Below are 56,894 nucleotides of genomic sequence, written 5' to 3' on the forward strand. Positions count from 1 at the left end.
TATGCGTTGAGGATGGCTATCGCTATGTCACGATCAGCGGTCGGGTGCGCCTCATCGATGACCCGACGGTGGCTCAGGCCGATATCTATCGCCTGGCGCGCTACTACGATGGCGAAGAAAAGGCACGCCAGCAGATGGAACACTTCAGCAGGGAGCAGCGAGTGACCGTGCGGCTCGCTTGCGAGCAGGTCCTCGAACACTTCTAAGGGTTAGGCCCCCGGTGAGGTCGCTAAGGCAGGCTGGCGGAGAAGGATGTCTGATCTGAAGGGAAAGCGGGGCAGGCCAGGTCAGGCCAACAGACGGGGAGAAGCCAGAGCAATGGGACCTGTTCCCACTCTCTGGCCTCCCCCCGTGGCATGGTAGGGTGGTGGTGAAGTTGTGGCTTTCAGGTCAGGCTGCTACCGTCAACAGCCCCTTATGAGGAGGAGACCTCCGTAGCCGGGGCAGCAGCCTCGACAGCCGGAGGGGCCTCGGGGCGTACGGCAGGACGCTCGCCGAGCCGGCGCGGGCGCCAGACACGGACATACTCGGCCAGGAAGTAGGACCCAATGACCAGGATGGCCGCCAGAGCCTGAGCCACCAGCCCCTCAACGTTGGGGAAGACCGCGAACCAGAGACCCATCCAGTCAGGAATGGGCAAAGGAACAGGGGTAGTACCAAGCCAGCCCGCCAGCTGCATTTCCTGAATGCTCTCCCCCACCATCACGATCAGCACTACGCCCAGCAACACGCCCGTCAGGATCAACATCTTCTTGTAGGGCAGCCGATGGTGAGCCACGAATGTCAGCGCTCCGACGCTGGCTGTGAAGGCCAGGCCAATCAAGACGCCAATGAGAACAATACCTGAACCAACCTGCATGCGCAGATTCTGCAGGAAGAGCACGACCTCGAAGCCTTCTCGATAGACCGAGGTGAAGCCCAGGACGACCATGCCCCAGACAATACGCGCTTCTTCATCTTCGCCCAGGCTCAGCAGGCTGCGCCGCCGACGATTATGGAAGGAAATCCAGCCGGTCCAGTAGACACGGTGGAAGAACCAGTTCATGATAATGAGGAGGACAATAACTGCCAGCAGACCTGTAGCAGCCTGGATATGCAGCTCAGGAGCGTTTACCCGGCTGAGAATACCGACCACTACAAACCAGGTGACCAGGCTCGCCAGAAGAGCTAGCCCGGCTCCAGTCGCAATCGGACGGCGATATTTGTCGTGCTTTCCCATCATGCTGGCCGTAATCGCCGCCAGCACAAGGATGGTCTCAAGCCCCTCCCGAAACACCAGCAAACCAGTATCCAAAATAGCCGCGCCCGGACTCAGATGCGGTACAGTGGGGTCGGGATTGCCCTGGGCCGTAATGCCTTGCCAGACAAGAGCCGCGACAATCACCAATCCAGCCAGCAGCAGTACTGCGCGGATGATACGCTGTAGAAGACTCCCGGTAAAGTAGGCTTGTAAGTACCTCACTCCAGCAAGTCCTTTCGTCTCTTCCTTCTTCTCTCTACCCGGTTGTGACGTGTCTCGCTTCGCTGATCCGCTTGCTGCCCTCTCCAATATTAGGACAGGCTAATATCTTAGTGATGCACTCGGATATTAGCATTTCCTAATCGATTTTGTCAAGGGGCAGACCGGCTTTCTGAAGACTCCTCCGCATCATTACCGGGGCGTGCATTAAAAATGCGTTAAAATTGTAGGCCACGCACTATCTCTATATATCTGAATTGACATATCCATCTCCTCTTTCCTAAACTGAGAAGTGTTGTGAGCCAGAGCCGTGCATTCTCCCAGCCGAGTGGAGGGGCACGCTGGAAAGAAAGGAGTAAGAGAGGAAAACATGCGCTGGTGGTTCTTCCGACGCAAACCCGCTGCAGCGCCGGCAGCTTCTCCCCTCACCGAGAGCAGCCCACAGTCGGTGCGCCCACGCACATGGGCAGGCGAAGTGACCTTGCCGCATCTGGGTGATAGCGATGGACGACGCTATCTGGATGAGCAGCCATATGTCCTGCCCAAGGATCTCCAGGAGATCAATCGGCTCGACTTTCAGCATTATGTGCTGCGAGCCATCTTGAAAAGGAACTATCTGGCCCCGCTTCGTCAGCCACGCCAGATTCTTGATGTAGGCTGCGGTACGGGGCAATGGGCCTACGAGCTGGCGCGGGAATACCCCCAGGCCACCGTTGTCGGGTTAGACGTCGAAGCGGCCAAGAACTCGACCGCCCCTCCACCGAACTATCGCTTTGTCTCAGGCGATATCCTCAAGGGCCTTCCCTTCGCTGATCACAGTTTCGACTTTGTTCATCAGCGGCTACTTCACTCGGCCCTACCGCTGACCGCCTGGCCAGGAGCTGTGAAGGAACTGGCACGAGTGACGGCCCCCGGCGGCTGGGTCGAGTTGCTGGAGCTTAATCCAGAAGTGATCCCTTCGGGGCCTGCGGGTCAGCAGCTGCGGCAGATTATCTTGCAACTGGTAGCTCTGCGAGGATTGGATGCTGAGGGAGTAGTGGCACGTTCTCTGGATCTCTATCTGGCTGAGGCTGGCCTGGTCGAGGTTGAGCGCCATGTGGTGGAGGTGCCGCTGGGAGACTGGGGAGGGCGTCTTGGCTCTCTGCTGGCACTCGACTTCCGCGAGGTGGCGCTGGCTATGTGTGGACCGGTGACAGCGCGTTTTGGGCTATCGCGTGAAGACTATCTTGCACTGCTTGAGACGACCATGAAGGAATGGAACGAGCTGAAATCCTGCCATCATTTTATCGTCGCCTACGGGCGCAAGCCCTGAGCAGTCCAGCAGGGCTGAGGCCCCCTACTCACTGCACCTGCTCTCGCCGGGAAGGAGGAGGAAACTCTTGAAGGGAGGTCTCCGGCGAGCCAGCTGTGCAGCTTCTTCACCCCTGAGAAGGGAAAGAGAGAAACAAGAGCCTGCCCTCGAGGGCGTCCGCTGGTATCTTATCCCCTATGTGTCGCTCTTGCCCGTCGAGACGGGCCATAGGCGGGTGAGAGCGACACTGCAGCAGCGGACCGGACGTAGCCGCTGGCGATCGCTTTCGCTTCGTAGGAAGAAGGAAGGACAAGTCATGATGTCAACCAGGTGTGGCCCAACAGATGCGCTGCAAGTGAGTTCTCTGGTCTTAGAGAGAGAGGTGAAAAAGGAGGAACCATGCCCTGGTGGTTCTTTAAGCACGGTGGGGGGAGCGAAGCCGAACCGACGGAGGGCGAGCCGGCCCCAGGAGAAGGACGGCTACTAAGCAGTCTCCCCGGAGAAAGAGGCCATGCTGCTGAGTTCAGCCAGCCTTCTCTCCAATCCCTCCCCAAGGACCTGCGAGAGATTGACCGTCTTGACCTCCAGCACTATGCCCTGCGAGTGGTTCTGCAGGCCAACTATCTGGCCCCCGTGGGCCTGCCGCGCCGCATTCTCGACACAGGTTGCGGAACAGGGCAGTGGGCCTATGACCTCTGTCAAGAATTCCCCCAGGCAACCGTTGTCGGCCTGGACATTGAGCCAATCAAGCAGACTACCAATCTGCCATCGAATTTTCGCTTTGTGCGAGCCAACCTCCTGGATGGCCTCCCCTTTGCCGACGACAGCTTTGACTTCGTTCACCAGCGTCTCCTGGCGCTCTCCCTGCCCGTCACCTGCTGGCCAGTTCTCGTCAAAGACCTCGCACGGGTGACAGCCCCCGGCGGCTGGGTCGAGCTGATCGAAGGCAGCGCGGAGGTCGCTCCCGCCGGCCCGGCGACACAAGAGGTCTTCTCTCTCATTGGGCAGTACCTGCTGGCTCGTGGCCTTGATGGCCAGGGGAACGTTGCCCGCTCCCTGGTGCGTTACCTTGAAGAGGCGGGTCTGAGCGCCATCCAGCAGCGCACTGTCGCTGTCCCAGTTGGCGAGTGGGGTGGCCCAATCGGTCACCTGATCGCCCTGGACTTCCGCGAAACATTCCTAGCGCTCAGCGAACGCGTTGCCCAGCGTTTCCAGCTTCCGACCGAGGCCCTGGTGGCCCTGCTCCAGAGCATGCGGCGCGAGTGCAACGACCTGCACACCTGCTATTCCTTTATTGTGGCCTACGGGCAGAAGCGCTGAAACCGCTGCTAGACGGTAGATCGGCTAATGCCGAAGCCGAGCCGGGGTCGGGTTCCAGCTCCTGAAGCCAGCGGTTCCTAGCCAGCCCGGCGTCCTCTCGGCCACGAGGGCGGGGTGCAAGCGCCGTCGGCTGGGCGCTATAGCTAATCCAGAGGCCGTTGGTCGTGGTCCAGGTCGCTACAGCACAATAGTGAAAACCAGCGGGTAGACCCGCCGGAGCAGGTTGCTGGCTCAACTGCTGATTCAAATGCTCTTCGAACATCGCAGCCAGACCGGTTACTGACAGTCCTCCCAGATCGGCATGCAACACATGCACCTGAAGGTGACAGGTTACGATCACAGGCTGAACCCGCAGGAAGAACGGGCGTGTCAACGCCAGGCCGAAGAGTGTCAGCGTCTCCTGACCTGTGACCTCGATCAGATCCCGTGGCTGGAGCGTGACGCGCACCTGGCTCACCTGACCGGGCAGGCCGGCCCGAGGGAGATTGCGCGTCACGAGTGCCGTCAGGTAGGCTGGAGACAGCTGGAGCACCAGATCGCTCTCGCCAGAGGCAGGGGATGGCGAAGGGAGAGGAGAGTGATCCGGGCCGAGGAAGAGCAGCGCCACCAGCCAGAGGGCCAGCACGCCGCTGAGCAGTCCCAACAGGAACGTTCCCACTGGAAGCCAGCGTCTTCGACGCTGGCGAGCCGGGGCAGAGGAGAGTTGTGGCGGCCCTGCTTCGGTATCGGGCAGTGGGCCGGATAGCCGCCGGGTCGGACGCGCTCCCCGAGCTGAGGAGAACTGGGTCTCGCTCAGTTCCCAGGTCAGAGGGTCATCAGGCAGATAGCTGGCCTCCGTAGGCTCAACAAGGTCACGGTCAGAGAGGTTAGCAGCGCTCTCGAAGACAGGGGAAGGGGCGACCTCAGAAGCTGAGTCGGCCTCATCATCGCCGTCGGTGCTGGCGTTAGCGAACCAGGACATAGCTGGCGACACTCCTTTAGCAAGCAAACCTGCACTGTATCATAGCCGCTTGGCCCCAGCTCCGCAAGAGGCGCTCTCTTTTGGGCATATTGCCCAAAAGAGAGCGCCTTGCTTTCAGACAAAGTGCCCGTAGTCTCTGCAGCAAGGGGGACGTATCATAAAAGCAAGTAGGGGAGCTGGCCTCGACTGAAAGCAGGGCAAGCCCATTCAGGGATTGGGAGAGAGGCAGAGGAGGCAGCTGTCCTGGATGGCGTTGCTGAGCACCAGCGCGTCGATTGCCATCAGTTCAGCAGGATAGAGATAGCGAGCGACGAACAGTCAGAAGTCAAGAGCACGGAGTGGCGACGAGAGCCGAAGGCGTGTCCGGCAAAGAGGCTGGGGAGAGACCAGTAAAGAGGAGAGTTCGACGGCATGACACCTGAAGAAGTTTTGCAATTTGCCAAGGAGCGCGGTGCCAAGATGGTAGACTTCAAATTTGTTGATCTACCGGGCACCTGGCAGCATTTTAGTGTTCCCTTGCACGAGCTGGACGAAGAGACGTTCGTCGAGGGGAAGTATTTTGACGGGTCAAGCATCCGTGGCTTCCAGACCATCGACGACAGCGACATGCTGGTAATCCCCGATCCAGATACGGCGTTCATGGACCCCTTTACCAGCATCCCCACGTTGAGCCTCATCTGTACTGTTGCCCACCCAGGGCCGGGCGCGCATAAGCAGCCCTATAGCCGCGACCCGCGGACGATTGCGCGCAAGGCGGAGGCATACCTGCGCTCGTCTGGGATCGCCGATGTGAGCTACTTTGGCCCCGAGGCTGAGTTCTTCGTGTTTGACAACGTGCGCTTCTCCTCGACCCAGAATGTCCAGTACGCCGAGGTCGATTCGGATGAGGCGCACTGGAATAATGGTCGCAATGGCGGCGTCAATCTGGGCCATCGCCTGCGCCCGAAGGAGGGCTACTTCCCGGTTCCACCCAGCGACACGCTGCAGGATCTGCGCAGCGAAATGGTTCTGACGCTGGAGGAGCTGGGCGTTCCAGTCGAGGCCCAGCATCACGAGGTTGGCGGTGCCGGCCAGTGCGAAATCGATATTCGCTACAACACGCTGGTCAAGACCGCCGATAACCTGATGATCTACAAGTATGTGGTGAAGAACACTGCGCGCAAACATGGGAAGACGGCCACCTTCATGCCGAAGCCGATTTTCGGCGACAATGGTTCCGGCATGCACGTGCACCAGAGCCTGTGGAAGGATGAGCGCCCGCTCTTCTACGACGCTGAGGGCTATGCCGGCCTCTCCCAGACGGCGCGCTATTATATCGGCGGCCTGCTGATGCACGCTCCTGCGCTGCTGGCCATCGCCGCCTCGACGACCAATAGCTACAAGCGGCTGGTGCCCGGCTTCGAGGCCCCGGTCAACCTGGTCTTCTCGAAGGCCAATCGCAGCGCCGCTGTGCGTATTCCCAATACCGACTGCCCATCGGCGAAGCGCATTGAGTTCCGTCCGCCTGATCCAACGGCCAATCCCTATCTGACCTTCGCTGCTTTGCTGATGGCAGGCCTCGATGGCATCCGCCGCAAGATCGAGCCCAGCGAGCACGGTTTCGGGCCAGTTGATCGCGACCTGTATCACCTCTCCCCGGAGGAGCTGCGCGAGATCGGCTCGGTTCCGGGCTCGCTGGAGGAGGCTCTCAGGGCTCTGGAGGATGATCACGCGTTCCTGTTGGAGGGCGACGTTTTCACGACTGACGTGCTCGAACACTATATTGAACTGAAGCGCGCTCAGGTCAATGAGGTGCGCATGCGCCCCGTGCCGATTGAATTCGCCCTCTACTACGACGCCTGATCCTTCTGAGCTGATCGTACGCACAAGCAAGCGGACTTGGGATGCTGAGCCAGCATCCCAAGTCCGCTCTTTTTTCTGTCTCTGGGTCGCTTCCCGGCGCCCAGGATGGAACCCCAGGGAGCGCCGACCCAGCTGGGTGACCTTGGCTGACTGGCCGGCTTTGCTCCAGCTGTGATATAATTACGTGTCTATCCTACCCACACGGTACGATGTCATCCTCGCTCTGTCTGGAGAGGCGCTCTATGGACCCGCTTGTTGATAGCTATGGCCGACGCATCCGCAACCTGCGCATTTCCATCACCGATAAGTGCAATTTCCGCTGTACGTATTGCATGCCCGCTGAGGGGCTGCCGTGGCTAAAGAAGGCCGAGATTCTGACCTACGAGGAGATTGAGCGGCTGGCCCGCCTGGCGGTCCGTATGGGCATTGAACAGATCCGTCTGACCGGCGGTGAGCCGCTGGTGCGCCGCGACGTCCCTGAGCTGGTGCGCCGGCTGCGCCAGATCGAGGGCCTGCACAGCCTCAGTCTGACGACCAATGGGGTGCTGCTCAAGCAACTGGCCCGTCCACTGGCGGAGGCCGGCCTGACGCGTATTAATGTCAGCCTCGATTCGCTGGTGCGTGAGAAGTTTGCCCGTCTGACACGCCGTGATCAGCTCGACCGCGTGCTTGAGGGATTGGAGGAGCTGGAGAAGTATCCCACCATTCGCCCCATCAAGATTAATGCGGTGGCGATGCGCGGTTTCACAGAGGAGGAGGTGCTCGATTTTGTCCGCCTGGCCCGGCGCAAAGGCTATGTGATGCGCTGGATCGAGTTCATGCCGCTCGATGCCGATCAGATCTGGCGCAAGGAGGATATCCTGACCGGCGCCGAGATTAAGGCCATCATCGAAGCCGAGTATGGGCCGCTGGTGCCCATCCAGGGTGATCCTGCGGAGACAGCTCGCCGCTACACCTTCAGCGATGGCATCGGCGAGGTGGGCTTTATTAACCCTGTCAGCGAACCGTTCTGCTCAACCTGCGATCGTATCCGTCTGACCGCCGATGGCCAGCTGCGCACTTGCCTCTTTGCGACCGAGGAAACCGATCTGCGGACGCCGCTGCGCTCAGGCGCTTCCGATGAGGAGCTGATGGCGATTATCCGCCACGCTGTCTGGCACAAGGAGCTGAAACACTATATTGGCGATAAGCGCTTCAGACGGGCGAATCGCACGATGTCCATGATTGGTGGATAAGTGCCCCTGTTCACGTTTATCAACTGGTCCTCTGATCACACGCCCTTCGCGTGTTACCTCAGAGGAAGATGTTCGTCTCTCTCAATGCATAGACAAATAGACACGGTATACCTTCGAGTGTCATTGAGGCGAGGCTGGTCCAGCGGGTCGCCTGTCAACGTTGGGTCCCTGACACTGGCCGGAGTGGTGTCAGGTAGGGTAGTTTTCCTGCCTCGAAGAGGCAAGGCCTTCGGAGCGACCGACCAGGAAGGAGATGCTGTGGAATACGAAGCGCTCGATTTGCTGACTGTACGCGAGGTGGCTCGCCAGCTGCGGGTAGACGATACGACGGTACGACGCTGGATTAAGATGGGAATGCTGGAGGCCGTTACCCTTCCGCATCGCGGCAGACGCCAGGCCTACCGCATCCGCCGCTCAACGCTTGAGGCGCTGCTGAAAGCTCAGACGGCTCCTACCCCGGCCCCCGCGCGCGAGTGAGCTGGCCGTGTTCCGCGGCCAGCCTGCCCCTGCCCCCTCCTGGGCATTCTGACTGCTGCCTCTTCCTTCCCGAATGTGGTAGACTGTTGGCGCCTGCTGCCTGTGGCCGCGGGCAGAGAGGCACCCAACAAAAGGTGACGGGTGCTTATCACCTGTCACCTCGCGCACGAGTGACCAGAGGAGGAGAGAGCACATGGCACAGCGATCCGCCGAAGAGTTGTTTCACGAGCTGCAAGGCGAGACCCACGCCGGCTTTGTGGCTATTCATGTCCCGGTTCAGCATTCCCCGGCTGGCGTTCCCTATCTGACTGCTCCGGGGGTCGTGCTGTTGGCGCGTCCTCAGACGAGCCTGCAGGGCCTGGCTACTTTTTTGGAGGGCTTCGATCCGTCCTATCACTTCGATGAATATGTTGCTGATCCGACAGCCTTGCCCGACGGGGCTCAGCTCTGCAAGGTGGCAGGACAGACCTGTTATCTGAGCTTCGGGCCGAGGCGCACACCGAACGCCCAGGCCAGGCGTTATTTCGATCATCTGAAAGCATCGCGACACGGCTCGGTACTGGAGCACGCGACCTTCAGCTTCTTTGTCTATGGCATCTCCCGCAGCCTGACTCACGAACTGATTCGCCACCGCGCCGGCTTCAGCTATTCACAGACCAGCCAGCGTTTTGTCGATGGGCGCACCCTCCGCTTTGTTGAGCGTCCCGAGTATCGCCAGGATGAGCAGCTCCATCGTCTCTTTTTGCAGCGCATCGAGCGGGCCGCAGCTGAGTACGCGGAACTGAGCGAGTATCTGCTGGCCCGCCAGCAGGCCGGTGATCCACTCTTGAGCGCGGAGGCACGCACCGATCTGCGCAAGCGCGTGCAGCAGTGCTCACGCTCGCTCCTGCCTAATGAGACAGAGGCGCCGCTGGTAGTGACGGCCAATGCGCGGGCCTGGCGCCATGTGATTGAGGAGCGGACCGCGCCTCATGCCGAGATCGAGATCCGCGAGCTCCTGGTCCGCATCTTTGTCTGTCTGGCCCTGGTCGATCCCGTCCTCTTTGGGGACTATACGCTGGAGCGCCTGCCGGACGGTACTTATAGCGTGCGCACCCCATATGAGAAGGTATGAGCGGATGGACGGACGGGGCCGACTGCTGGCCAGGGGCTAGAGCAGCGGACGGCGATAGAGGCGAAAGCCATCGTCGGCGGCCCGCTGGCCCGCGCAGGTGACGTCAGCGACGGCCTCCAGCTCACAGCGAGCTGCGAGCCGCTCCGAAGCCAGGTCGCGGCGCGGGAGCAGAACCTCGAACCAGAGTGGCAGCCCTTGCTGCTGACCCTCGTCCTCTAGCTCTGTCCCCCAGAGCCGGGCTCGATTGAGGGCGCAGATCAGCAGCGCTCTCCCGCCACCGCGCCGGCGATGAGCCGGGTGGACTGTGCCCTCACAGCGCAGGTGGTACCCTTCTCTATCGCGTATCAGATGCAGCAGGGTATAGCCGATGATCTCGCCCTCTACCCCCTCCAGCGTCCCCCCCTGTCCCCAGGTGTTCAGCTCATCGTCGTCGTCCAGCAACACGAAGAGTGAAGGACCTGGCTCACCGAGGTCAGAGCTGGTCAGCCAGTCCTCCCAGACAGCTTGCGAAAACAGGCAGCCATCTACTCGCTGGGCCTGCTGCTGGAGATCCCTGAGTTGCTCCAGGTCTCCTGGTCGTGCCTCGCGAACGCGCACGTGCTTTCCCTCCCTTGCTGCTGAGGATAAGTGAGTGAGGGGTGCGGCGCGCCCGCCAGGCCCGCGTAGAGCGCCTTCAAGAGCGGCGAGCCGCAGGGAGAGACCGCACCTCTCCTATGATAACGCGTTTCCGCTTCGCCGGGCAATGCAGCCTTTGCCGGGCTTCCCTCCGCCGCCGGCTGGCTGTCATATAATGTGAAGTGCCTGCGCTCTCATCAATAGATGGATTTCAATGCATGTGGCAAGAGAGGGAGGGAGAGAGTGAGAGGGGGCACGACCAATCACCATCATCAAGCGAGCAAAGGAGTATGGTCTTGCGCGATTCTGCTGCTGCTCAGAGACTCCAGGCGATCCGGGAAGCCATGCCGGCGACGACCGCGCACACCTATCTGAACACTGGAACCTTCGGGCCGTTGCCGCGCTGCGTGATTGAGGCCATGCAAGAGCGGCTGCAAGAGGAATGGCGGGAGGGGCGTCTTGGGGCGGAGGCGCATGCCGCCTTGCTGAGCCATTATCGAGAGGCCAGGCAGCGCTGTGCCGAACTGTTTCATGCCGACATAGAGGAGATTGCTCTGACAGACAACACCGGTGAGGGGCTAAACATCATTGCCTTTGGCCTCAACTGGCGGGAAGGCGGTGAAGTGATTACGACGAACCACGAGCATATCAGTGCCCTGGCTCCACTCTACCAGTTGCGCGAGCGCTACGGTATACGCCTACGCATCGCCGACCTGGGCGAGCGTGGAGAGCGTCCAGCGGAAGAGGAGATCGCCAGGCTCATCACCCCGCGGACGCGCCTGATTGTGCTCTCGCACGTCTCTTTTATGACCGGGGCGCGCTTCGATGTCAGCGCGGTGACGGCCCTTGGGCGGCGCCACGGGCTGCCGGTGCTGGTCGATGGGGCCCAGGCCGCGGGGGCGATCGCCGTCGATGTGCAGGAGCTGGATGTCGACTTCTACGCCTTCCCGATGCAGAAGTGGCTCTGTGGTCCTGATGGGACAGGAGGTCTTTATGTCCGGCGCACGGCGCTGGGGCAGGTGCAATCGACCTACGTTGGCTATTATTCGCTCAAGCATGAGCACAGCGGTGTCTGGGAGCTTCAGGAGACGGCGCAGCGCTTTGAACTGGGGGGGAGACAAACAGCGGCTCTCGTGGGACAGAGTCGGGCCTTGCGTTGGCTGGCCGAGGAGGTTGGCCATCGCTGGCTGCAGGAGCGCATTGCGAGCCTCAACCGCTATGCTGCCGAACTGCTCAGCGAGGTGCCGGGGGTCAAGATTCTGACGCCACAGCCGGGGGCAAGTGGGCTGCTCTCGTTCACCTTTGCGCGGGCGGAGCCGGAAGCGGTCGTCCGGCGTCTGGCGGAGGAGCACAATGTCCTGATTCGGAGCATTCACGAGCGCCAGGCGCTGCGTCTCTCGACAGGATTTTACAATACCGAAGAAGAGCTGGAACGAGTGGCGGCGATTCTGCGGTCCTGGCCCTAGGAAGTCAAGCAGGCGGGGCGAGGGGGCACTGGTTGGAAAGGGAGGGGCCCGCCCGGGGCTGCCAGGTTGGGGCCAGGGGGGCAGACAACGACGAACGCCTGTGAGCGCGGGTGAAGCGGCGACGTCCTACTTTCCCACGAGACTTCTCCCGCAGTATCATCGGGGCTGGAGAGCTTAACTTCCGTGTTCGGGATGGGAACGGGTGTACCCTCTCCGCTAGAGTCGCCGATTCACCTGCACTCACAGGCGTCTGCGCTTGACGTGGAGTATAGTAGCATAGGGTGGCCGATCCTGTCAAGAGGGAGATTCAGAGAGAGGAAAAAATGGGAGGGAGGGCAAGGAGAGGAGAGGGCCGGAGCCGGGTTGTCTTGCCAGGAAGGAAGCTGCTCCGGCCCATCTCGGCAGAGAGAGGAGTGAGGGGGCTGCTCAGCCTGAGCGCTGGCGAGCCACCACGGCCTCCGCCTCGCTTAGCCGCAGCGAGGCCAGACGAGAGACGCTATCGCTGCCCATTGAGACGCCGTAGATGGCCTGAGCGGCGGTCATTGTCACGCGGTTATGGGTGATGACGATGAACTGAGTGCGCTCGGCCAGGCGCTTGAGAATATCGCAGAAGCGCGAGACATTGGACTCATCGAGGGCCGCGTCAACCTCGTCCAGGAGACAGAAAGGTGGCGGATTGATTTCCAGGAGCGAGAAGAGCAGGGCCGCGGAGACCAGGGCGCGCTCACCGCCAGAGAGCAAGGAGAGATCCTGTACCTTCTTGCCGGGGGGCTGGACAATGACCTCGACCCCGAAGGGGAGGCCGCTGCGGGCTGTGCTGACAGCTTCCTCTGGGGTGGCTGCCTCCTCGTCCGCCTCAGCGCCGTGGCCGTTGCGGGCCGCGTGGCCGTGCCCCCGCTCGCGTAGTCCTCCTGGGGAACTGCTGGCAGAGGAGCGCTCTGTTGATCCCTCTCGCTCTCCTCCTTTGCTGACCACCAGCTCCAGGCGAGCCTGGCCGCCGTTGAAGAGGGTACGAAAGTGCTCTCGGAAGCGAGCGTTGACGGCCTCAAAGGTGGTCTCGAACTGGCGCGTCATGGTGGCGTCGAGCTGGCTAATAATGGTGTGGAGCTGTTGAGCGGCCTGTTCCATATCCGCGATCTGGGCACTGAGGAACTCAAAGCGCTGGCGCTCCTCCTCATACTGGCGAGGGGCATCGGGATCGCAGCCTCCGAGGGCCTTGAGGCGACTGCGCGCCTGCTCGATCTGACGACGGAGGCGACGCAACGTGGCCTCCTCGTCCCCCTCCTGGCCCATGCTCTCGGCTTCCCCTGGCCCGGCCTGGGGGATAAGGTGGATCAGTTCTTGCGGATGGCTGAGACCCAGGTCCTCCTGCAGCTGGCTCTGCAGGGCTTCGAGCGAATCGCGGGCTCGCTGGCTGTCCAACAGGCAGCGCCGATAGAGAATCTCGCACTGAGCGTGCTCCTGGCGGAGCGTGGCCAGCTCCTGCTCACTGGTTGTAAGGCGTTGCTCTAGTTCGCGCAGGGCCTGCTCGCGCTGCTGGACGAGGAGGCCCGCCTGTCTGGCCTGTTCGCGGGCCTGCTCCAGTTCGCTCCGTTGACGCGCGATATTCTCATGGAGGCGTTGCTGTTGCTCCTCTGCCTGGCGCAGGCGCTGCTGCTGCTGCTCAAGCTGGGAACGCAGCTCCTGCTGCTGCTCCTGAGCTTCGGAGACCTGGCGCTCCAGAGTCTTGGCCTCCTGGCGTTTGACGGCCATTTGGGTGCGCAGGCGCCCCAGCTCCTCCTGCTGGCGGCGATAGGCGGTGGCGCGCTCCTCAACCTGGGCCTGCAGCTCCTCAACCAGCCCCTGCAGCTCTTGCTGGGCCCGCTCATGGGCCTGGACTCGCTCGCGGGTTGCCTGGACCTCCTGCTCCAGACCGACGATTTCTGCCGCCAGCTGCTGCTCGACTGAGGTAGCCAGCTTCAGCTCGGTCTGGAGACGTTCCTGCTCCCGCTCGCTGTTGGCCAGCGCACGGCCCAGTTCCTGCAGACGGGCTGCGTTCTTCTGGATCTCACGTTCAAGAGCGGCCTGCTCGGCGCGTCGTCCTTCCTGGACCCGCTGGATCTCGCTCATCAGGGTATTGAGGTGATCGATGTGGGTCTTCTGTTCTTCCAGCTGGGCCGGCAGCTCGCGTAGCTCGCGCTCATAGTGGAGGAGACCACCGTTTTGCTCTCCCTGGGCGTCGCCACCGCTCAGCCAGCCCGACTGCAGTGAGAGTATCTCGCCCTTGCGGGTCACCAGGGCACGCAGGGGCCGACCGGCGTGGTCGGCGAAGGCCCGAGCCTGAGTCTGAAGCTGGAAGGCGGCAGTCAAATCTTCCACGAGCAGGACGCCGGACAGCAAACGGTAGCACAGTGGCTGGTACTGGTCTTCACACTCGACAAGCTGCCAGGCCAGACCCAGCACTGCCGGGCGCAGGGCAGGCGACTGGGTGAGGAGCTGCTCCAGGGCGGCCCGCTCTTGCTCGGCCTGGGAGGGAAAGGCCGGGGGAACAGGAACGCTGCCAGAGGGGTCCGCTTCCTCCTGCAGCCAGAGAAGCAGGGCTCGTCCGGCGCGGCTGCGCTCCAGGTAGGCCAGGCAGCGCTCAGCCTCGGCCCGTGTTGTCACCACGACGCCTTGTAGAGCCTCACCCAGAGCGGCCTCAATGGCGCGCTCTAGTCCCGCTGGAGCCAGGACGAGGCGCGGCAGGGGGGCGAGCAAACCGGGCATCTGCTCGCGCGGCGCCCGGAGGAGTGCGCGAACCCCCTCGCTATAGCCGCTGAGATTGCGTTGCCAGGTACGCAACATGGCCAGGCGATCGGCCAGCGAGCGACGCGCCCGCTCGGCCTCGGCCAGCAGCCCCTTGAGGCGCTCCAGCTCCTGCTGGGCCTCTTGGAGGCTGCGCTGGAGCGCTTGCTTCCGCTGCGTCAGCTGCTGTTCTTCGTCGCGGGCCACTTGCAGCTGTGAGCGCTGCTCTGCCAGGCGCGTCTCCAGGGAGCGCAGGGCCTGCTGAGCCTGGGCCAGCGCCTCGCGGCGTGCCGCCAGGGCCCGATTGCGCTCACCCAGGTGCTTCTGCTGACGCCCCAGCTCAGTCTGAGTGGACCCCAGGCGTGCCTGCGTCTGGATGAGATCATTCTGAGCGGCGCGCAAGCGGCGCTCGTCCAGTTCGTAGTCCTTCTGAACGCGAGCGATGGTCGCCTCTAGCGTGGCCAGAGTCTGGGCCGCCTCATCGAGGGCTTCGCGAGCCTGTTCGCGAGCCTCCTCCAGGTCGGTAAGGCGCTGCTGGGTGGTGATGAGCCGCTCGCGTAGCTGGCGCTCCTGGCGCTGCTGCTCCTCGCGCTGGCGCTGCAGACCAGTAATGCGCTCTTCGGCGACGGCCAGCTCGCGCTCCAGACGCTGGAGCTGGCCGTTAGCTTCACCGGCGGCGCGACGAGCGGCGCTGATATGCTGTTGTATCTCTTGCCGCTGGTGGAGGAGCTCCCCACGCTGACGTTCGGCGATGGCCACGGCCTGCTCCAGCTGCCGCAGGCGTGTGGCCTGTTCGCTCTCGGCGGCCTCGGCGCGCGTGGCCGTGGCCTGGAGCCGACGCCACTGGAGCTGATACCAGCTCACCAGAGCCTGGCGCAGCTCTTCTTGCAGCTGAGCGTATTCTCGGGCGCGTCTGGCCTGCTCTTCGAGCGGTCCAAGGCGTGGCTCGATCTCGTTGACGATATCATGGAGGCGTTGCAGGTTGCCCTCGGTCTGGCGCAGGCGCTGCTCCGCTTCAGCGCGCTGTACCTGATAAGGGCGAATGCCAGCAGCATCCTCGAAGAGGCTGCGTCGCTCCTCGGGGCGCAGGCTCAGGGCGGCATCGATCAGACCCTGTCCAATGACGGTATAGGAATCGTGACCGATGCGCGCCTGGGCCAGCAGCAGCAGAACGTCCCTGAGCCGGACTTTCTGCTTGTTGATCAGATATTCGTTCTCGCCGGAGCGGTAGCTGCGCCGCGTGACGGTGATCTCGCTATATTCCGACGGCATCCAGCCGGTGCTGTTGTCGATGGTCAGCGAGACCTCTGCCATGCCGAGGGCGGCTTTGCCATGCCCGCCGGCGAAGATGATGTCCTCGCTCTTCCTGCCCCGGAGCTGGCGCATGCTCTGCTCGCCGAGGACCCAGCGAATGGCGTCGGCAATGTTGGACTTGCCAGCCCCATTCGGCCCAACGACGGCGGTGATGCCCGGACTGAATTCGAGGCAGGTGCGTGTTGCAAAGCTTTTGAAGCCGAGTAGCTCCAGACGCTTCAGATACACCGTTTGTTCCTGGTTTGTGGTCCCACGGTTATCCCGTATGTCGTGTCCCCGATGATACCATAGGCGTGGGCCTGCCGTCGAGAGCGCAGGCCAGGAAGCCAGGCGAAACGGGCCAACGAGCCAACGAGCGACGGCAGGGCGAATCTGGTGTTGGCAATGGGACCTCTGGCGGCGCTGGCGGTGATTCTGCTCTCCAAGACGAGTGTCTATGAGATATACTTTTCTCTATGGAGCCACGGCGCCGGGAGCCTGCACTGGCAGAGAGGGCCTTGATCGCCGCAGGCAAAGCGAGCAGTACGGCGGGCGGGATAGCTGCCGCCTGATGAGAAGGAGCGTCGAGAGAGATGCTGCGTTGGCTGATCTGTCTGACCGGCCTGCTGGTCGTGGGCCTGGGTCTGGTAGTGGGTTGGCACTCGCACCAGGTGACGTACCGCAGCAGCGGGCGAGGGACGATTGCGCATTATCTGTCAGACCCCCAGACCCACGAGGGGTATTTGCAGTTGGAAGGCAGTCCTACGCTCTATCTGCTCAGAGAGCAGGACTTTCTGCCGCCTATCAAGGGGACGGCCACGCTCAAAGATCTGATGCTGGTTGCGCTACTCTACCGTTCCGATGAGAGCACGGAGATTGATGTGCGTGCCCGGTTGGGGACACACCTGGTTGGTTCGGCCTATCCCGTTGTGGCGTTGACGCTCTATAATCTCGACGGGGCCGTGACGCAGGAGTTCAAGAGCACGCTCTATCGCCAGAATCCCCAGGGCTTTTACGAAAACGACTGGCCGCTTGGAGGGGGGGTGAGCCTGCTGGGGGCCGTCCTTAGTCTGGGAGGAGGGGCAAGTCTGTGGAAGCGAGGCAGGAAGCGGAGCGAGCGACAGGCCAGGCCAGTCCAGAGGCCTACGCCAGCGGGGCCGCCGCTTGCTCCGTTGGCGCCGTCGCTGCGTCTGCCCTCCAGGCCGGGGCCGTCGGGAGGTGGTCACTCGGGCTTGAGACCACCCTCGGAACCACCGTTATCGGGGCCGCGGCCCTGAGAGCGGGTCTCGCTTGACGCAGTACCTGGCTGTCTGCTATCCTGCGGGCAAAGGCAAGGCAGGGTGACAGCTGACCGAGGCCCCGGGTGCAATAGGGTGAGCCTGGTCTGAAGCCTCGCGGGCCCGCGGCAGCTCGCTCTCGCGGTCGCTGCCTCCCTGGTGCCTTTGTCCTGTCTGCTGTCTACTATTGCATTGGCTCAACCCTGGCAGGCGCCCATGTTCTTACTCTTGCCACTACCGGTACTCGCCCGGACGCTTCTGACGACGCTGATCGCCCTGCTGACGCTGGTTGGCATCATGACGCGTCCCTTCCGCTGGAACGAGGCGCTGATTGCCCTGGCCGGGGCTGCCCTTCTCCTCCTGCTCGGGCTGATCAGCCCCTTGGCGGCGCTCCAGACGCTGCTGGGGGACTGGAACGTCTTCCTCTTCTTTTTGGGAATGATGGCCTTATCCGCCTTCGCCGATCAGGCTGGTCTCTTTGACTGGCTGGCGATTGCCGCTGCGCGCCTGGCGCGGAGGCGGGCGCGCCTGCTCCTGCTCAATGTCTTTCTGCTCGGCAGCCTCATTTCGATGGTCCTCTCGAACGACGCGACGGCTCTCATTCTGACCCCAGTCGTCTATACGCTGGTCACGCGCCTGCGGCTGCCGGTGATCCCTTTTCTCTTTGCCTGCACCTTTATTGCCGATACGGCCTCCTTTCTCTTGCCGGTGAGCAACCCCATCAATATTCTGGTGCTTTCCCGCTTTCAGCTCGACCTCTGGACCTTTGTGCGGCTGCTCTGGCTGCCGGCGCTGGCTGTGATTGCCGTTAATATCGGGATCTTTTTCTGGCTCTACCGCCGAGAGGTGCGAGGGGGCTTTGATCCGAAGCGGCTGCCTGCTGCTCGGGAAGCCATCAAGGAGCCGGGCTATTTCCGCTATTGCTGCCTGGTGCTGGGGGTGGTGGCGGTGGCCTATGTCGTGGCTTCGGCCAGCGGCTTTCCTCTCTCCTGTGTTGCCCTGGCGGGAGCACTGCTCTTGCTCATCGGGGCAGTGCGCTGGCATCAGTTCAGGCCACGCGCCCTGGCCAGCCACATCTCCTGGTCGCTCTTTGGTTTTATCGCGGGCATGTTCGTCATCGTGCAGGCCGTCGAAGAGACTGGCCTGACGCGTCTGTTTGGCGAGCTGCTGTGGCATCTGTCGGGAGGCAGCAGTCTGGGGGCTGTGCTGGTAGGAACGCTGGGGGCCGCCCTGGGGACGAATCTGATCAATAATGTCCCGATGGCCGTGGTGCTGAGCGCGTCGCTTCAGGCGCTCCACGGGCAGATCTCGCCGACGACGCAGCTCGCCTTTGTTGTGGCGACCATCTTCGGCTGTGACCTGGGGCCGAACCTGACGACCGTTGGTTCGCTGGCGACGGTGCTCTGGCTTCTCATCTTGCGCCAGCGCCGGCTTGACGTGTCGGGGCTGGACTACTTTAAGGTGGGCATCCTGGTCACGCCTCTGATGCTGCTGGTAGGAGCCATCCTGATCTGGCTTCTCCTGCTGGCTTGATCCTGTCGAGGCGAGACGGCTCAACCTTCCTCGGGCGAGGGAAAGAAAAAGGAGCTGCGGCTGTTGGTCGCTGTGTTGGAGGCAGGGCTGGCGGCGGCAGCCAGCTGATGGCTCGCTGGAGCGCGAAGGAACGGAACGGAGGTGTCTTGCGGTGTCTGCTTTGCTGCGTGTGCTCTGTTGCCTTGATGGGGTGAATGCCGAGGTGCTGGGCCAGGCACTTGCCCGGCTATGGCCGCTCGCTGGCGACCGACTGCGGGTGGGCTTGCTCTATGTCATAGATACGCGTCCGCTGGGAGAGCTGGAGCGAAGGCGGGAGCGCTTTCTGCGCCCTCCCCATCTGCCTCCGATCCGTCAGGAGCAGCTGCGCCAGGCTGAGCGGGAGACGGCGCAGGAGATCCTGCAGGAGGCGGCGCGCTATGTGCACGGAGCGGAGCTGCTCCAGCGCGAGGGTAAAGCCGAGCAGGAGATTGTACGCTGTGCCCAGGAGTGGGAAGCCAGCCTGATCATGCTCTGTGCCCGTTCGCCGCGCAATGGGCACGGGCCTGAGCGAGGGCCGGCCTCAGTAGGTCATGTGGCGCGCTTTGTTCTGGATCATGCAGGCTGCCCTGTCTTATTGCTGCGTGGGACGCTGCCTTCCGAGACGCCGGGCGCTTTCTGAACGCACTGGCGCTGGTGCACTGTCCTTTGAGCGTCCTGCTCTCTCTGAGCTTCCTCAACGCAAGGTGGTTTTCTCTGAGGTCCGCCCCCCGTGCTGTCGGCAACGGCGGGACAGTGGTTGAGGCTGAAACAGCCTGTGCCCGCCAGGCGTGAAAGACTCTGGCGACCTCTTCCTGCCGGATCAGGTCAGTAGCAGCCAGGCGAGTGAACTGTTCCCTGACTCCCCCGACGGTACCAGGGAGTCAGGAGGGCAGAGCCAGCCGGTAGAGGGCCGGGCTGGCTTGGGCAGTGACCTCTACCGGCGGACATGGCTCTAGAAGGATTGCCGCAGCGTGATATAATCGTAAAGCGTTCGGAAATTTCGGTCTCTACCGAAATAGGGCGCACCATTCCGGGCGAGAAGAGCCAGCACAGATGGCACCACTCCAGCGTAGGCCCCCCAGGGAGTGGCAGGCGATCCGCGCAGCGATAGGCTCTTGCGCCAGGCAGTGATTTGTGAGATGAGCCTATGTCACACAAGCGTGAGGAGCAGCTGCCGGAGGAGAGAGCCGGGGCAAAAACAATTCTGATTGTGGAAGATGACGATGGCATCGGCGCCTTCCTGGTCCAGGCAATTTCTCAAGAGACCCCGCATCGCGTGCTGCTGGTCCATGATGCTTTCCAGGCGCTTAAGGCGGTGCGCTCGATCAGGCCCGGGCTGCTGATTCTCGATTATCAGCTGCCGGGGATGAACGGTATTGAATTGTTCGACCAGCTGCAGATGATGGAGGATCTGGCGGCCATTCCGACCATTCTGGTGAGTGCCCGTCTGCCAGAGCAGGAGATCCGCCAGCGACAGATCGTGGGGCTGAGCAAGCCCTTAGAGCTAGATGAGCTGCTGGAGACGATCGAGCGTTTGCTCGGGGGGGAAACCCCGTCGCGCTAAGTGCGCCTTGAGCGTCCTCTCAGCGCCTGTCTGGCGAGAGGCTGGTGGCCTCAGTGGCAGCAAGGAGTAGGTGAACAAAGCCGCTGCCGCAGCGAAGCAACCGCTCGGTTGTTGGCAGGGGAGTGGGCGGAGGGGCAAACGGGCGCCCTTCGTGTGGATCCCACCAGTGCAGAGCGTCATGCGCCAGCAGCACTTCGTTCTGGTCCAAGACCGGCAGCGGGCCGGCCCAGGAAGCTACTCCTCGGATAAAATTGTAGACATGGCGAGCCTTCCACTCCAGGGCCGGCACCTGGAGATCCTCTGGTGACGGAGCGGGTCGATAGCTGCCAAGCTGGTCGTCCTGGGGAAGGTACGCAGCGGTTCCCTGAGCGATGGCCTGCACGGCGCGCACCAGGAGCTGGCCCCCGCGTTCGGCGCAGCGACGTTCCAGCTCGGCGTAAGTGATTCCATCGGGCACGCTGATGCGCTCCTGGGCCACGATGGGGCCGGTATCCAGGCGTTCCTCGACCAGATGCACGCTGACCCCCGTTTCGCTGAGTCCTTCACGAAAGACCCAGAACAGCGGTTCTGGTCCGCGCAGGGCAGGTAGCAGGGATGGATGGAGGTTGACAGCGCCCAGGCGGGGCAAGGTCAGGAGGGAGGACGGCAGGCGGCGCGGGAAGCAGGCGATGCAGAGCAGGTCGGGCTGGTAAGCGGCCAGCGTAGCCCGGGTCTCTTCGACCGACAGGCGAGCGACCTCCCAGACGGGTAGACCGGCGCCTAGAGCCAGGGCGACCGGTGAAGCTGTCAGGGCACTGTTCACGACGGGCAGCAATGGGCGGGCGCTGCGCTGCTGGGCAGGGGCCAGCAGGCGGCGTTGGGGGGGGCGAGATGGGATCTGGACCCGGCCCGAAGGCGTCGGCGGCGTAGGTGGAGCAGGTACCACCAGAGCGCAGACGGGGATGCCGGCCTGCAGCAGGGCCTGGAGCGGTAGCGCCGAGAAGATCCCCTCCATGCCGAAGAAGAGCACTCGTGGCCCCCCAGGGGGGGTGGCGGAAGAATCAGGCGTATTTGACATTGTTCTCAGCATTGGATACCATGTAGCCAAACAGCATTTTCAGGGAAAGCGTGGGGTATCTACCATGCCACGAATGGTCAACTGTGTCAAGCTGGGTCGTCAGCTCCCGGGTCTGGAGAAGCCGCCGATGCCGGGCGAGCTGGGCCAGCGTATCTATGAACAGGTCTCCGAGCAAGCCTGGCGCATGTGGGAGACCCAGCGCACATTGCTTATCAACCACTACGGTCTCAATCTAGCTGATCCCGAGGCGCGCAAGTTCCTGCGTGAGCAGATGGAAGAGTTTTTCTTCGGTAGCCAGGAAGAGCAGAAGCCCGAGGGCTGGATTCCCGAGGAGGCCGGCGTAGGCGTGGGACCAGGCCGAAAAGGCGGCGGACCGGCGCGCAAGAAATGAAGACGCCTGGCGCTATTCTCTTGCTCTCCTGCTACGAGCTGGGCCATCAGCCGCTGGCTCTGGCCTCACTTCAGGCCCGCCTGCGGGAGGCCGGCTATCAGCCCCGGGCGATCGATAGTGCGGTCGAGCCGCTCCGTGAGGAGGAGATTCGCGCCGCCCGTCTGGTGGCGATCTCCGTTCCTATGCACACGGCGCTGCGCCTAGGAGAGGCGCTGGCGCGCCGCATTCGTGCCGTGCATCCCCAGGCCTATCTCTGCTTCTATGGCCTCTATGCCCTTCTGAACGCGGACTACCTGCTGCGCGAAGTGGCGGATGCGGTGCTGGGGGGCGAGTATGAGGAGCCGCTGCTGGCGCTGGTGAGAGCCTTAGAGCGAGGAGAAGAGCAGCCAAGGGTGCCAGGGGTGCGCACGCGCGAGCAAGCGGCGGGAGCCTGGCTGCAGCGCCCGGCTTTCGTAGTGCCGCAGAGGCACGGCTTGCCGGAGCTGCAGCGCTATGCTCGTCTGGAGTGGAACGGCCAGTACCGTCTGGCCGGCTATGCCGAGACGACGCGTGGCTGTAAGCATACCTGCCTGCATTGCCCCATCACTCCCGTCTACCGGGGACGTTTCTTCGCCGTGCCCCAGGAAATTGTCCTGGCCGACATTCGGGCCCAGGTGGAGCAGGGGGCCGAGCACATCACCTTTGGGGACCCAGACTTCTTCAACGGCCCGACTCATGCCCTGCGCATTGCGCGTGCGCTTCATCGCGAGTTCCCAACAGTGACCTTTGATGCCACCATTAAGATCGAGCATCTGCTCAAGCATCGTCACCTGCTGCCAGAGCTGCGTGAGCTGGGCTGTCTCTTCGTGGTCTCTGCGGTCGAGTCGCTCAACGATGAGGTGCTGCGTCATCTGCACAAGGGGCACAGCGCTGCGGATGCTGTGGCGGCCTTTGGACTCATGGAGGAGGTGGGACTGACGCTGCGCCCGTCGCTGCTGCCTTTCTCGCCCTGGGAGACCCTGGAGAGCTATCTAGCGCTGCTTGATTTCTTCGAGGAGCGCCACCTGGTAGAGCAGGTGGACCCAGTCCACTTCTCCATCCGGCTGCTCATTCCCCCTGGATCAGCGCTGCTGGAGAGCGAAGGCAGGCCAGCCTGGCTTGGGGAGCTGGATGAGGCGGCCTACAGCTATCGCTGGCAGCATCCTGATCCACGCATGGATCATCTCCAAGAGCGGGTGGCCGTGCTCGCAGAGGAGGCAGCTCAGCAGGGAGAGCCTCCTGTAGAGACCTTCTTCCGTATCAAAGAAGAGGCACTGGCTGTCTACGGGCGCTCCTTCGACCGAGAGGCAGCGCTGAGGCGCTATGGTGAACCCAGGCGCCCGCCTCGTCTCACCGAAAGCTGGTTCTGCTGCGCGGAGCCGACCCGGGGCCAGTTCGGCTCGTGTCGTAGCCCAGCCAACCCGCGGCAGAGCGCCGCGGCGGCTTCCTCCGACTGCTGTGGTGTTGGGCACTGAATGCCGCGCTCTCGCCTGGCCAGGCGAAGAGAGCGCAGGCAAAAGGGGGTGATGAGCATGGTGGCTGTCTGGAGAGGGCCGCAGAGGAGCGCGCCCGTCTCGGCCCAGTCCAGACCAGACGGAGGCTAGCCCCGGTGGGGGTAGGCGCGCTCAGAGGACGTCGGCGGCAGGGGGGGCGTCAGGACGGCGTTGAGCACGGGCAGCTCACGGCGAATGTCGAAGCGCAGGCAGCGATGGGCAGAGCGCAGGGCCTCCTCGACTGCTGCAGGTGACTCTCCCCGGGCGAAGATGAAGCCCAGGTAACTGGCGCCTTCCGGCAGTGGTACCAGTGGATTGTGCAGCGGTGCGGTGATCTCAACGCCTGTAATGAGGGGGACCTGTTTGGCCTCCTCGATCCCCGATACGCCCTTGAGTATGCCAGCCTGGGGGATAGGGATCATCATGACTCCGGCGGCCTCCGGGCGGCGCTCCAGCGAGGGCAGCTCTCTTCCCAGAGCGTGCCGCAAGATCAGCTCCTCCAGGCACATTCCTGCCCCGAACTCCAGAATCGTCGAGCACAGTCCTCCTATCGAGCGCCCAGCGATCTCTAACATCCACGGCCCCTGCTCATTGACGCGTAGCTCGGCATGGACCGGGCCTTCGCGCAGGCCGATGGAGGCCGCGGCTCGCTCGACGCAGGAGCGGATAGCTTCCTGAACAGCGGCAGGCAGCCGCGAAGGAGTGACGTAGATGGTTTCTTCGAAGAACGGCCCATCGAGCGGGTCGGGCTTATCGAACAAGGCCAGAACTTGCAACTGCCCAGCGGTCAACAGTCCCTCCAGGGCAACCTCGAAGCCCGGAATGAAGTCCTCGACCAGGAAGCCCGTAGACCCTTCATCAAAGCCCTCGGCGAGGACGATGCGCTTCAGGCGGAGAAAGGCAGCCACAAACTCCTCGGGGGTATTGGCGCGAATGACGCCGCGGCTGCCCGAGAGGCGCAGAGGTTTGAGCACGCACGGGTAGCTGACGATGTGGGCGATGGCTGCGGGATCAGCGGTCAGCGGGAAGTGCCGGAAGACCGGGCAGGGCACACCGCCAGCGGCCATGCGCCGGCGCATCAGGTACTTATCGCGTGCCGCCTCGGCGGCATCCGGAGCATTGCAAGGCAGGCCGAGAGCCGCACTGGCCAGGGCTGCCAGCTCAACGGCGCTATCATCGACCGAGAGCACAGCCTGCAGCGGGTGCTCGCGAGCGAAGGAGACGATGCGCTGGACGGCCTCCTCAGGCGCTTTAAAGTCCAGGGCCAGGATCTCGGGCGAACGGCTGGAAGCCAGGCCCGGCGGCGTGTCCAGGCCGACGACGATCTCCAGCCCCAGACGACGAGCGGCGCTGACGAATGCTCCTCCCCGGTAAGTAGCAGGTGTCATCAAGAGGAGGACCCGCTGGCGCTCTTCAGCCATCGGCTGTGAGGAAGGTAATGACGGTCGCTGCGGTTGCTGACTGTTCATAGCACACATTGTCTATCTCTCACACACGGAGCAGATCGCTCGTGTAAAAAACGCAGAGATGGCTTCTCCGCGCTCAATCCGCCCGGGTATGCTTCCGCCGTGCCAGGGAAGGCAAGCGCAAGCAGGTATTTCCCTGACCGTCCGCAAGATGTGGACCGACGGGACGGGACCCGACCGAACTGGTCCATTGCTGGTCGGTCAGGTTGGGCCTGCAGGGGCGGAGAAGAGCGAGCGGGATGGCGGCGCTTTGATCATCTGCCGTCCCCAGGCATTATAGCGCACCAGACCGGCGAGCAACAGGGGGAGCCTTTGGCCAGGCCCAGGCCAGAGTCCCCTCCCTGCCTGCAACCAGTGTGCCAGCCTGGTCGTTCTGAAGATAGCTCCCGGGCGTCGGCGGTCGCTGGCGGTGGCGCAGAAAGCGGGGGGAGAGAGGAGAGCGAGGGCCGGCGCGTCGTCGGGACCAGGTCTTGATCGGGGTCTATGAGCCAGACAAAGGAGGAAAGCATGCCTGCACTCGTCTTCTGGATCGATGTCGATAATACGCTGCTCAACAACGACCACGTCAAAGCCGAGCTTGAGAGCGAACTGCGCGCCGTGCTTGGGGCGGCCTTGGCAGAGCGCTTCTGGAGTCTCTACGAAGCGGTGCGCCACGAGCGTGGCGTCGTCGACATTCCCCAGGCACTGGCCCGACTGCGGGCCCAGACGCCCCGGCAGGAGTTACCGGAAGCGACCTTCCAGCACGCCTGTGCCCTCTTCGAGCAGTACCCATTTGCCACAGCCCTCTATCCCGAGGCGCGAGAGACGCTGGAGCATCTGAGCCGCCTCGGTCTGACCGTTATCGTCTCTGACGGCGACCATCTCTTCCAGGCAGAAAAGATCGTCAACAGCCACCTCGCCGAGGCCGTGGGGGGACGTGTCCTCATCTATGACCATAAGGAGCGGCACCTGGAGGAGACTATGGAGCGCTACCCGGGCGAGCACTACGTAGCAATCGACGACCGGCTCGACCTGTTGGCTGCCTGCAAGTCTCAGCTGGGGGAGCGTCTGACCACTGTCTTTGTCCACCAGGGGAGGCATGCTGAGGAGGGGCTACAGCGTCCGGGGCACTATCAGGCTGATAGAAGCGTTGAGGCCATTGGCGAGCTGCGTTGCTACGAAGCCGCTGACTTCTTGCGAGCGGGTCCCAATCACTAGCCAGTGTCGGTGACAACTGGGCAGAGGCTTGTCAGGTAGCGGGACGGTGCTTTATCATCTGCAAGCAGTAGGGGGCATTGCTGTCAGGAGCATCTGAGGAGGGAAGGAATGTCGCAGGAAGCGTGGAAGGCCCAGTCTGGGGCAGATGGAGGAAGGGGCAAAGTTGTGCTCCCCCGTGGGGTGCAGCGCGCACTGCTCCACGATATCTGGGGCCGGCGGGAGATCGAAGCCTGCGGACTGCTCCGAGGAGAAAGGGATGCCGGGGGGAACTGGCGCATCGTCGCCGTGCATCCCCTGCCCAATGTTGCCGAGTCGCCAGTCTCCTTCGAGTTCGCGCCGGAGGACGTTCTGCAACTGGAGCTGACCTATCCTGGTCAGATTATCGGGGTCTACCATAGTCATCCGGGGGGGCCATATGGAGCCAGCGGCACCGACCGGGAGACCATGCGGCGTGTCAACAAGGAGCAGCAGATCCCCTGGGTCTGGCTTATCCTCTGTGGGCCATTCACGGAGAGCCTGCCGCTGGCGGCGGCAGCTGCGGGTGACCTGGTTGCCGAGGCGACCTGTGCCCGCTGGCTTACTGAGCGGCTGCTTGCCTATTATCACGATCCCCGTGAGGGGCTGCGGCAGGTGGTTGTGGTACTAGAGCCAGATTGCCAACCTGCGGAGGTTGAGCGGTCTGTACCGGCGGAGTAGCGTAGCAGGTGCCAGGCAGGGGGAGAGGAGCTATACGCTCACTCAAAAGGGGAAGTATCTGGCAAATTCCTGGCAGATCTGCTACACTCAGGGTGGAATCGCGAGAGGCTGGCTCATAAGCAAACAGGCAGCACTAACAGCGTTACCCAGGAGGATTACGGACTCAATGTCTCAATACAGTGTCTGTCCGCAGTGCGGCAGCCAGGTGGGGCCAGATGAGGCATTTTGTGGGCAGTGTGGTGCGGCGCTCACGTCCCCGGGGTCGCCGGCGCAGCCGACACAGATGACGGGGACGCCCCCCCCACCGGGGTCGAGGAGCGGACTCTTGCAGGGTTACAGCCGAGGGGTCTCACCGCCGCCCGGGTCCTATCCGGCAGGGCCTGGAGGGGGTCCAGGCGCGGGCAGCGCAACGCCGGGCCCACCTTCGCCCTGGGCGACCGAGCCGATGTCCAGCAGCGCGCTCGGAGGAGGGCCGCGGACGCCGGCGCCGAGCCAGCGAACAGAGTTCTATCAGGATGCGACAGAGGCCATGCCGGCGGCGGGTGCGGGGATGGCCGGTGCCGGCGGCTATGGGCAGCCAGGTCAGCTGCCCCAGGCGGAATTTCCCGCGGCGGCCACGGGCTACCCAACAGGCTATCAGGCGCCGGCGGGGGCGCCATACGGCACGGGGGTGCAGCAGCCCTACCCGGGGGCAGGCACGCCCTACCCGCCAACCATGCCGCCGTATCAGCCGGGGCAAACCGGCTTTGCCGGCCCCGGCACCTACCCAGGGGCTGGTGTGCCGGGGCAAACCTACGGAGGTGGTTTCCCGCCCCGCCCGCAGCCAGGTGGTGGTCCAGGTCAGCGAAACACCTGGATAGTCGTGACGGCAGTGGGGGCCGTAGTGATGCTTTTCCTTCTGATTTTACTGGGGGCCTTCGTCTTGATGCGGGGGGGCTCGCAGACGGCAGCGGTGCCGACAGCGACGGCTACAACGGCGGCGAGTCCGACGCCCAGTCCAACGCCCAGCCCAACGCCGACGCCCAGTCCAACGCCCAGCCCGACCCCAACCCCTTCGCCAGCGGTTTCGCCGACGCCGCCGCCCAATCCCGGCTTCGCCTGGTGTGATCAGTGCGTCAACGAGGGCTTCACTACCCAGTATCCGAGCGGTTGGAGCCAAAGCTCGACGCCCGACGGCACGGGTATCCGTTTTACCAGTCCCGCCAGTAGTGAGGTTACCGCCTCCTTCAAGGTACCGGGAGCGACCAACCAGACGCCTGATCAGCTGGTGGCCAACGAGATCGCGCAGTTGCCCGGAGCGACCAACGTTAGCCCGACGACTACCACCACGATCGGCGGGACCACCTGGCGCGCGGCCTCCGCTGATTATCAGCAGCAGAGCCAGGATCACATCCAGGTATATGCCACGGTCTATCAGGGCAGGGCCTATCTGATCGAGATTCAGGCCCCACGTGATCAGTTTGATCAAATGAATACGCAGTATTTTGCGACTATGCTGGCGACCTTCCAGTTTGTTTAAACAGGAGGCTGCCAGGAGAAGCCACTCAGCCAGCCAGCTGAGCTGGCCAAGTGGGGCCGGGCGAGCGGTCGTGGAGCAAGGTGTTGCTTGGGCCATACGCGAGGCTCGCCGGCAGGAAGGAGACCGTGCACTCTGCAGGGACAGCCCCGCGATGAGCCTGGTGCTCACGTCAGGGGCTTCTCGCTGGCTGGGGAGCGTGAGGTAGGCAGCCAGGCGGGCGGGCGAGAGAGGAAAGGTGGGGGAGGGCCAGCGGAGGGGAGGGTTGGTTGGTTCGGGGGACGCTCCAGGCGACCTGCAATGTAACGTTGAGAAAGATGGGCGAGGGTGGTATCCTGGATAAGGGAGAGCTTGAGAGAGCAATCAGGAAGCAGAAGAAGAGGAAGAGCAGTGCTATGGCGGTAGTTGCAGTTATTGGCGCCCAGTGGGGGGATGAGGGAAAAGGGAAGATTGTCGATGAGCTGGCGGCGCGGGCGCACTTCGTGGTTCGCTATCAGGGGGGGAGCAACGCGGGTCATCGCGTTGTCCATGAGAAGGGAGAGTTCGTCTTCCGTCTCATTCCCTCGGGGATACTCTATCCGCAGACCTCCTGTATCATCGGCAACGGCGTCGTCGTTGACCCGCGAGGTCTACTGGAGGAGATGGAAGAGCTGGAGCGGCAAGGGGTTGATATCTCGCGCCTCTATATCAGTGAGCGCGCCCATGTGGTGATGCCCTATCACTTCCTGCTCGACCGGCTAGAGGAGGAGGCACGGGGCGAAGAGAAGATCGGCAGTACCCAGCGCGGAATCTCCCCGGCCTATGTCGACAAGCATGCCCGCAGCGGCATTCGCATTGCCGACTTGCTCGATGTGGATACCTTCCGAAGCAAACTGGCAACGATCCTGCAGCAGAAGAATCGCATGATCACGCAGATCTATGGTCAGCCCCCGCTCTCACTGGAGGAGATCCACGGCGAGTACTTCCGCTACGGCCAGCGGCTGCGCCCCTATATCGCAGACACGCAGGCAATGCTCCACGAGGCCCTGTTTGAGCGGAAAACCATCCTGTTGGAGGGAGCGCAGGGGGCGTTGCTTGACATCGACTTTGGCACTTATCCCTTTGTCACGGCCTCCTCGACGCTGGCGGCCAACGCAGCCAGTGGGGCGGGGTTGCCTCCCCGTTCGATCGATCGTGTCATTGGCGTGTACAAAGCTTACATCACGCGCGTAGGCAGCGGGCCCATGCCGACCGAGCTGTTCGATGACGTAGGGGAAGAGATGCGGCGCCGTGGCCACGAATATGGGACCAACACGGGTCGACCGCGGCGCTGTGGCTGGTTCGATGCAGTGGCCGGGCGTTTCGTCGCCCAGCTGAACGGCCTTGACGCGATGGTCATTACCAAGCTGGATGTCCTGGACACCTTTCCCACAATTAAGATCTGCACCGCCTATCGTCTCTATGGAAAGACCATCCACAGCCTGCCGGCCAACCTCAACGACCTGGCGGCCTGTGAGCCAGTCTATGAGGAGGTCGAGGGCTGGCAGTGCAGCACCAGCGGCATCAGCGACTATGATGACCTGCCGCCTGCGGCCAAGCATTACCTGAGGCGTCTGGAGGAGCTGCTGGAGACGCCGATTGCCATGATCTCGGTCAGCCCTCAGCGAGGGCGGACCATCCAGCTTCAGGATGTGCTGGCCTAGCAAGGAAGACAAGAGGGCGAGGTTGCCTCTTCCTCGCCAGCAGAAAAGGAGGACAGAGGAGCAATGTCCGCAGAGCAGTTTGCGCATCTCAGTCCGGCGGCGCGTCGTGTACAAGAGGTGCTGACCGCGGGAGGGTTCCAATGCGAGGTCATCGAGCTGCCCACCTCGACCCGCACAGCCAGCGAGGCAGCGCGAGCTGTGGGCTGTGCCCTGGGGCAGATCGTCAAGTCGCTGGTCTTCCGCGGTCGGGAGAGTGGGCGTCCGATCCTTGTAGAGGCCAGCGGAGCTAATCGTGTGGATGAACGGCGGTTGGGAGAGCTGGTCGGCGAGCCGATCGAGCGGGCCGATGCCGACTTTGTTAAGGAGCGGACGGGGTTTGCCATTGGCGGGGTGCCGCCAGTGGGGCATAAGGAGCCGCTGGAGACCTTCATCGACGAAGATCTGCTGCACTATGAGCGTGTCTGGGCGGCTGCCGGTACGCCCTCGGCGCTCTTTGCCCTGACGCCTGCCGAGCTGCAGGCGATGACAGGGGGCCGGGTGGTGGCCATCAAGCAGCAGTTGTGATTTGACCGATGCCGGAAGGCACGTAACCCAGGAGAAGAGGAGGAAGGAGCACGCTGGCCCTATGGATCTGGCTGCAAAAAAACAGGTCTTGCGCTTGTTTACCTACGGTCTGTATGCCGTGTCCTGTGCCGATGGAGGAGAGGTCAACGCCTTCACGGCCAACTGGCTGACGCAGGCCTCCTTTGAGCCACCGCTGGTGGCGGTCTCAGTAGAGAACGATTCGCGTTCGCTGCCGATGATCCTGCGCAGTCGCGCCTTTGTTGTGAACGTTCTGCCGTCGGGGGCGCGTGAGCTGGCGGGTAAGCTCGGCAAGTCGGCGCTGCGCGATCCACGCAAGCTGGAGGGAGTAGCCTACCATCACGGGCCCGGAGGCTGCCCCATCCTGGACGAGGCCCTGGGATGGCTCGCCTGCGAGGTGCGGCATACAGTGCCCGCTGGTGATTCAACCGTGCTCGTGGCCGAGGTAGTAGAGGCCGGCGTTCAGCGTGAAGGGTCCCCCCTGACAATGGCCGAGACCGGTTTCCGTCACGCTGGCTGAGGGACTGTCTGTTTCCTCCGCATCGTGATCTCACTCAGTCAGGCCGGCCCAGGCTGGTGGGGGCGGGAAAGAAGCAGCCTATCTTGTTGTTGTGGGGACAGGGCCGGTGCAAGGCCGCGAGGCGAGGTGCTGTGCGGCAGGCTCCCGCTGGGGGCCTATCCACGACAAGGAAGAGAAGGAGCCGTTTGATGTCGTCACAGGATGCGGACCAGCAGGTCCGCGTTCCCCTCTCTGGTGAAGGCCGGTCTGTTCCTGGACCCCAGGCGCAGCCCGGTCTTCCCTGTGTCTTTTGCGATCGTTCATCCCTGACCACTGTTCTGCATGAGACGCCGGCCTACCTGCTCATCGCTGACCATGCACCGCTGGTCGAGGGTCATCTGCTGATCCTGCCGAAAGAACATTATGCCTGCTACGGCGCCGTGCCAGCGGCCCTTGATGAGGAGCTAGAAGCTCTCAAGCGTCTGGTGAGCCGCTTTGCTGCCCGCTTCTATGCCCCCCTGCTCTTCTGGGAGCACGGTGTCTTTGGTCAGACTGTTTTTCATGCGCATCTGCATTGCATTCCCTTCGGCGTTGCCAGCTATCAGCAGCGCCTTGAGCGGCTCGCAGCGGAAGCCATCCCTGTGCGGGAGCAGGAGGACATCCGCCGCTGGTACCGTCAGCGAGGCCATTACTTCTATCTGGAAGACAGCCAGCAGGCGTTGCTCTTCCCTCCTGATCCGCGCAGCTACCGCGAGGTCATCTACGAGGTGTTCTGGAAGAGCCTTAGCCCCGAGCAGCAGCGGCAGGGCTGGCAGCGCAAGGAAGTGCGCCTGCGGGCAGGGGCCGGGTGGCCGGCGGCCACAGCACGCAAGTGGGAGCAATTCTGTCGGGAGGAGAAGACACATGCCTACACTGATCGAAGCCGTGCGGGATGAACTTGTGGCTGTGGGCGAGCTGCGTCTCCACGTCGTGCAGTGGGGGGAGGCGGGGCCGCCCGTTGTCTGTCTGCATGGGTTGACGGCCAATGCCTTCTGTTTCCAGGCCTTTGCCGATGCTCTGGCCACGGACTATCGTGTCATTGCCTATGACCTACGTGGGCGGGGCCGAAGCGAGCGTCCGGCCCAGGGTTACAGTGTGCCGATCCATGCCGCTGACCTGGACCAATTGCTGACGGCTCTGGGGCTGGAGCGCGTGGCGCTGCTGGGACACTCCCTTGGGGCCTTGATAGCACTCTTCTATGCTGCCTGGCGTCCGGAGCGTGTTAGCAAGCTCGTCCTTGTTGATGCCGGGGCGCCTTTGCCCTGGCGTACACCCGAGGAGCAGCCAGCCTGGCTGAGCGCCTCCATTGCGCGCTTAGGTACGCCGGTGGCCTCCTTCGAGGAGTATCGCCAGCGTCTGCAGCGCCTGCCCTTTCTGGGGCCCTGGTGGAATGCCTATCTTGACCGCTATCTGGAGCATGATATCGAGCGTCTTCCAGATGGGAGCGTGCGCTCGCGTGTCTATCGGGAGGGGGTGCTGGAAGAGGGACGGAGAGCGGATGAGGCGCGTCCAGCTGAGCAGTGGGAGCGTGTTCAGGCGCCGACGCTGGTTCTGCGAGCGGGGGCTGGCATGTTTGCCCCAGATGATCAGCTGCTTTCCCGAGAGGCGGCCCGTGAGCTGGTGGCCCATATTCCGCAGGCGCAGCTCGTCGAGTTCCCGACGCTCAACCACTATACCATCATTTTTGGTACCGAGCCGGGGCCGGCTCAGGCGATCCGGGCCTTTCTGGGGGGAGCTGAGGGAAGCCAGCCTGGGCTATAGTGGCAGGGTGGGACAAGGGGGGACGAAGTGAAGAGGCCCCCACCCCTGGCAGTTCCTTTGCGGACTGCGCTGCGAGCGGGGTGGGGGTGGAATGGTAAGGGCAAGGTCAGGCCAGCCAAGGCCAGCCAAGACCAGCGGATGGAGGACGTTGAAGTTAGGGGAGAAAAGGAGAGTCCAGCCTGCGGATTCAATCTACTGAGCGGCTGGAGCGGAGCGAGATCTCCCTCCGGCCTTCCCGGCCTCCACCCTGGTCAAACCAGGGCCGCAGCGCGCTGGAGCTGGTGCAGGCGCATACGGATTCCGTAGCGCGGGCGGAGTGTCACAGCCGCCTCCGGTTCGATGCGTTGTCCAGGCACCAATTCAGCCTCCCACGAGCGGACCAATGTGGCCAGGACGAGTACGCCTTCCATCCAGGCGAACGGTTCCCCGATGCAGAGGCGAGGGCCGCCGCCAAAGGGGAAGTAAGCGAACTTCGGGCGGGCGGCCCTCGCCTCTGGCGTCCAGCGCTCCGGTAAGAAGCGATCTGGCTCCGGGTAGAAGCGCGGATCATGGTGAACGACGTACTGGCTCATGATGATGCGGGCCCCCGAGGGGATGGTCAGGCCGCGGATGTCGCAGTCGCGGATGGCCGTGCGATCGATGCTCCAGGCTGGTGGAAAGAGGCGCATTGCTTCGGCCAGCACCTGCTCGGTGTAGCTGAGGCGAGAGAAATCGTCGGCGGTGGGCAGGCGATCGCCAAGAACCTGCACCACCTCCTGGCGCAGACGCTTAGCCACCTCGGGATGCTGAGCGAGCAGGTACCAGGTCCAGGCCAGGGCATTGGCCGTTGTCTCATGGCCAGCCAGCAGCAGCGTCGTCATCTCGTCGCGCAGCTGCTCGTCGCTCATAGCCCCCTCCTCGTCGTGGGCCAGCAGCAGCCAGGAGAGCAAGTCGCCCTGATCGCGCCCGCTGCGGCGGTGCTCTTCAATAATGCGGTAGATGACGCGGTCCATCTCGTCGCGGGCGCGGTAGAAGCGGCGACGGATCGGCAACGGCAAGCGTTCCAGCTGCTCTGCCCAGGGAGAGAGGCCGATCTTGATAAAGGCTTCCATCGCCACGGCCATAGCCTGGCTCACCGTGCTGGCCTCGCGCTCCACGTCGACATTGAAGAGCGTCTTGCCGGCGATGACCAATGTCAGGCGCATCATCTCCTCAGCCATATCGACGACCGCGCCGTCCTGCCAGGACTGGGCCAGGCGAGAGGCCTCCTCGACCATCGTGGTGGCATAGGCAGCGATGCGCTGGCGGTGGAAGGCTGGCTGAATCAGCTTGCGCTGTCGCTTGTGAAAGTCGCCCTCGCTGGTCAGCAGGCCCTGGCCGAGCATGCGGCTGGTCATCTGGACCCCTTGTCCTTTATGGAAATTGGCGTGCTGGACAACCAGCACCTCGCGAATATCTTCCGGGTGACTCAGGAGGAAGATCTCCAGCGGGCCCCCCTTCACGTGGACCACATCGCCATACTTGCGCGCGAGGCGCAGAAACGTCATCGGCAGATTGCGCCGCGAGAGCAGGGCCAGGATCTCGATGAGATTTGGACTGGCCGGCTGGCGTCTCGTCGGCGTCTCAAGCACTTGTGCTTGCACCATAGGTAGCGATTCCCCTTTCCCAGAGAGAGACGGCGTGGCGGCCTGGAGCCAGATCAACAAGGCGACGACTGCGAGGTCGCGGGCGCGGTGGCCAGCTCGCCGACCTGCTGGCCCTGCAGGAAGGCCAGCAGGGCCTCGTTGAACAGCTGTGGTTGGTCATACATACAGATGTGGTTGGCGTGCTCGATCAGGTAGAGACGAGCCTGCGGGATGGCAGCGTGGAGCTGGCGCCCGAAGCTGAGCGGGACCAGGTCGTCTTTGGCCCCCCAGATGAGCAGCGTTGGCGTGCGGACCGTCGGCAGAAGTGGGCGGGCGTCCAGAGCCACGATCTGATGAGCGGCGCGCAAGATCATCGGGGTGCCGGCCCGGACACCGTCGTAGAGCAGGGTTGGCCAGAAGGCCGGCGTTGTGCGCGCCAGGGCCAGAGCAGTGGGCCAGAGGAGCTGCGCTACCGAGCGCTCGAAGGGGATGCCGATGGAGGCCACCAGCACCAGACGCTTCACTTGCTCGGGACGCTGGACGGCCAGAGCCAGAGAGACATAGCCTCCCATTGAGTGGCCGACCAGAGAGAAAGTCTCCAGGCCCAAGGCCTGGCAGAGGCGATCCAGCCAGTGGGGGGCGCGCAGCAGGTGGAACTGGCGACGAAAGCGCCGCATGGCGCCGAAGCCGGGCAGGTCGACCAGGTAGACGCGATAGTGTTGGGCGATGGCAGGAATATTTCTGGCCCACCATTTGGTGGATCCGGAGAGACCATGCACAAAGACCACCGGCTCGCCCTCGCCGGCGTACTCGTAGCGCACCGGGGTGCCATCAACGGTGACGACCTGGCTGTGTGTCTGAAAGGCGGCCATTGCCCGTTTTCCTCCTCTGTGATTCAAGCAAGCCCAAACAAGCCAAAGAGTTGCGCAGTTGCCTGTGCCTGAGTTTTTGGGAGCGAGGGCAGGGTCTTCACGCGCCACGCGCGGCGAGGAGAGTATGGCGCCCGTTCACCCACCCCGCCTCCCTCTGTTCAGCGCGAAGAGCTGCCTTGCTCATGCAAGCTGGTGATGGTGGCCAGCAGGGTGCGAATCGCTAGCTCGGCGAGCTGCTCCTTGCTCAGCTGGTGCTCCTCCAGCCAGGCGAGGCTGAGGGCTTCGACGAAGCCGACCCAGCCAGTGATGGCCAGGCGCAGCGCGGGCAGCTGGCGCTCACTCTCCGGCAGGCCCTGCAGGACGCGCTCAACGTAGGTTTGCCGAACGTGGTTGAGAATGGCCGCAACCTCTGGGTCGACGCCCACGCCGCCACGCAGCAGGGCGACGTAGGTGCGCGCATGCATCTCTGCAAAGGTGAAGTAGGCCAGCAAGCCGACGCGCAGGCGCTCCAGCGGCTCCAGGGAGGTATCCGGCTCGGTCAGCTCCAACAGTTGACTGGTGCTGTGTCGGAGTACGGCCAGGTAGAAGTCATGTTTGGTCGGAAAGTAGTAATAGAGCAGGCCCTTGGAAATGTTGGCGGCGGCGGCGATATCGTCGATGGCCACCTCGTCGTAGGAGTGCCTGCTAAAGAGATCCAGGCCGACCTCGATGAGCCGCTCGCGACGTGTCTTGCGTTTCTGCTTGTGAAGCATCAGGTGATCCCCCAGCGCTTGATCATGCGCCGAGCCAGTGGCGAGCGGTCGTAGCGGTGGGCGCGTGCCAGGCGGCGCAGGCGTAGCAGAATCACGAGATCGACGAGGGCAGGTAGATGGCGCGCCAGGCCAATCTCCAGAGCGCCCAGGCGCGTGGTGGCGACGTCGCGGCGCACGCGCCCACCGCAGCAGCGCACCAGGGTACGCACGACGGCCTCCAGCGGCTCCTCGCGCACCAGGTCGGCCAGTGAAAGGCCGGCGGCCTCGGCAGCAGCGTGGATTGGTGTGCGGATGTAGCCCGGGTAGACGGTGGTGACGCCGATCTGGCTGCCGTATTCCATGCGCAGGGCATCCGACCAGGCTGCCAGAGCACGCTTGCTGGCGGCATAGGCTGAGGCAAAGGGGACCGTGGCAAAAGCCAGGCCGGAGGCCACATTGATGACACGCCCGCGCGAGGCGAGCAAGGCCGGCAGGGCATAGGCGGTCACCGTCCAGGGGCCAAGCAGATTGACCTCCAGGGTGAGGGCAACGTCCTCACCCGGTGGGGTACCGGCGTCCTGGGGGAGGCCGATACCGGCGAGATTAATCAGAATGTCCAGCCCGCCTAGCTCGTTGAGGGCTTGGGCGACAGCACGCTCGACGGCTTCGCTGCTGGTGACGTCGGCCTGAATGATGCCCTCACCTCCACGCCGGTCCAGACCAACAACGCACGCTCCCCGTCGGCGCAGCTCGGCACAGGTAGCGCTGCCGATCGCCCCCGCGGCTCCGGTGACCAGGACCCGCTTGCCAGCCAAGGGACCACGCTGGCGACTTTGCATAGGTGATCTTCCTCCCTTCGTGCTGCTTGCCCAGCCGTCTCAGGACTGGCCGGTGGGGCCGGCGGCGGGTACGGCATAGCCAGGAGTGCCTTCCGGTGTGGGCTGCGGCAGGTTTCGGTCGCGGCTGATGCCCCCCGGTTGACTGCGCCGTGGAGTCAGACCCTGGAGACGACGGCGCAGGCGCTCAATGGAACGCATGGTCTCCTGGACACCGACGAGATAGCGCGCTGAAGGTGGCTCCCAGCGGGCTATGAGATTGGCGATGGGGGCGTCCAGCCGCTCCTGGCATTGGACCAGGTCAACCAGCAGGCGAGCGCCACGGCTGATGAGTGGGCCGGCTCCGCCACGCGGCTGGAGCAGACCGAAGATGTAGAGGTTAGCCAGGTCCGGGACCATCAGGTGGGCCACCAGACGGGGATAGCCGTGCTCCCAGGAGAAGAGCTGGTGGTCGAGGAAGGGGAAGGAGACGTTGAAGCCGGTTGCCCAGACGAGGGTGTCGAACTCCTGGCTGCTGCCGTCGACAAAATGGACCCGCCTGCCGTCCAGACGGGCGATGTCTGGCTTTGGGCTGATGAGGCCGTGGCGGATGAAGTAGAGCAACTGGGAGTTGACAATGGGATGGCGGTCGAAGAGATCGTGATCCGGTTTGGGTAGCCCATAGCGTGAGTTGGGGCCGACAATGAGCGCCAGGGCGGCCTTGATGATGAGCTTCTGGAGCCAGAGCGGCATCCAGGGCATCTCCATCTCGGCTACGGGGATGCCGGCGATCGTTTTGGGCAGGAAGTAGTAGCCGCGGCGCATCGAGATGGCCACTTCTTTGATGCGCTTGCTGAGGGCTGCTTCGACGGCGATGTCACAGCCAGAGTTGCCGGCTCCGACGACGAGGACTCGCTCCCCCTCGAAGTCGTCGGCGTTTTTGTAGTCCTTGGAGTGCAGGGTCTTGCCGCTGAAGCTTCCTGGATAGTGGGGGTAGCGCCGATCCCAGTGGTGGCCGTTGGCGACAATGACGCCACGATATTCCAGGCTGCGCCCGTCGTCCAGGGTGACGCGCCAGCCACTGAGGCCACGCGGGTCGAGTGGCTCGATGCGCTCCACGCGGCGCCCAAATTGGATGTAGCGTCGCAGCCCGTAGTGGTCAGCGTAGGAGCGCAGGTAGTCAAGAACTTGCTGCCGACTGGGAAAGTCAGGATAGCTGGCCGGCATGGGGTACTCTTCGTAGCCGGTGCTGTTGCGTGAGGAGATGATGTGCGTTGCATCGTAGACGCCGTTGAGCCAGTTGCCGCCGACGTCGTCGTTCTTCTCAAAGATGTCGAAGGCAATGCCGGCCTCCTGAAAGGCGTGGGCAATGCCCAAACCTGAGTAGCCGGCGCCGATGATGCAGTAGCGCGATGCCGATGCCATGCGTGTTCCTCCTTTGGTGGTGACGGCTTGCTGCGTCGGTGCCGGTCAACCCCTTGACCGGCCCGGGCCAAACGCTGGACTCCCGACTGACCCTGGAGCGCTTGACGCTCTGGCCCGCTGGTGCCCTGCCCAATATTGAATATAGTTCAAATTTGACCAAAAGTCAAGAAGAATGGGGCCTTGTCTCGGGACCAGGGCCGGATGCTATAGTAGGTGAGGTGACGCCGACTGAGCGCGCCGCCGGTCCAGCAGTGGTTGGCTGGCTGGCAATGTGTGTTGCTTTCTTGTCTGAGAGGAGGAATGCGTTCATGGCAGTGACCGCGATTCGCAGTGTTGGTGTCGTTGGCTGTGGCCTGATGGGCAGTGGGATTGCCCAGACCTGTGTGCAGGCTGGCTATGAGGTGGTGGTGCGTGAGGTCAGTGAGGAGCTGCTGCACAAGGGTCTCCAGCGCATCTATGAGGCCTGGGAGATGTTGGTGAGCAAGGGAAGGGTGTCTCGTGAGCAGGCCGAGGAGTATCGTCAGCGCTTGCGTGGTACGGTTGCTTTGGAGGAGCTGGCCAGTTGCGATCTGGTGATCGAGGCTGTTGTCGAGCGTATGGAGGAGAAGCTGCGGCTCTTCACAGCGTTGGACCGTTTGCTCAAGCCGGAGGCGCTGATTGTTTCGAATACGTCTTCTCTGAGTGTGACGCAGATGGCGGCGGTGACGCGGCGCCCGCAGCAGGTCTGTGGTTTGCATTTCTTTAATCCTGCGCCGGTGATGAAGCTGGTCGAGATCGTTAGGCCGATTACGGCTTCGGAGGAGACGATCGAGACGGTGCGCCGCTTTGCGGAGTCGTTGGGTAAGACGCCGGTGCTGGCCAAGGATACCGCCGGTTTCATTGTGAATTTCTTGCTCATTCCTTATTTGCTCTCGGCTATCCGCATGCTGGAGAATGGTATGGCTTCGCGCGATGACATTGATACGGCGATGAAGCTGGGCTGTGGCTATCCGATGGGGCCGTTTACGCTGTTGGATTATGTCGGGCTGGATACGACGTTGTGGGCGGCGGAGGCGATCTATGAGGAGTATAAGGAGCCACTCTATGCGCCGCCTCCGTTGTTGCGCCGTATGGTGGCGGCGGGACTGCTGGGCCGCAAGAGCGGTCGTGGCTTCTATGAGTATTCCTGACCTCCTTCCTTGCTGTGCTGTTGGCGGGTCGGGGTTGAGGCCAGGGCAGGTGGCCAGCTGCTCACAAGCTGGCCACTGTTGCTGGCTGCTGGCGGTCGCAGTGGTGGGGCACGGGTTGGGTGGGCGATGGCGAGTTCCTGACTCAGTCCTCTTCCGACTCTTCGGCCAGGGAGACGTGTGGCTCTGATCCTGGGGGGGAGCCGGGGTGATGGGACTGATGGCTGCTCGGATGCGCGCGCTCCAGGGGGAGGTGCTGGTGATGGTAGAGGCGGTTCGAGAGCAGCGCGTGGTTGGCGGTCATGGCGACCTGGAGGGATTCGACGAGCTGCTCCAGCCGTTCGATGCTTTGGAAGACCTGCTGGAAGGTGGTCTGGCTGCCGTGGTAGGGTTCGACCGCGCTGCTGGTGCTGCTGCGCTGGACAGTCAGGTGTTGCTCCCAGTTCCTGGCCAGCTCGCGCAGGGCACTGTAGAGGCGCTCCAGGCGTTCGTCGAGGGCCCTGCCGATGGCCTCCATCAGATCGTCCCAGGAGAGTTCGGCTTGTACTTCGATGGCTTCGGATTCGGGTGAGGGGGATGGGGCTGGCTCTTCTCCGCTGGGGTGAGTGGCGGAGGGGCCGCTGGCTGCGCTCTCGCCAGGGCTGGGAGGGGAAGCATGCTGGCTCAGCAGCTGGTTGAGGAGTTGCTCGATGCCCATCAGTTGGGCGGCCAGTAGACGGTCAAGGGCGCTCTCGATCTGTTGTTGTTGCTGCTGCTGGCGTTGCTCGACTTCGTGTCCCAGGGCTTGTACCAGGCGTGTCTGCTGGGTGCCGAGCTTCTGGCTGAGGGCGATGTTGAGTTCGTTCTGCTGGTCGTTGAGTTTGTGGGTCAGGCTGCGAAGCAGCTCCTGTTGAAGCTGGTTCAGGCGCTGCTCAAAATCGCGGCTCAGGGTGCTGAGGCGCTGCTCGAAGCTCCGCTCCATCTCCTGGCGGTGGGTGGTAAGGCGGCGTTCGAGTATGGTGTTGAAGGATTGCAGTTCATCTTCGGTGAACGACATAGCCACGTCCCTTTTGTTCTTCCTGGGTGAGCCTGCAGACAAGTATAGGGGGAGTGGCTGCGATTGTCAATTCGGCGGCATGTGCTCGTCGCTATAGCCCCCGACGGGCCGCTGCCGGGGGATCTGATGCTCACCCTGTGCTACAATAGGGGGAGGGGCAGGCAGGCTGATGCCGCGCTGCGCCTGAGTACCGCCTGAGGAGGTGCAGGCCATGCCACGTGCCATTGATTTTCATGTGCATCTGCCGACGACTGAGTTCATCCAGGTGACGCTCGGTCCTTATGCCAGGGCCGCTGAGCGCTTTTTCCGGACAGAGGTCAAGCTGAAGGATATTGAGCAGCTGGCCGCCGATTATGCTGCGGTGGATATGGTCGGGGTGCTGCTGGCCTGGGATGCTGAGACGGCGACTGGTCTGCCTCCCCTGGGCAACGATTATGTGGCGGCGATCGTGCAGCGCTATCCACAGCAGTTCATCGGCTTCGCGAGCGTTGATCCCCATAAGGGGAAGGCGGCAGTGAAGGAGGTCGAGCGGGCTATTAAGGACTTGGGCCTGGCTGGGGTGAAGTTCCATCCTGGTGTGCAGGCGTTCTATCCTCATGATCGGGCCTTCTATCCGCTGATGGAGAAGATTCAGGAGCTGGGGGTGCCCGCTCTCTTCCATACAGGGACGAATGGCCTGGGCGCCGGGGTGCCGGGGGGGATGGGGATTAAGCTCGATTATACGCGCCCGATTTATTTGGATGCGCTGGCTGCCGATTTCCCCGGCTTGACGATTATTGGGGCCCATCCTTCCTGGCCCTGGCATGATGAGATGATTGCTATTCTGCAGCATAAGGCTAATGTCTATAACGATCTGTCTGGCTGGTCTCCCAAGTATATCCCTCAGTCGTTGCTGCGTGAGGCAGCTACCCGCCTGCAAGACCGTATCCTCTTCGGTTCCGACTACCCTTTTATTACGCCACAGCGCTGGCTGCGCGATTTCGAGGCCCTCGACTCTTTCACTCCCGAGGTGCGCGAGAAAATTCTGTGGCGCAATGCTCAGAAGCTGCTCGCTCATACGGCGGTGGCGCATATGCACTTTGGCTGACCGCTGTCTCTCCTCTCTGGGGAGGGGCATGCTCGTGTAACTCCTGGGTCTCTCGCCCGTATATCTCTCAGTGTTGTTTCCCCTTTGGAGCCAGAGAAGGAGGTACCCTTGGGATGATGTCTCGGCAGGAGAGCGAGGCTTTCCGTGATATCCCCTACGGACACTATGCAGGGGAGCCGCAGCCTGCTGGTTCTGGTGGTGGGCCTGAGTCGCGTCCAGTCGGAGAGCCTTCGAAGGTCTATCCGCCTCGGGCAGAGCAGGTCAATCTTTTTCGCTTCTTGGTCGTTTTGATGGCGATGGTGACGATCCTCGTTCTGGCGGTGATCTGTCTGGTCATTGTGGGTGGCACCATGCCCTGGCTCAGCTTCGGTGCTGGTTCCTTTACTGTTTTCCTGGTCACGGTCGTGGCCCTGGATAAGATTAAGTAGGGTCTTTCCGTCGGCTCTGGCGTTGCTACTGGGGTACGCAAGTCGTGCAGGTCAGCCGAGGGTGTCGAAGAAGCTGGCTGGTGGCAGCGTTGGCAGCAGGCGTGAGATCAGCTGCTCGTCGATGCGCTGGCCTGCCAGTTCCAGGGCGCTGAAAAGGACACCGATAACTGGTTCGAAGCGGGGGCGGATAGGCTGCGCCTGCGGTGAGCGGCTGTGGACGCGGGCAATGATGGCCTCGGCCAGCAGGGGGGAGGGATGGCGCAGAACGCCGCCGGCCAGTACGAGGGGAAAGGGCTGGCCTTCGAGACCGACGCGCCGGGCGGCAACGTTGGCGAAGTCGCCCAGTGCGCTGCCGTGCTTGCTGACTAGGTGGCGGGCGACGCTATCTCCGGCCTCGGCTTCATCGAGGAGGGCAGGTGCCAGTCCGCTCAGCGGGCGGGTCTCCTGGGGGAGGCGGGCAGTCAGGCGGTGAAGCACTTCCTCGATGCTACTGGTACCGAAGTAAGCGAGGACCCGCTCGCGCAGCGTGGTGGGTGGGCTGATGCCAAGTTCGGCATGGAAGACGGCGGTCAGGACTTGCTGGCCGAGGTGGCTGGCTCCCTGGACGCTGTCCTGCCAGTGGCTGGAGTGCCAGGTGCGTCCGTCCGGCCCTCTGGCTCCGGTGGCGGCTCCGGTGCCGCAGATGACTGAGACGCCGCTGTTGGTCGCGCTTCCTATACTGGCAGCGTGGAGCACTCCAAGGGCGTCGTTCTGGACTAGCAGCCGCTGTCCGTAGCCTCTGGCGTGCATGGCTGTTTCTAGCAGTGCGAAGTCCTCTGGCCAGTCGGCCCCGGCCATGTTGAAGACCGCTGCCTCCAGGTCTGTGGGGTGGCAGCTGGCCCGCTTGAGAGCGGTTTTGACTGCTCGCTCGATTTCACTCAGGGCTGCGGGCTCGTGCGCGCTGGCCTGTCCTCCCGGGGGGATGTGGTAGATGTCTCCGCAGCCGGCACGTCCGTAGCCGCGGATCTGTCCATCGAGGGTGGCTACCAGGGCCAGTGTTTTGGTGTTGCCGCCGTCAACTGCCAGGACGCAGCTCCTCATCGTTCTTCCTTCTCTTCCTCCCTTGCTCTTGTCTTGTTCTTGCTTTTCCAGGTTGTTGTTGCTGGCTTAGTGCAAGAGTCTCTCCGGTAGGTAGGCGCGGTGGGCGGCGGCCATCTCGTCGTAGAGGGCTTCCGCCTTGCTCAGTGAGAGGACCAGGGGGTGGCTGGCCAGGGCGCGGATGGCGTCGCGCCGGTTGCCACGCCAGGCCGCTTCTGCGGTCAGGGCCTGGTATTCGGCGAGTTGACCGATGAGGCCCCGCAGGTGGGCGGGTAATGGCTCGTGAATGAGGGGGGTGACGCCCTGGCGGTCGACATAGCCGACGATTTCGACTACGCGGTCGTCGGGCAGACCAGGGAGGGCACCCCGGTTGGGAACGTTGACGTACCAGAGTTCGCCGCGGTCGTTGTAGATGGCGTCCATGACGTCGATGGCCAGCTCTAGCTCGTGGAGGCCGCCGCGTGAGCGCGCGGGGTCGAGGGCTGGTGCCTCGCGCTCGGCTTGTTCGCGGTAGTGGGCCCAGTAGTCGGGGACGCTGGCCATGATGTCCTGGGCGCGTGTGGTTGGCTTGGCCTGAAGCTCGGCTAGCAGTTCGTCTTTGTAGTAGTAATACTGCAGGTAGTGGTTGGGAAGGGCCTGCATGCTCACTGCCAGGTGTAGTTGCCGCAGCATATAGCGCAGCTCGGGGTCGGAGCTCGCTTCGCCTTCAGGGTGCTCGCGGCGCAGGCGCTCGTAGGTCTCCTCTAGCAGTGGGAGAAAGTCCTGCCCGTCGTAGCGTGGGTTGAGTCCCCAGGAGCCGTGGTTGAGCCCGCGGAAGCGCACGCTGAGTCGGTTGGGGTCGAGGCCGGCATAGCGTGCGAAACGGGCCGCGTCCATGATGGGGCCTTCACAGAAGGAGATGGTGGGAATAGGGCTATGGTGGGTGACGGCCTCTGAGATGATGTTGATCGGGTTGGTGTAGTTGAAGAGTCGGGCCTGTGGGCAGACCGCTTCCATGTCGGTAATGATCTCTTGCATGACGGCGATGCTACGCAGCGCCATGAAGAAGCCCCCTGGTCCCTGCGTCTCCTGGCCGATGATGCCGTACTTGAGTGGAATGCTCTCGTCAAGGTGCCGTGCTTCGAAGCCCCCTGGTCGGTAGCTGGTCAGTACGGCGTCGCAGTCGCGTAGTCCGGCTCGCCGGTCGGTGGTGCTGCTGATGGTGAGGTCCAGGCCGCGGATGCGAGCCAGTTTACGGGCGATGGTCTGAACGATCTTCAGATGCTCTTCGTTCAGGTCGATCAGGACGACTTCGGAGCCGTTGAAGTGCTCTCCTTGGGCGATGAAAGAGGCCATTGTGCCAGCGGCGCGGGTACTGCCGCCTCCAATGTAGGCGAGTTTGATGCGGGCCACGGTTCGTTTCGCTCCTCCCCAGGGCTGGACTGATCTAGACAACTAGATGATTCCAGTATACACTCTCTTGTCCAGATCCTCATCCTCTTGTCTCAGGCCAGTTGCCCTTACCTGGCCTGGCTCGCCGGATCGAGGTGGGGGGCTGTCCTCGCTTCAGCCTAGCCGGTTTCTCCGTGGTGGGTGAGTGGCTCGGTGTCGGTGGTCCTCTGCCAGACGGTGCTGACGAGTGCGGGGAGTATCTCGCCTGCCTTGCCGCGTAGGTCGTAGAGTCGGCTTGGCTTGAGGCCATAGTTGCTCTCTTCTTGTAACAGTGGCGTCGCCTCGGGGTTGATGACGACGACCGTTGCTCCTGCCCGTAGGGCGGTGTGGGGGAGTGAGGCTGCTGGCTCGACGATGCCAGAGGTGCCGACGACGAGCAGGACGTCGCAGCTGAGGACGGCCTGCAGTGCCTGGTAGTATGTGCGTTCGGGTAGCAGTTCGCCGAACCAGACGACGTCGGGCCGCAGGTAACTGCCGCAGCGAGGGCAGCGTGGGGGGATCTCCTCCTCGCTGGCAATGTCTGGGTCGGTGGGGTGGTCCTGGGCAAAGCATTTGGTGCGGAAGAGGTTTCCGTGCAGTTCGAGGACGCGGCTGCTGCCGGCGCGTTGGTGCAGCCCGTCGACGTTTTGGGTGATGATGATGACTTCTTCTACGTAGTGCTCCATTGCTGCCAGGGCGCGGTGGCCGGCGTTGGGTTGGGCGGTCGCGGCCTGCTGGCGTCGCTCGGTGTACCATTCCCAGACGCGGCGTGGGTTGCGTTCGAAGGCTTCGCGCGTCGCTAGCTCCTCCGGGTTGAAGCGTGTCCAGAGGCCGCTGGTGGCGTCGCGGAAGGTCGGGATGCCGCTCTCGGCTGAGATCCCTGCCCCTGTCAGGACGGTGATCCGTCTGGCCTGGCGCAGGACCTGGCAGAGTTCGTGAGGGATGCTTTGTTCCATGTCTCTCTCTTCGTCTGCGTCTTCCGTTTCTGGTTCTAGCTCCTTCTCGTCCCTTGCTCGGTTTCCGCCATATCAATAATGTATGGCGTGCTTCGCTTGGTTGCAAGGGTGGAAGGTGGGGGTGTCGGGCTTTGCTGATTCTTCTGCCTCTCGTTCTGTGTTCCCTCTCTTCTGGTCTGGTAATGGTAAGATGCTCTATGGTGGCGGCTTGCTTCGCTACCGCTCTGGTTCCGAGCGCTGGTTAAGGAATGCGAAGGAAAGGAAGGTTTGCACACGGTGACTGAGAGTCTGAACGTGCTTGGCTTCGCTGGTCTGGGACGGATGGGTCTACCTATGGCTCGTAATCTGCTCCGCGCTGGCTACCGTTTGCGAGTCTATAACCGTACGCCCGCGCGGGCCGAGGAGCTGGTGGCTGAGGGGGCGGAGCGTGTTGAGCACCCTCGTGACCTGGCCGAACCGGGAGGGGTCGTCTTTTCGATGCTGGCGGATGATGCGGCGCTGGAGGCGGTGACCTTAGGTGATGATGGGCTGCTTGCCGGCCTGGCTCCCGGCGGGGTGCATGTCTCGTTCAGTACTGTCTCGCCTGCTATTGCGCGCCGTATGCAGCGCCTGCACGCAGAGCGAGGCTGTGCCTATGTTGCGGCTCCCGTGGTCGGACGGCCTGATGCTGCCGCTGCCGGCAGGCTCTGGATCTGTCTGGCAGGTGAGCCGGCGGCCAGAGCGCGGGTCTTGCCCTTCCTGCAGTTGCTGGGCCAGGCCATCTTTCCATTTGGGGATGAGCCAGCCTTGGCAAATGTGGTGAAGCTGGCTGCTAATTTCCTGGTCGGCTCAGCTTTGGAGGCTCTGGCTGAGGCTCTGGCTCTGGCTGAGAAGCAGGGGGTTGAGCGTTCGGCTTTGATGGAGATGCTGGCTCAGACGATCTTCGCCTGCTCAGTCTATCAAAATTATGGGCGGATGATTGCCGAGCGTCATTTTGCTCCCGGTTTCTCGCAGCGCCTGGCACTGAAGGATTTGGGCCTGGTTCTGGATGCTGCGGAGGAGGCTCGGGTACCGATGCCGCTGGCTGGTCTCGTCCATGATCGCTTGCTCAGCGGCGTTGCTCGTGGGCGAGGCGAGGAGGACTGGACGACCCTGGCGCGGGCCGTCGATGAAGCTGCCGGCCTGGCGTAAGTGAGCGGTGGTGGGGGACAGGAGCGTGGGGGGAGGAAAGGAAAGAGGGTTCTAGGCCCTCTCTCCTTTTCCTCTTCCTATTCCTCGTGGATGATCCCGTAGCGTAGTTTGAGTAGGAGAATGCGCTCGACTGATTGGTCGATGCGTGCTTCCGTCAGTTGGCCTTGCTGGATAGCGGCCTTGAGGGCATTGACAACATCAGTCACCTGGCTCGGTGTGTAGGGTCCTTCGATGAGGTCGTCTCCGGCTTCGATGGCCATGACAGCAGCTTCGCTCAGCGACCAGTGTTCGCTGATGCCGCGCATGTAGAGGCCATCGGTAATAACAACTCCGTCGTAGCCGAGCTGCTGTCGGAGTACGCCGTCGATGGCTTTCGGCGATAGCTCTGCTGGCAGCTGTGGGTCGATGGCTGGCATCAGGACATCGGTGGCCATGATCATTGCCGGCTGGTCTTTGGGGATCATGAGGCGGTAGGGTGCCAGGTCGATCCGGTTCAAGGTGGCCATGTCACGGTTGACAACTGGTAGGCTGCTGTGCGGGTCAGAGGTGATCGCCCCCAATCCGGGAAAATGCTTGAGGCAGCCAGCAACCTGGTGTTGCTGCAACCCTTGTAGGTAGGCGCCAGCGTAGGTGGCGACTGTTTGTGGGTCGCTCCCGAACATGCGCGTCTCTAGGACCGGTGGGTCCACGGTGTGAACATCGACGACCGGGGCCAGATCGCTGTTGATTCCAAGCTGCTTCATCCATTCAGCGGCTTGGCTGCCTTGCTGGTAGGCATAGGAAGGTTGTCCCGTGGCAGCCATCTCTTCCGCTGAGGGCAGTGGGCCGTGAAATTTGTAGAGCCGGTTGACAAGTCCTCCTTCCTGGTCAGTGGCAATCAGCAGCGGAATCCTGGCATCCTGCATAGCCTGCTGTGAGAAGGCCGCTACGGCAGCGATGCTGTCGTCAGGTGCGTCAAAGTTGTGGTTGCTTTCCTGATACATGAAGCCGCCAACGTATTGGTCGCGGATCATTTCCTGCAGGCCGCTCTCCTGGTAGTCGTGACCTAGATATTCGACGATAATGAGCTGGCCAAGTTTCTGGTCAAGGGTCATGCTGGCCAGAATCCGCTGAGCCTGGGCCACCAGGCGCCGGTCGCTCTCCACGCTGCGCCCTTGCCAGTCAGGTCGAGCGGCTGCGGGACGTGAGATGGCCGTCGGTGCAGTCGGGGGTTGGCGGCTCGCCCCTTCACTGCTTTGACCGCATGCGCCTAGCAGTAGTAATAATGTGCATATAGAGATATAAGAAGCAAGTCGAATTCTTTTTCTTTTGGTACTCAGGATCTTTTTCTTCATTCTTGTACCTGCGTGCCCTCCGTGCGGTGGGTGGCAAGATCATCGATGTGCTCTCTGCTGTTTAGCATAACCTTCCCTCGAAGGGTTGGGACGGTGCAAGCGGTGGTAGGTAACGGGTTGAGAGAAAGAGGCTGTCTGTTTTTGTCCGTCGTTCTGCTGTAGCTAATGACTATAAGATATCATGATATCAGGCCGCAGGCATCATCAGACGCGATACCCCTGCCAGCCCCCTCCCCTCTCATGCCTCATATTGGCCACCTACTGGCCTCATCTAAGGCTACGGGTCCTGCTGGCTGCTGCGATTCCGCTGAACGAGCAGGGCGCAGGCAGACAGGCAGGTAGAGTTGCTTCTCTCCCTCTACTCCTCCGCATTGTAGGCAGGTTGGTGGGCTTCTCAAGCTTTAGCTTTATGACTATAAGAAACATCCTGCGCGGAGGAGTAGAGCAACTTGACGCAGAGCAGGCCCAGCGGCTATCATCCCAAGCAAAGCACTCAGAGCAGAGCGAGGCAGTGGAGGCAGAAAGGAGCCCCGCAGAAAGGAACCCTCTATGAGCGAGCACTCCCATTACTATGACGTGATCATCATCGGAGCTGGCCATAACGGTCTCGTTGCTGCTGGCTACCTGGCGCGCGCAGGCAAGCGCGTCCTGGTCCTTGAACAGCGCGACCGTGTAGGGGGAGCCTGCACCCTTGAAGAACCCTTCCCAGGCTTCAGCGTCTCCCCTTGCGCCTACGTCGTTAGTCTCCTGCGACCGGAAATCATCCGCGACCTTGAACTGGAGCGTTACGGCTTCGAGGCCTACATCAAAGATCCTCAGATGTTTGTGCCCTTCCCAGACGGCAGCTACCTCTTCATTCGCGCCAGCAGTGAGGAAACCGCTGCAGGTATTCAACGCTTCTCGCCGCGCGACGCCGCCGCCTATCCGCGCTTTCTGCATTTCTTTGAACGCGCCTCAGACATTCTCACGCCCTTGCTCCTAGAGGAGCCACCCACATTGGCCGAACTGGCGGCGTGTTTTCGCGGCGAGGATGAAGAAATCTTCAACCGGCTCATGTTCGGCAACCTCTATGATCTGCTCGCCGAGTATTTCGAATCCGACCAGGTGCGAGCCGCTTTTGCTGGTCAAGGTGTCATTGGTAGCTTCATCGGACCCAAAACGCCGGGGTCCGTCTACGTGATGTGGCATCACATGTTTGGCGAGGTGAACGGCCAGCGCGGCCTCTGGGGCTATGTTCGCGGTGGCATGGGACGCATCAGCTTCGCCCTGGCAGCCTCAGCCACTGCCCATGGTGCCCAGATTCGTACAGGCGCCCCTGTGACCAGCATCCTGGTCCACAATGGACGAGCTGAAGGCGTGCGTCTGGAGACTGGCGAAGAAGTGCGTGCCCGGGCAGTCCTCTCGAACGCCGACCCTAAACGGACCTTCCTGCAACTGTGCGCCGATGTTGGCCTTGATCCCACCTTCCTGGCACGTATCAAGCGCTTCAGGACCGAAAGTCCTGTCATCAAGATCAACCTCGCTCTCAAGGAACTGCCCAGCTTCAGCTGTCTGCCAGGCAGTGAACCGGGTCTGCAGCACGCAGGCTCATGTGAGATTTCGCCCACCCCCGACTGGGTCCAGCAAGCTTATGAAGACGCCCTGCGCGGCGAGCTATCGCGCCACCCCTACATCGAGGCCTACATGCAGTCGGCCACTGATCCCTCACTCACCCCGCCGGGCAAACACCTGATCTCGATGTTCTGCCAATACGCTCCCTACCACCTGAAAGATCGACCCTGGAGTGAGGAAGTCAAAGAAGAAATGGTCGAACGCGTCATTACCACCATGTGCACATTCGCCCCTAACTTTGCCGATGCCATTATCGACCGCCAGGTGCTGAGTCCAGCGGACATCGAGCAGCGTTACGGTATGACCGAAGGACACATCTTCCACGGCGAGATCACTCCCGGCCAGCTCTTTGGTCAACGCCCAACACCTGAGTGTGCCCGCTATCGCACCCCGATCGCCGGTCTCTACCTCTGCGGCTCAGGAACCCACCCGGGCGGGGGCGTCATGGGGGCACCCGGCCATAACGCAGCAATGGCACTGCTGCGCGACTGGGGAGAAATCCCCATGACTGGCTAGCCAGGCAGCCGAGGGAGAGGGGACCTGGCCCATGCTTGTCTGCTAGAGAAAGACCAGGTTCCCTCTCTCCTCCATCCTGGATCAGGACCCGAGACCCGAGCAAGAGACAGAAGACCCTGACACACGGGCAAGGAGCCACCGCCGGCTTAGCTCAGCCTCCTGCACCTGATCCCGGATGGAGCATAGCTATCTTCTCACGGGGGAAGCTCAGCTAAGGGCCAGAGCCGCGGTCATTTCTGGCTATCCATGGACTATAAGAATTCAAAAAGGCGCTGAAGCGTCATCTATCCTTGCAACACGGGCAGCGACAGCGCATCAGGAAAGTGCATCTCTAGCCAGAGACGCAGATCCTGACTCAATGGGGCGACAAAGGTCACTGGCGTCTCATCGGGATAGCGACGCACGGTCAGACTGAAGGCATGGAGGAACTGGCGCCCCAAAGCTGCCTGGGGTGTTCCCGGCAGTGGAGGCGGGGCATAGGTCTGGTCACCGACCAGGGCATAGCCCAGAGCGGCCAGATGAGCGCGAATCTGATGAATCCGTCCCGTAATCGGACGTGCTTCCAGCAAGAGGAAAGGTCCCTGGTGGGCCAGCACCTGCACCAACGTCTGCGCAGGCAGCCCCTCTGGCCCCACCACACAGCGTCGGCGATCCTGGGGATCACGCTGAATGGGTCCATCGAGCAGCCACAGGCTCCCAACGGGCAGTGGCAGCGGCTCCGGCTCCTCTCCCGAGATCGCCAGCACTTGTGAGCTGGGCCGCTCTCCTGTTCCAGCCAGGTCAAGAGTTCCCGGCCCCAGCTCCTGCTCCAGCTCAGCCCCAGAGAGGCGAGACACTCGCAGCGGCTGCAGCGGTCGCGTCCAGGATGGGGTCCCGGCGAAGGCCACCGCCAGATAGCGCTTCAGCACTCGATGCTCATTGAACTGTCGTCCCAGATAGCGCCGGGCATTCTCTGTACGGGCCAACAAGACTACCCCCGACGTATCCTTATCCAAACGGTGCAAGAGCACCGGCTTGGGCAGCGGCCCCTCCTGCCTGAGCAGCCGCGCCGCCCGCCGCTCGCGCAGCATCAGGCGCACCGCCGCGGGCGCCCGCTCCCAGCCCGGCTCATCGGGCAACTCCGGCGGCTGCCATTCCTCCGGCCCCTGCCGCTCCAGATAGGCCAGGATCATATTCCAGAGTGTATCATCAGCATGCTTATAGGTCGGATGAATCACCACGCCCGCTGGCTTATTGACCGCCAGCATATGATGATCTTGATAGAGAATCAGACTCGGGTCCAGCTCCGTCACAGAAACTACCCCCTGCCGCCGGTTTCACAACGCCCCCGCCCTCTTTGCAGTCTGCACAGCGTGGCGAGCGCATCAAGGCAAGTCCAGACTGTCAGGCTATTATAGCCCCCGCCCCAGCAAGGATCAAGAGCAGGAGCCAGACCCTGGCCGGGCATAGGGGGACAAGAGAGACTGCCCACAATTTCCCTCACATGGTAGAATGTGTAGGATACGGTCCAGGGAAGGCAGAGAGAGGTATGAGCATGTCTCTGATCCAGTATTATCGTGAACACCTGCAACTACGCAACCCGGTGCTGATCGCCGCCTTGGCCGGCTGGAACGACGCCGCCGACTCGGCCACTACCGCCATCAAATTCCTGATAGATCGCTGGAAGCCGGTGAAGATCGCCGAAATTGACAGCGAAGACTTCTACGTCTTCACCGAAACGCGGCCCATTGTGCGCATTGTCGACGGCATGCAGCGTTCCCTGGTCTGGCCTGCTAACCAGTTCTCCGCCCACAGCCTTCCCGAGCAAGAGCGCGACATCATCCTCTACCTGGGAGTAGAGCCGCAGCTCAAGTGGCGCACCTTCAGTGAGTGCTTTCTCGAGGTCTGTCGCCACTTTCACGTCTCGGAGGTCATTCTGCTGGGGGCTATGCTGGCGGACATCCCCCACTCGCTGGCCGTGCCCATCACTGGCAGCTCGTCAACGCCCGAGCTTCAGGAACGGCTACGCGAGTTGGATATCCACAGCTCTGGTTACGAGGGCCCCACCGGCATGATCGGCGTGTTGCAGGATGCCTGCCGCCGCGCCAACATTCCAGCAGCTAGCCTCTGGGCGGCAGCGCCCCACTACCTGGCCGCCACACCGAACATCAAAGTGACCGCGGCCCTCCTGGCCTATGTCAACAGCCTCCTCTCCCTCGACCTCGACCTCAACGAGATCCAGGCGGATGCCGTCCGCTTCGAGGAGCAGATTACCGCGCTGGTGGCTCGTGATCCCGAGGCCAGCGCCTACGTCCGTCGCCTGGAAGAACAGATCCATGCCCTGGCAGACGAGGAGGATGAGGACGACGAGGATGATCTAGAGGACGAGGAGGAGCCGCCCGTGGTGGAGACAGCCCACGGCCCGGCCACTGACCTCGACCACCCCGCCGGCACCGGTCCCCTGCCGAGCGCGGATGTGCTCATTCGCAGCGTCGAGGAGCTGCTGCGACGTGAGCGCGAACAGGGGCCACCCACCGATACCGACGATTCCAAGGACGAGGGTTGAATGAGCAACCGGCTGTATACGCTTGAGGAAGTGCTGCACCCGCGCTCTGTCGCCATCATCGGCGCATCGCGCGCACCCCAGAAGTGGGGCCATGTCGCCGCCCGCCAGCTATTGGCGAGCTTTCCGGGCGAGGTCTACCTGGTCACGCCCAGCGCCCCCGAGATCCTTGGCCAGCGCACCTATCCCAGTCTGCGCGCTGTGCCCGGGCCTGTCGATCTGGCCATCATTACCACCGCCTTCCAGCACGTGCCCGCCGCCGTCGACGATTGCATCGCTCACGGGGTCAAAGGCATCGTGATCGTCACCGCCGGCTTCAGCGAGACCGGCCCCGAGGGCCGCGCCCTCGAAATGGAGCTGGTCTCTCGCTGCCACGAGCACGGCATCCGTATCCTGGGCAGCAACTGCATGGGGGTCTACGTACGGCGCGCCCGGCTCAACGCCTTGGGCATGGCCTTCCCCCTGCCAGAGGGACCAATCGGCCTGGTCTCCCAAAGCGGCAACCTTGGGATGTATCTCTACGCGCAGGCTCAGCTTGATGGCCTGGGCTTCACAACCTTCCTCAGCATGGGGAATGGTGCCGATGTACGCTTCCCCGAGTACCTGCAGTACCTGGCCAACGACCCCGACACCAGGGTGATCGCTGGCTACGTCGAAGCCATCGACGAGGCAACGCTGCAGGCAGTGACACAGCAACTCTACCGCCAGGGATGCTATAAACCGGTGGTCATCTTGCTGAGCGGGGCCACCGAGGTTGGAGTACGCGCCGCCTTAGCCCATACTGGTAGCCTGGCGACGGTGCGTCCCGACCACGATACCGCCTTACTCGGCAGCGGCGTGGTGCGCGTCATCCGCTCGGATGAGCTGTATCCGGTGGCACGGGCCCTGGCGCTCCAGCCGCCGACTCCAGGCGGGAGACGACGCATCGCTATTGTAGGCGATGGAGGCGGGAGCGTGGTAGCCTCCGGCGACGCCGCTTTGCGCTGCGGCCTGGAGGTGCCCGTCCTCAAGGAGGAGACACAGCAGCAATTGCGCGCTCTGATGCCCGCCCGCGCAACAGCTACCAATCCGATCGATGTCGCCGGCGCCGCCGATGAGGACCCGCTGGCTTTCGCTCGCCTGAGCGAGGTCTGTCTGGCCGACCCCGACGTTGATGGCGTCATCATCACGGGCCTCTTCGGCGGCTATCGCTGGCTGCTCTCTGATGCTTTCGGGGCGCGAGAGGAGGAGGCCGCCCACGAGCTGGGCCGCCTCGTGCGCCAGTACGCTAAGCCGGTCCTGGTGCAAACCATCTACGCTCGCTACGACCAGGAGATCCCGGCATTGCAGCTGCTGCGCGCAGAGGGCATTCCTTACTATGAGTCAATTGAGATCACCTGCCGCGCGATGGCGGCTTTGGCTGAAATCGGCCAGTTTCTGACGCGCATGGCCAGCAGCGCCGCCAACGGGGAGCCTGGAGCGTAAGCAGGTTAAATGAGGTCGAGCCTGGCAGAGCCTGGCGCTCACAGGCAGCGCGGCGATTGCTCTCGCTCGACCTCCACTCGCCTTGCGTTATGTCCAGCCCCTGACTCAGCGCGGTGCGACAAAGAGTCCTGGCAGGCGCCGGCTGATCTCCCAGGCTTCTTGAACAATGCGCTCAATCAGCTCCTGGGCCGTGGGAATATCATGGATGAGGCCCACCACCTGCCCGGCCCAAACAAAGCCTTCGTCGAGAACACCCTCCAGAGCAGCTCGCTTGTTAACAGCGCCGCTGATGAGCGGCAACAGCCGGCGCAGGCGCTCCTCAGCAGTAGCCCCTGCGCGTTCCAGCTCTTCTTCAACCTGGCGAATACGCTCGGCAACCGGCCCTTTGAGAACGCGCGCCGGACGTCCGATGCTGCGCTCGATGATCATGGTATCCGTCTCCTGGGCTTCGAGTAGGGCCTGCTGATAGTGCGGGTGGGCATTGCTCTCACGCACGGCTACAAAGCGCGTGCCCAGCTCAATACCCTCGGCTCCCAGGGCCAAGGCCGCCGCAAGACCTCGCCCGTCGGCAATGCCGCCACTAGCCAGGACGGGGATCTTGACGGCCTCGACTACGCGCGGCGTCAGTACCAGCGTCCCCACATCGTCACGCCCGAGATGCCCCCCACCTTCGAAGCCGACAGCAATGACGGCATCAGCTCCCAGGGCCTCCGCTTTGCGCGCGGCCCGCACCCCTGCGACAAGCACCATCGTGCGTACCTTTACGCCACTCGCTTGAATGCGCTTGAGTAGCGGCTCGGGATTGCCACCAGTGATGCTGATGACCGCCGGCTCCTCGCTGAGCGCAGCATCGAGAAACGGCTCTAGGGAAATATGCCCGATGGGGAAGTTGACGCCGAAAGGCTTGTCAGTCAGCCGCTTGGCCTTCTGGATTTCGGCTCGCAGTTCTTCAGGCGTGGCAAAACAGGCACAGCCGATCTGTCCAAGGCCGCCAGCATTGGAGACCGCCGCCGCCAGCTCGGCAAAGGAGAGATGGGACAGCCCTCCCTGGACAATGGGATAGCGGATGTCGACGAGTTCCGTGAAGCGCGTCTGCATGCGCTCAGGTAGCGATGTCAAGTGCGTTCCCGCCTTTCGCCGACCGGGTTCAGAATGGATGCGACAGGCACTTCTTCGCCTCCCGCCTTCGTTGGCCGGCAGAGGATATTATACCATCGATGCAGCCCGCTCTTTCCTTCCCCCGCGCTGTCTCTCAACAATTGATTGTCACAATTGTATCACTGATATACGCAATCTTTTACTATGCTCTCTTACTCATCGTCTGATGATAGCCATTTGTATACAATCTCTCACTTGCGTAAGGGAGAGAGCAGCAAACTGCTGAATTGACAACGATTGTGGATTCGCATATACTAGGCTATACAATCGTTAAAGGCTCCAAATGGCGAAATGAACCCCATCTGTAACTTATAGTATTTCCCATGAAATAGCAGGTAGGACGAAGCCAGGCAGGGACTATGAGTATCACTTTTTCATTGGACAAGAGCACACGCACTCTGCTCTATCAGCAGCTTGCTGAACAAATCAAAAGCGCCATTGTGCGAGGAGAGCTAACAGAGGGCATGCAGCTGCCACCGGTACGTCGGCTGGCGGCGGAGCTGAGCGTGAGCACCACCACAGTTGCTCAAGCCTACGATCTCCTCGCTAGCGAGGGTATAATCGGTGGTCATGTCGGGCGCGGTACCTATATTCTTTCTTCGCCGCTGACAGCCCTGGCGCGGACACGCGCCCCCTTCGGGAGTGATCTCCAGACGAGCGATCCGGCCTCGATCTGCCAGCGCCAACGACTGGACTGGGCAGCAGGTTGGCTCGGAGGACTATCACTGCAAGCCAGCCGAGCTGGTCAACTGCAGTGGCTGACGCAGCGCGCCCTGGAGCGCTGGGGCGATCCCGCCACCATGCTTAATCTGAGCAGTGGCTATCCCGATGTCAGCCTCTTTCCTATCGAGCGCTGGGAACGCTCGATGGCGCGCGCCGGGCGGCTCCTGGCCGAGGAGGCACGGCAGGCAGCCAGCTTGCAGGTACTGCAGTACGGTTCGACTCTGGGCGACGAGGCCCTGCGCCGCTATCTCTGTCAGTATTTCACGCGCTTCGGCTTCCAGCCGGAGCCACAGGAGATTCTGCTCACGAGCGGCAACCAGCAGGGGTTGGATCTGGTCGCACGCGTGCTACTAGCTCCCGGCGAGCCGGTCTTCATTGAGGAGCCCGCCTATCTGGCAGCCCTGGATATCTTTGAGCAGCAGCGAGCGGCCTGCCAGCCAATTCCAGTCGATGAGGAGGGGCTGCGTCTCGATCTATTAGAGCAGGCGCTAGAGGCTCCCGCGTCCCGCCCTCGTCTGCTCTGCGTGGTGCCGACCGCCCATTCACCAACCGGCGCCACGATGTCATGTGAGCGTCGCCAGCAGCTGGTGGAGCTGGCCCGCCGTTATAATCTGTTGATTATCGAAGACGACTACTGCAGCGAGCTGTTCTACGATGAGTCAAGGTGTGAGCCGCCACCCGCACTGCGCAGCTTTGATTGTGAGGGGCGCGTGATCTATCTGAAGAGCTTTAACAAGCTGATTTTTCCAACGCTGCGCCTCGGCTGTATCGTGGCGGCCCAGCCGATCCTGGCCCGCCTGGTCGAGGGCAAGCAGGCATTCGCGCGCGGAACCTCGCTGCCTCTGGCTCGTGCTCTTCTGGAGCATCTGAGTGATCCCGCATTCGAGGAGGAGCTTTGCCTCTATCGCCAGGAGTATCGGCGCCGGCGCGACGCCCTGTTGAACCTGCTTGCGGAGGAGCTGGCCGGGCTTGAATGCCGTTGGACGATGCCAGGCGCGGGCTTCAATCTGCTGCTCTGGCTGCCGCCACAGCTGCAAGAATATGAAGTGATTGAGAAGGCAGCCGATCGCGGTCTGTTGCTGGCTCCTGGCCAGCTCTTCCGCGTCGAGAACAGCCAGCAGCAGCTTCCAAGTGTGCGCCTGAC

General features: G+C 62.6%; 47 protein-coding genes, 1 rRNA gene and 2 pseudogenes (2 of these 50 running past the window's edge). 31 read left to right on the forward strand and 19 right to left on the reverse strand.

From position 1 onward, the window contains the following. Positions 1-206, forward strand: the 3' portion of a protein-coding gene (locus KTAU_RS10425; RefSeq protein ID WP_151728335.1) for a PPOX class F420-dependent oxidoreductase. It extends 196 nt beyond the left edge of the window; only the last 206 of its 402 coding nucleotides appear in the window; the start codon falls outside the window, past its left edge; the stop codon is at positions 204-206. A 209-nt stretch (positions 207-415) separates the two neighbouring features. On the opposite strand, the gene KTAU_RS10430 is transcribed toward KTAU_RS10425, so the two are convergent. Then, positions 416-1,462, reverse strand: coding sequence for an FTR1 family iron permease (locus tag KTAU_RS10430; RefSeq protein WP_228026399.1), 1,047 nt, complete (start codon positions 1,460-1,462; stop codon positions 416-418). A gap of 367 nt (positions 1,463-1,829) precedes the next feature. Between KTAU_RS10430 and KTAU_RS10435 the strand changes: the two genes are divergently transcribed. Together KTAU_RS10435 and KTAU_RS10440 are read left to right on the forward strand one after the other, a co-directional pair. Beyond that, positions 1,830-2,771: a class I SAM-dependent methyltransferase gene (locus tag KTAU_RS10435; protein ID WP_151728336.1), complete on the forward strand. Its 942-nt coding sequence runs from the start codon at positions 1,830-1,832 to the stop codon at positions 2,769-2,771. 378 nt (positions 2,772-3,149) lie between these two features. Continuing rightward, the gene (locus tag KTAU_RS10440) at positions 3,150-4,070 is read left to right on the forward strand and encodes a class I SAM-dependent methyltransferase (RefSeq protein WP_151728337.1); all 921 of its coding nucleotides are present in this window, start codon (positions 3,150-3,152) and stop codon (positions 4,068-4,070) included. On the opposite strand, the gene KTAU_RS10445 is transcribed toward KTAU_RS10440, so the two are convergent. Then, positions 4,042-5,031: a hypothetical protein gene (locus KTAU_RS10445; protein WP_151728338.1), complete on the reverse strand. Its 990-nt coding sequence runs from the start codon at positions 5,029-5,031 to the stop codon at positions 4,042-4,044. The genes KTAU_RS10440 and KTAU_RS10445 overlap by 29 nt on opposite strands. A gap of 411 nt (positions 5,032-5,442) precedes the next feature. On the opposite strand from KTAU_RS10445, the gene glnA reads away from it, so the two are divergent. The 4 genes from glnA to thyX all read left to right on the forward strand — a co-directional run bounded on the left by glnA (position 5,443) and on the right by thyX (position 9,699). Next, on the forward strand, positions 5,443-6,873 hold the full coding sequence (gene glnA, locus KTAU_RS10450; RefSeq protein WP_151728339.1) for a type I glutamate--ammonia ligase: 1,431 nt from the start codon (positions 5,443-5,445) through the stop codon (positions 6,871-6,873). A gap of 242 nt (positions 6,874-7,115) precedes the next feature. Beyond that, positions 7,116-8,108 carry a GTP 3',8-cyclase MoaA gene (gene moaA / locus KTAU_RS10455; protein ID WP_151728340.1) on the forward strand — a complete coding sequence of 331 codons (993 nt, stop codon included), beginning with the start codon at positions 7,116-7,118 and terminating at the stop codon, positions 8,106-8,108. Positions 8,109-8,366: 258 nt separating this feature from the next. Further along, entirely contained in the window at positions 8,367-8,585 is a 219-nt protein-coding gene (locus tag KTAU_RS10460) for a helix-turn-helix domain-containing protein (protein WP_151728341.1), read from the forward strand. A gap of 193 nt (positions 8,586-8,778) precedes the next feature. Further along, positions 8,779-9,699: an FAD-dependent thymidylate synthase gene (gene thyX / locus KTAU_RS10465; RefSeq protein ID WP_151728342.1), complete on the forward strand. Its 921-nt coding sequence runs from the start codon at positions 8,779-8,781 to the stop codon at positions 9,697-9,699. A 36-nt stretch (positions 9,700-9,735) separates the two neighbouring features. On the opposite strand, the gene KTAU_RS10470 is transcribed toward thyX, so the two are convergent. Next, entirely contained in the window at positions 9,736-10,296 is a 561-nt protein-coding gene (locus KTAU_RS10470) for a GNAT family N-acetyltransferase (protein WP_170293207.1), read from the reverse strand. Between the two features lie 314 nt (positions 10,297-10,610). Here KTAU_RS10470 and KTAU_RS10475 point away from each other — a divergent pair, with 314 nt between their 5' ends. After that, complete coding sequence (locus KTAU_RS10475) at positions 10,611-11,780, forward strand: aminotransferase class V-fold PLP-dependent enzyme (RefSeq protein ID WP_170293208.1); 1,170 nt, start codon at positions 10,611-10,613, stop codon at positions 11,778-11,780. 113 nt (positions 11,781-11,893) lie between these two features. Here the strand turns inward: KTAU_RS10475 and rrf are convergent. Continuing rightward, a 5S ribosomal RNA gene (gene rrf / locus KTAU_RS10480) occupies positions 11,894-12,010 on the reverse strand. A 196-nt stretch (positions 12,011-12,206) separates the two neighbouring features. Further along, positions 12,207-16,085 carry a chromosome segregation protein SMC gene (gene smc / locus KTAU_RS10485; protein WP_170293209.1) on the reverse strand — a complete coding sequence of 1,293 codons (3,879 nt, stop codon included), beginning with the start codon at positions 16,083-16,085 and terminating at the stop codon, positions 12,207-12,209. A gap of 344 nt (positions 16,086-16,429) precedes the next feature. On the opposite strand from smc, the gene KTAU_RS10490 reads away from it, so the two are divergent. From KTAU_RS10490 to KTAU_RS10505, 4 genes are all read left to right on the forward strand, one after another. Then, entirely contained in the window at positions 16,430-17,113 is a 684-nt protein-coding gene (locus KTAU_RS10490; RefSeq protein WP_151728346.1) for a hypothetical protein, read from the forward strand. Between the two features lie 216 nt (positions 17,114-17,329). Continuing rightward, positions 17,330-18,646 (forward strand): SLC13 family permease, encoded by a 1,317-nt coding sequence (locus KTAU_RS10495; RefSeq protein ID WP_151728347.1) that lies wholly within the window; start codon positions 17,330-17,332, stop codon positions 18,644-18,646. Positions 18,647-18,797: 151 nt separating this feature from the next. Next, complete coding sequence (locus tag KTAU_RS10500; RefSeq protein ID WP_170293210.1) at positions 18,798-19,304, forward strand: universal stress protein; 507 nt, start codon at positions 18,798-18,800, stop codon at positions 19,302-19,304. 507 nt (positions 19,305-19,811) lie between these two features. Beyond that, the gene (locus KTAU_RS10505) at positions 19,812-20,228 is read left to right on the forward strand and encodes a response regulator (protein WP_151728349.1); all 417 of its coding nucleotides are present in this window, start codon (positions 19,812-19,814) and stop codon (positions 20,226-20,228) included. Positions 20,229-20,247: 19 nt separating this feature from the next. On the opposite strand, the gene KTAU_RS10510 is transcribed toward KTAU_RS10505, so the two are convergent. Next, positions 20,248-21,285: a methionyl-tRNA formyltransferase gene (locus tag KTAU_RS10510; protein ID WP_265576166.1), complete on the reverse strand. Its 1,038-nt coding sequence runs from the start codon at positions 21,283-21,285 to the stop codon at positions 20,248-20,250. Positions 21,286-21,349: 64 nt separating this feature from the next. Between KTAU_RS10510 and KTAU_RS10515 the strand changes: the two genes are divergently transcribed. Together KTAU_RS10515 and KTAU_RS10520 are read left to right on the forward strand one after the other, a co-directional pair. Continuing rightward, on the forward strand, positions 21,350-21,676 hold the full coding sequence (locus KTAU_RS10515; protein WP_112426468.1) for an oxidative damage protection protein: 327 nt from the start codon (positions 21,350-21,352) through the stop codon (positions 21,674-21,676). Further along, positions 21,673-23,088 (forward strand): annotated as a pseudogene (locus KTAU_RS10520) (CUAEP/CCAEP-tail radical SAM (seleno)protein); the annotation flags it as partial. The gene KTAU_RS10515 and the pseudogene KTAU_RS10520, both read left to right, overlap by 4 nt. A 206-nt stretch (positions 23,089-23,294) precedes the next feature. On the opposite strand, the gene KTAU_RS10525 reads toward KTAU_RS10520, so the two are convergent. Continuing rightward, a complete protein-coding gene (locus tag KTAU_RS10525) occupies positions 23,295-24,656 on the reverse strand; it encodes an ATP-grasp domain-containing protein (RefSeq protein WP_228026400.1) in 1,362 nt (453 codons plus the stop codon). A gap of 504 nt (positions 24,657-25,160) precedes the next feature. On the opposite strand from KTAU_RS10525, the gene KTAU_RS10530 reads away from it, so the two are divergent. The 9 genes and pseudogenes from KTAU_RS10530 (at position 25,161) to KTAU_RS10565 (ending at position 32,625) form a co-directional block, all read left to right on the forward strand. Then, complete coding sequence (locus KTAU_RS10530) at positions 25,161-25,850, forward strand: HAD family hydrolase (RefSeq protein WP_170293212.1); 690 nt, start codon at positions 25,161-25,163, stop codon at positions 25,848-25,850. Between the two features lie 108 nt (positions 25,851-25,958). Further along, complete coding sequence (locus tag KTAU_RS10535; RefSeq protein ID WP_151728353.1) at positions 25,959-26,546, forward strand: M67 family metallopeptidase; 588 nt, start codon at positions 25,959-25,961, stop codon at positions 26,544-26,546. Between the two features lie 166 nt (positions 26,547-26,712). Continuing rightward, positions 26,713-26,790 (forward strand): annotated as a pseudogene (locus KTAU_RS22360) (zinc-ribbon domain-containing protein); the annotation flags it as partial. 201 nt (positions 26,791-26,991) lie between these two features. After that, positions 26,992-28,065 carry a hypothetical protein gene (locus KTAU_RS10540; RefSeq protein WP_151728354.1) on the forward strand — a complete coding sequence of 358 codons (1,074 nt, stop codon included), beginning with the start codon at positions 26,992-26,994 and terminating at the stop codon, positions 28,063-28,065. A gap of 392 nt (positions 28,066-28,457) precedes the next feature. After that, entirely contained in the window at positions 28,458-29,744 is a 1,287-nt protein-coding gene (locus KTAU_RS10545) for an adenylosuccinate synthase (RefSeq protein ID WP_112426455.1), read from the forward strand. Positions 29,745-29,807: 63 nt separating this feature from the next. After that, on the forward strand, positions 29,808-30,308 hold the full coding sequence (locus KTAU_RS10550) for a YbaK/EbsC family protein (protein ID WP_151728355.1): 501 nt from the start codon (positions 29,808-29,810) through the stop codon (positions 30,306-30,308). Positions 30,309-30,369: 61 nt separating this feature from the next. Further along, entirely contained in the window at positions 30,370-30,846 is a 477-nt protein-coding gene (locus KTAU_RS10555) for a flavin reductase family protein (protein WP_151728356.1), read from the forward strand. A gap of 188 nt (positions 30,847-31,034) precedes the next feature. Beyond that, positions 31,035-31,760 carry an HIT family protein gene (locus KTAU_RS10560; protein WP_151728357.1) on the forward strand — a complete coding sequence of 242 codons (726 nt, stop codon included), beginning with the start codon at positions 31,035-31,037 and terminating at the stop codon, positions 31,758-31,760. Next, on the forward strand, positions 31,729-32,625 hold the full coding sequence (locus KTAU_RS10565) for an alpha/beta fold hydrolase (protein WP_170293213.1): 897 nt from the start codon (positions 31,729-31,731) through the stop codon (positions 32,623-32,625). The genes KTAU_RS10560 and KTAU_RS10565 overlap by 32 nt, the downstream gene beginning before the upstream one ends. Positions 32,626-32,876: 251 nt before the next feature. On the opposite strand, the gene KTAU_RS10570 is transcribed toward KTAU_RS10565, so the two are convergent. The 5 genes from KTAU_RS10570 to KTAU_RS10590 all read right to left on the reverse strand — a co-directional run bounded on the left by KTAU_RS10570 (position 32,877) and on the right by KTAU_RS10590 (position 38,072). After that, positions 32,877-34,250 (reverse strand): cytochrome P450, encoded by a 1,374-nt coding sequence (locus tag KTAU_RS10570; protein ID WP_151728359.1) that lies wholly within the window; start codon positions 34,248-34,250, stop codon positions 32,877-32,879. Positions 34,251-34,303: 53 nt separating this feature from the next. Beyond that, positions 34,304-35,101 carry an alpha/beta fold hydrolase gene (locus KTAU_RS10575; protein ID WP_151728360.1) on the reverse strand — a complete coding sequence of 266 codons (798 nt, stop codon included), beginning with the start codon at positions 35,099-35,101 and terminating at the stop codon, positions 34,304-34,306. A gap of 158 nt (positions 35,102-35,259) precedes the next feature. Next, a complete protein-coding gene (locus KTAU_RS10580; protein WP_151728361.1) occupies positions 35,260-35,853 on the reverse strand; it encodes a TetR/AcrR family transcriptional regulator in 594 nt (197 codons plus the stop codon). After that, entirely contained in the window at positions 35,853-36,671 is an 819-nt protein-coding gene (locus tag KTAU_RS10585; RefSeq protein WP_151728362.1) for an SDR family NAD(P)-dependent oxidoreductase, read from the reverse strand. Before KTAU_RS10585 ends, KTAU_RS10580 begins: the two co-directional genes overlap by 1 nt. Positions 36,672-36,710: 39 nt before the next feature. Then, complete coding sequence (locus tag KTAU_RS10590; RefSeq protein WP_151728363.1) at positions 36,711-38,072, reverse strand: flavin-containing monooxygenase; 1,362 nt, start codon at positions 38,070-38,072, stop codon at positions 36,711-36,713. Between the two features lie 308 nt (positions 38,073-38,380). On the opposite strand from KTAU_RS10590, the gene KTAU_RS10595 reads away from it, so the two are divergent. Then, complete coding sequence (locus tag KTAU_RS10595) at positions 38,381-39,241, forward strand: 3-hydroxyacyl-CoA dehydrogenase family protein (protein WP_151728364.1); 861 nt, start codon at positions 38,381-38,383, stop codon at positions 39,239-39,241. A gap of 142 nt (positions 39,242-39,383) precedes the next feature. Here the strand turns inward: KTAU_RS10595 and KTAU_RS10600 are convergent, their stop codons facing one another. Continuing rightward, positions 39,384-40,274: a hypothetical protein gene (locus KTAU_RS10600; protein WP_151728365.1), complete on the reverse strand. Its 891-nt coding sequence runs from the start codon at positions 40,272-40,274 to the stop codon at positions 39,384-39,386. 211 nt (positions 40,275-40,485) lie between these two features. Here KTAU_RS10600 and KTAU_RS10605 point away from each other — a divergent pair, with 211 nt between their 5' ends. Beyond that, positions 40,486-41,361, forward strand: a complete 876-nt coding sequence (locus KTAU_RS10605; RefSeq protein ID WP_151728366.1) for an amidohydrolase family protein — start codon at positions 40,486-40,488, stop codon at positions 41,359-41,361. A 113-nt stretch (positions 41,362-41,474) separates the two neighbouring features. Further along, complete coding sequence (locus KTAU_RS10610; RefSeq protein WP_151728367.1) at positions 41,475-41,789, forward strand: hypothetical protein; 315 nt, start codon at positions 41,475-41,477, stop codon at positions 41,787-41,789. A 51-nt stretch (positions 41,790-41,840) separates the two neighbouring features. Here the strand turns inward: KTAU_RS10610 and KTAU_RS10615 are convergent, their stop codons facing one another. The 3 genes from KTAU_RS10615 to KTAU_RS10625 form a co-directional block, all read right to left on the reverse strand. Continuing rightward, complete coding sequence (locus KTAU_RS10615) at positions 41,841-42,869, reverse strand: N-acetylglucosamine kinase (protein WP_151728368.1); 1,029 nt, start codon at positions 42,867-42,869, stop codon at positions 41,841-41,843. A 66-nt stretch (positions 42,870-42,935) separates the two neighbouring features. Beyond that, positions 42,936-44,258 (reverse strand): family 4 glycosyl hydrolase, encoded by a 1,323-nt coding sequence (locus tag KTAU_RS10620; protein WP_151728369.1) that lies wholly within the window; start codon positions 44,256-44,258, stop codon positions 42,936-42,938. Positions 44,259-44,416: 158 nt separating this feature from the next. Continuing rightward, entirely contained in the window at positions 44,417-45,232 is an 816-nt protein-coding gene (locus KTAU_RS10625) for an SIR2 family NAD-dependent protein deacylase (protein ID WP_151728370.1), read from the reverse strand. A gap of 276 nt (positions 45,233-45,508) precedes the next feature. Between KTAU_RS10625 and KTAU_RS10630 the strand changes: the two genes are divergently transcribed. Next, positions 45,509-46,402 (forward strand): NAD(P)-dependent oxidoreductase, encoded by an 894-nt coding sequence (locus KTAU_RS10630; protein ID WP_228026401.1) that lies wholly within the window; start codon positions 45,509-45,511, stop codon positions 46,400-46,402. A gap of 77 nt (positions 46,403-46,479) precedes the next feature. On the opposite strand, the gene KTAU_RS10635 is transcribed toward KTAU_RS10630, so the two are convergent. Continuing rightward, positions 46,480-47,547: a glycoside hydrolase family 3 protein gene (locus KTAU_RS10635; RefSeq protein ID WP_170293214.1), complete on the reverse strand. Its 1,068-nt coding sequence runs from the start codon at positions 47,545-47,547 to the stop codon at positions 46,480-46,482. A 738-nt stretch (positions 47,548-48,285) separates the two neighbouring features. On the opposite strand from KTAU_RS10635, the gene KTAU_RS10640 reads away from it, so the two are divergent. Continuing rightward, positions 48,286-49,863 carry a phytoene desaturase family protein gene (locus KTAU_RS10640; RefSeq protein WP_151728372.1) on the forward strand — a complete coding sequence of 526 codons (1,578 nt, stop codon included), beginning with the start codon at positions 48,286-48,288 and terminating at the stop codon, positions 49,861-49,863. A gap of 284 nt (positions 49,864-50,147) precedes the next feature. On the opposite strand, the gene KTAU_RS10645 is transcribed toward KTAU_RS10640, so the two are convergent. Further along, the gene (locus tag KTAU_RS10645) at positions 50,148-51,155 is read right to left on the reverse strand and encodes an RluA family pseudouridine synthase (protein WP_151728373.1); all 1,008 of its coding nucleotides are present in this window, start codon (positions 51,153-51,155) and stop codon (positions 50,148-50,150) included. A gap of 236 nt (positions 51,156-51,391) precedes the next feature. On the opposite strand from KTAU_RS10645, the gene KTAU_RS10650 reads away from it, so the two are divergent. Both KTAU_RS10650 and KTAU_RS10655 read left to right on the forward strand, forming a co-directional pair. Next, positions 51,392-52,408 (forward strand): PAC2 family protein, encoded by a 1,017-nt coding sequence (locus tag KTAU_RS10650; RefSeq protein ID WP_170293215.1) that lies wholly within the window; start codon positions 51,392-51,394, stop codon positions 52,406-52,408. Further along, positions 52,409-53,869 carry an acetate--CoA ligase family protein gene (locus KTAU_RS10655; RefSeq protein ID WP_151728375.1) on the forward strand — a complete coding sequence of 487 codons (1,461 nt, stop codon included), beginning with the start codon at positions 52,409-52,411 and terminating at the stop codon, positions 53,867-53,869. A gap of 105 nt (positions 53,870-53,974) precedes the next feature. Here the strand turns inward: KTAU_RS10655 and KTAU_RS10660 are convergent, their stop codons facing one another. Continuing rightward, positions 53,975-54,967 (reverse strand): NAD(P)H-dependent flavin oxidoreductase, encoded by a 993-nt coding sequence (locus KTAU_RS10660; RefSeq protein ID WP_151728721.1) that lies wholly within the window; start codon positions 54,965-54,967, stop codon positions 53,975-53,977. Between the two features lie 419 nt (positions 54,968-55,386). On the opposite strand from KTAU_RS10660, the gene pdxR reads away from it, so the two are divergent. Further along, on the forward strand, positions 55,387-56,894 hold the 5' portion of the coding sequence (gene pdxR / locus KTAU_RS10665) for a MocR-like pyridoxine biosynthesis transcription factor PdxR (protein ID WP_151728376.1). 130 nt of this gene lie beyond the right edge of the window; only the first 1,508 of its 1,638 coding nucleotides appear in the window; it begins with the start codon at positions 55,387-55,389; its stop codon lies beyond the right edge, outside the window.

The organism is Thermogemmatispora aurantia, assembly GCF_008974285.1.
Lineage (GTDB): Bacteria > Chloroflexota > Ktedonobacteria > Ktedonobacterales > Ktedonobacteraceae > Thermogemmatispora > Thermogemmatispora aurantia.

What these genes read in the sequence shown, in the direction of transcription:
- KTAU_RS10555 (WP_151728356.1), top strand. Translation starts at nt 30,370, where the DNA reads ATGGATCTGGCTGCAAAAAAACAGGTCTTGCGCTTGTTTACCTACGGT.
- KTAU_RS10490 (WP_151728346.1), top strand. Translation starts at nt 16,430, where the DNA reads ATGCTGCGTTGGCTGATCTGTCTGACCGGCCTGCTGGTCGTGGGCCTG.
- KTAU_RS10535 (WP_151728353.1), top strand. Translation starts at nt 25,959, where the DNA reads ATGTCGCAGGAAGCGTGGAAGGCCCAGTCTGGGGCAGATGGAGGAAGG.
- KTAU_RS10640 (WP_151728372.1), top strand. Translation starts at nt 48,286, where the DNA reads ATGAGCGAGCACTCCCATTACTATGACGTGATCATCATCGGAGCTGGC.
- KTAU_RS10605 (WP_151728366.1), top strand. Translation starts at nt 40,486, where the DNA reads ATGCCACGTGCCATTGATTTTCATGTGCATCTGCCGACGACTGAGTTC.
- KTAU_RS10540 (WP_151728354.1), top strand. Translation starts at nt 26,992, where the DNA reads ATGTCCAGCAGCGCGCTCGGAGGAGGGCCGCGGACGCCGGCGCCGAGC.
- KTAU_RS10600 (WP_151728365.1), bottom strand. Translation starts at nt 40,274, where the DNA reads ATGTCGTTCACCGAAGATGAACTGCAATCCTTCAACACCATACTCGAA.
- KTAU_RS10560 (WP_151728357.1), top strand. Translation starts at nt 31,035, where the DNA reads ATGTCGTCACAGGATGCGGACCAGCAGGTCCGCGTTCCCCTCTCTGGT.
- KTAU_RS10550 (WP_151728355.1), top strand. Translation starts at nt 29,808, where the DNA reads ATGTCCGCAGAGCAGTTTGCGCATCTCAGTCCGGCGGCGCGTCGTGTA.
- glnA (WP_151728339.1), top strand. Translation starts at nt 5,443, where the DNA reads ATGACACCTGAAGAAGTTTTGCAATTTGCCAAGGAGCGCGGTGCCAAG.
- KTAU_RS10565 (WP_170293213.1), top strand. Translation starts at nt 31,729, where the DNA reads ATGCCTACACTGATCGAAGCCGTGCGGGATGAACTTGTGGCTGTGGGC.
- KTAU_RS10650 (WP_170293215.1), top strand. Translation starts at nt 51,392, where the DNA reads ATGAGCATGTCTCTGATCCAGTATTATCGTGAACACCTGCAACTACGC.
- KTAU_RS10545 (WP_112426455.1), top strand. Translation starts at nt 28,458, where the DNA reads ATGGCGGTAGTTGCAGTTATTGGCGCCCAGTGGGGGGATGAGGGAAAA.
- KTAU_RS10445 (WP_151728338.1), bottom strand. Translation starts at nt 5,031, where the DNA reads ATGTCCTGGTTCGCTAACGCCAGCACCGACGGCGATGATGAGGCCGAC.
- KTAU_RS10625 (WP_151728370.1), bottom strand. Translation starts at nt 45,232, where the DNA reads ATGGAACAAAGCATCCCTCACGAACTCTGCCAGGTCCTGCGCCAGGCC.
- KTAU_RS10575 (WP_151728360.1), bottom strand. Translation starts at nt 35,101, where the DNA reads ATGGCCGCCTTTCAGACACACAGCCAGGTCGTCACCGTTGATGGCACC.
- thyX (WP_151728342.1), top strand. Translation starts at nt 8,779, where the DNA reads ATGGCACAGCGATCCGCCGAAGAGTTGTTTCACGAGCTGCAAGGCGAG.
- KTAU_RS10435 (WP_151728336.1), top strand. Translation starts at nt 1,830, where the DNA reads ATGCGCTGGTGGTTCTTCCGACGCAAACCCGCTGCAGCGCCGGCAGCT.
- KTAU_RS10660 (WP_151728721.1), bottom strand. Translation starts at nt 54,967, where the DNA reads ATGCAGACGCGCTTCACGGAACTCGTCGACATCCGCTATCCCATTGTC.
- KTAU_RS10515 (WP_112426468.1), top strand. Translation starts at nt 21,350, where the DNA reads ATGCCACGAATGGTCAACTGTGTCAAGCTGGGTCGTCAGCTCCCGGGT.
- KTAU_RS10525 (WP_228026400.1), bottom strand. Translation starts at nt 24,656, where the DNA reads ATGAACAGTCAGCAACCGCAGCGACCGTCATTACCTTCCTCACAGCCG.
- KTAU_RS10440 (WP_151728337.1), top strand. Translation starts at nt 3,150, where the DNA reads ATGCCCTGGTGGTTCTTTAAGCACGGTGGGGGGAGCGAAGCCGAACCG.
- KTAU_RS10510 (WP_265576166.1), bottom strand. Translation starts at nt 21,285, where the DNA reads ATGTCAAATACGCCTGATTCTTCCGCCACCCCCCCTGGGGGGCCACGA.
- KTAU_RS10530 (WP_170293212.1), top strand. Translation starts at nt 25,161, where the DNA reads ATGCCTGCACTCGTCTTCTGGATCGATGTCGATAATACGCTGCTCAAC.
- KTAU_RS10495 (WP_151728347.1), top strand. Translation starts at nt 17,330, where the DNA reads ATGTTCTTACTCTTGCCACTACCGGTACTCGCCCGGACGCTTCTGACG.
- moaA (WP_151728340.1), top strand. Translation starts at nt 7,116, where the DNA reads ATGGACCCGCTTGTTGATAGCTATGGCCGACGCATCCGCAACCTGCGC.
- KTAU_RS10655 (WP_151728375.1), top strand. Translation starts at nt 52,409, where the DNA reads ATGAGCAACCGGCTGTATACGCTTGAGGAAGTGCTGCACCCGCGCTCT.
- KTAU_RS10570 (WP_151728359.1), bottom strand. Translation starts at nt 34,250, where the DNA reads ATGGTGCAAGCACAAGTGCTTGAGACGCCGACGAGACGCCAGCCGGCC.
- KTAU_RS10610 (WP_151728367.1), top strand. Translation starts at nt 41,475, where the DNA reads ATGATGTCTCGGCAGGAGAGCGAGGCTTTCCGTGATATCCCCTACGGA.
- KTAU_RS10615 (WP_151728368.1), bottom strand. Translation starts at nt 42,869, where the DNA reads ATGAGGAGCTGCGTCCTGGCAGTTGACGGCGGCAACACCAAAACACTG.
- KTAU_RS10505 (WP_151728349.1), top strand. Translation starts at nt 19,812, where the DNA reads ATGTCACACAAGCGTGAGGAGCAGCTGCCGGAGGAGAGAGCCGGGGCA.
- KTAU_RS10585 (WP_151728362.1), bottom strand. Translation starts at nt 36,671, where the DNA reads ATGCAAAGTCGCCAGCGTGGTCCCTTGGCTGGCAAGCGGGTCCTGGTC.
- KTAU_RS10595 (WP_151728364.1), top strand. Translation starts at nt 38,381, where the DNA reads ATGGCAGTGACCGCGATTCGCAGTGTTGGTGTCGTTGGCTGTGGCCTG.
- KTAU_RS10580 (WP_151728361.1), bottom strand. Translation starts at nt 35,853, where the DNA reads ATGCTTCACAAGCAGAAACGCAAGACACGTCGCGAGCGGCTCATCGAG.
- KTAU_RS10590 (WP_151728363.1), bottom strand. Translation starts at nt 38,072, where the DNA reads ATGGCATCGGCATCGCGCTACTGCATCATCGGCGCCGGCTACTCAGGT.